Genomic DNA, 57671 nt, shown 5'->3' with positions numbered 1-57671 from the left:
ATCAAGATTTTCGGGTATGATCTGTATTTGATCACTTTCTGATTTTGCCCAGCCCAACAAGTTTTGGAGCAGGTTCAAGGCCTCATCCATGGTCTTTAAAAGCTCATATACCGTGCCATCAAGAAACTCGTCAGACTTGGGGTCAATAATGCCCCGCATGATAAAATCCATCTTTAATTTTGCAGCACTTAAAGGTGATCGTAGATCATGACCGATGATGGAGAACATCCGATCTTTTAAAATGTTCGATTGTCTGAGGTTTTCAGCTTGTAACTCAATTTGATTTTTAGCGCGAATAAGTTCTACGTGTGTCTGTATACGGGCGATGAGTTCTTGTTCATTAAAAGGTTTGGTGACATAATCAACACCGCCGACTTCGAACCCCTTTACCTTATCTTTTATATTTACTTTACCGGTTAAGAATATGACGGGAATATTTTTGTATTCAGGAATGCTTTTTAATTTTTGACAGAGTTCAAAACCTTCGATTCTTGGCATGATAACATCCAATAAAATTAGGTCGGGAACCTGTTGTTGCAGCAGTTCAAAAAAATAATCGTCATCGCTCGTACCCTTATATTCATAATTGTTCCGTTCTAGGATAAAGCGCAGTAGTTCCAGATTTAATTGCTCATCATCAACTGCGAGTATATAGGGTTTTTCGGTAATTTGCGCTGTCATTTATATAATTCTATACTTACTAAAGTAAGAAAAAGTTTTCAGGTATAATACGAATTGACTGGTAGTGGTTTTATGGATATGTTAATTCATTGGCTTTCTAAAGGCGAAAAGTATATCTTAATGGGTTGTACCACCAAAAATCCAACTTTCACAACATAAATTGATTCGAAATAAATTGTAAGATTATATTTACAAAATAAGAAGTGTAAAACTGAAAGAAATCATGACACATATATTAATAACCGGCGGGGCGGGTTTTATAGGTTCCAATTTTGTGCCTTATTTTCTGAATGGTCATCCTGATATCCATTTGGTAAATATTGATGCATTGACCTATGCCGGTAATCTAGATAATTTAAATGAGGTGGCATCGCATGAGCGGTATACATTCGTTCAAGGAGATATCTGTGACAGAAAACTGATAGAGGGAATATTCGAGCAGTATGACATCAAAGGCGTTATCCATTTTGCGGCCGAATCACACGTCGATAATTCGATTACCAATCCCGATGCGTTTATGCAGACCAATATCATTGGTACGTTCAATCTAATTGACGTTGCTAAAAAACATTGGTTGGTCGGTCCTGGCATTTACAAAGAAGCATATAAAACGTCACGTTTTCATCATGTATCCACCGATGAGGTTTATGGTACTTTAGGCAAGGAAGGATTGTTTATGGAAACAACGCCCTATGCCCCTAATAGCCCATATAGTGCCTCAAAAGCATCCTCTGATTTTATTGTTAGAAGTTACCACCATACTTTCGGTATGAATGTGGTCACTACAAATTGCTCAAACAATTACGGGCCAAAACAACATGATGAAAAATTGATTCCCACCATTATTCGAAAAGCCTTGGCAAAAGAACCCATACCTATCTATGGTGACGGTTCAAACATTCGTGATTGGTTGTATGTATTGGATCATTGCAAAGGCATTGCCTTGGCATATGAAAAAGGAATTTCTGGGGAAACCTATAATATAGGCGGTCGTAATGAACGCAATAACCTTTATATCGCAAAGACCGTTTGTGCTATTTTGGATAAAAAACATCCTCGAAGGGATGAAAAATCATACGAAGATTTAATTACCTATGTCAAAGACCGAGCTGGCCACGATTTCAGGTATGCCATAGATGCGACGAAAATTGAAAATGATCTGGGCTGGAAAGCTGATGAAAACTTCGAAACCGGCATTGAAAAGACCATAGATTGGTATCTAAACCGATATGTAGAAAAAAAGAATTCAAGCTTGGCGTAATAGCCAATTCAAAGTAAATAAAACAGATGAAAGGAATTATATTGGCCGGGGGCTCTGGAACCCGCTTACACCCTATAACATTGGCAGTAAGCAAGCAACTAATGCCGGTGTACGATAAACCCATGATCTATTATCCGCTTTCAACTTTATTGGAGTCTGGAATCTGGGAAATCTTGATCATATCTACCCCACATGACCTACCACTATTCAAAAAATTATTGGGTGACGGTAGAAAATATGGGTGCCGATTTGAATATGCCGTGCAAGCAGAACCAAATGGTTTGGCAGAAGCCTTTATCATTGGGGAAGAATTTATAGGAAACGATAAAGTTGCCCTGGTTCTAGGGGATAACATTTTTTATGGAACAGGCTTGGAAAACCTATTGCAGGCCAACAATGACCCAGATGGTGGAATTATCTATGCTTATCATGTAAACGACCCCGAACGTTACGGTGTCGTTGAGTTCGACGAAGGGGGACAGGTCATATCAATAGAGGAAAAACCGAAATATCCAAAATCCAATTATGCCGTTCCGGGTATTTATTTTTATGATAATGACGTGGTTGAGATTGCCAAAAACATCAAACCCAGTCCGCGGGGTGAATTGGAAATCACTGATATCAACCAAGAGTACCTCAAACGGGGGAAATTGAAAGTGAGTATTATGGATAGGGGTACAGCCTGGCTCGATACCGGTACTTTTGCCTCATTAATGCAGGCTTCACAGTTTGTTCAGGTGATTGAAGAACGACAGGGGTTAAAAATTGGGGCTATTGAATCATCTGCATATAAAATGGGTTATATTACAAAGAATCAATTCAAGAAGATAGCACAGCCTTTGACGAAAAGTGGCTATAGTAAAAGTTTATTGGAAGCATTATGAAATTAAAGCATACTGAAATCGATGGATGTTTCGTTCTCGAACCAACGGTTTTTGAGGATGAAAGGGGCTATTTTTTTGAAAGTTACAATCAAGAAAAGTTTGAAGACCTGACCGGCTCTAGAACGACTTTTGTGCAAGACAATCAATCCTTCTCTTCAAAGGGGGTTCTTCGTGGGCTTCATTTTCAATATGGGGAACATGCCCAGGCCAAACTGGTTCGGGTCGTTACAGGAGAGGTTTTGGATGTCGCCGTTGACATCAGACCAGATTCCCCGACTTTTGGTAAGGTCGTGCGAACGAGACTTTCCGCTGAAAATCATAAACAAATGTTTATTCCTAGGGGGTGCGCACATGGTTTTGTAACTTTAAGCGAAACTGCTACTTTTTTCTATAAATGTGACAATTTCTACAATAAAGCCTCTGAAGGAGGAGTTTTGTACAATGATTCGGAGTTTGATATTGATTGGATTTTAGAGGATTCGCAATTGATCATATCCAAGAAAGACAAACTGCTTCCCACTTTTGATAAATTGGTAGTAGGTCAACTATAAATAGGTAAACGCAATCAATGAATATTCTTGTAACTGGGGCTTCAGGTCAATTGGGCCATACGTTTAAAGCGCTAACGGCGAACAAAAACAATGGCCTTAATGTTGTTTTTAGATCATCATCTGAATTGGATATCACCAACTACGAATCGGTGTATCACGAGTTGATCGTGAATGACTATGCCTATTGCATCAATTGTGCGGCGTTTACCAATGTGGATAAAGCGGAATCAAATACAGATTTAGCACGTTTGGTAAATATTACCGGAGCAAGGAATTTGGCATTGGGTTGTCATGAAAGTAAAACGGTATTGATACATATCTCAACTGATTTCGTTTTTGACGGCTATTCTAACGAGCCCTATAAAGAAGAGGACATTGCCAGACCAATCGGTTTTTATGGCGATACCAAATACAAAGGGGAACGTGCTATTATCAATAACCTCAAAGAGCATTTTATCATTCGAACATCATGGTTGTATTCTGAGTTCAATACCAACTTTATGAAAACTATGGTTCGTTTAGGTTCAGAGCGTGATGAATTATCGGTGGTCTATGATCAGGTCGGTACCCCGACATATGCGAAAGATTTGGCGAAAATGATAATTCAGACGATCAAAGCGCATAGCATTGATTACGGTATCTATAATTATAGTAATGAAGGTGTGGCTAGTTGGTATGATTTCGCCAAGGCGATCTTTGATGAATATGGCATTACCATAAACCTGAAACCAATTCTATCTTCAGAATACCCTACGCCGGCAGCTAGGCCTAAGTTCAGTGTGCTTGATAAATCAAAGATCAAGCAAACCTTCGGAATTGAAATTCCGCACTGGCATGATAGCCTTAAAATCGCGATAAAAGCTTACGCTGAAATGAAGGCCTAAAGTCCCTTTATTTGCGTATTGTGAAAAGAGTCTGCCTGTAGACGCAATAGCTCTTCGGCCTTTTCTTTTTTGTAGCGATAAAGTTCTTCTTCAGATTTGATATCCTCATAAATTTCTTGGTTCATAACGGGATCGATCGACATCAGCAGTTTACGTTGTGTTACTTTTTGCGTGACCCATGTGGCAACAACACTTTCGGCTTCCTCCACCTTATAATCGTATTCCCCTTTCGGGGCCAATAGCTTGGCAATAATAGGTGCGGTCTCTATGGCAAGAAAAAGTAGGAAAATGAAAAATGAGGGTAGCCAAGGTGGTTTATTTTAATATTCGTATTGTTACTGAATTAGGATAAGGCTATTCAGTGGATATAGATTACTTTTTGTAATTTGTCAAAGAAATTGGCCTTCACTTATTATCGGTAATCATCCTCTTAAGGTGATAACTTTTACGTACTGAAATATAATCGAATATAGGTATGAATCATGCTATTTACAAGATTTCCTAAACACGCATCTCAGGTTTATTATATTTTTAAGTCATATATTATGCTATGGTTGGTTGATTTTGTGTCGTATGAAATGAATTAAAAGTTGAAAAGAAGGACCTTATGGGAAAAGCAAAAAGACCATATTTACGATTCGTAATAATTGTTGGGGTCATGATTTATCTTTTGTCTATCAATCATATTTTTGGCCAAAGCGAGTCCAAGAAAATAGACAGTTTGCGATTGAGCCTCCTTAAAAAGATTCCAGATTCCACGCGCGCAAATATTTTGTACAAACTTGCAAATCCCTACACCGTACAGAGCAGCGTAGATAGTGCCCTATTCTATGCAGATATATTATTGAAGTTCAGTGAAAATTTAAATGATAGTACTTTTTGGAAAGCTAGGGCCATAAAGCTTATTGGGGATAGTTATATTAAAAAAAAGGATTATGAGCAGTCCATCTATCAGCACAATCAAGCATTGGAAGCCATACAAAAATTAACTACCGATGAAAGTAAAAAATTAAGACAGGCGATAGAAATCAATATATTAATTGGATACTACCTCTGGAAAAAATATGATGAAGCTATCAAAAAAGGGCTTCCTCTATTAAAGTATATTGAACGGGGAGAATCAACAAAAAGAAATGAAGAATTCATTTTTAGGTATCTGGGGAATGCTTATTTGGGCTTGAACAATACAGAGAGAGCGACGGAGTATTATAAAAAAGCAATAGCAGTTCCAATAGAAGACCGAGAATTGAAGATTACTTTAAGTGTTGCGAATATTAACGCTTTGTATAATGCGAAAGATTACGTTAATGCTCTAGAACTTGTACTACCCGTAATAGACACCATACAAAAAGAAAAAATTGAGAACAGAGATGCACTGAAGGCTTATAAGGTCTTATGTGGAGTATATGAAATGAAGGGAGAGTACGGGAAAACAATACAGTATTATGACAAGATGATTAAAATTGCCGAGAAAAAAAACGAACATGGATATGCTATACTTGCATTGAAGTATAAAGCCACAGCTCTAAAGAAAATAAATAAACCTAAGGAGTCATTGGATACTGGACTACTTTGCTTAGAAGTGGCAAAAAAATATGATTTTAAGCAACTATTTTATAGTCTTAACAACGCTGTAGGCTATCAATATATCGATTTAAAGGATTATGCAAATGCTGCAGTCTACTTGAAAGAGGCACTCTTGGCTAGCGAGAAAGGAGAAAATAGTATAGACATAGCAAATTCCCATACTAGTCTTGGGGAAGCTTATTTAAAATTGGAAAAATTTCAAGAAGCCGGAAATTCATTTGAAAAAGGTAAAAAAATATTTCTAAGCAATAAGGACCTACCTATGAGTCTTCCGAAATTATGCTTATATCATGAATCCCTGTCCATTATTTACTCTTTTCAAGGGGAACATAAAAATAGTCTATTACATTATAAGAAGTACATCAAGTATAAAGATAGTCTTGCCATGAATGATCAGAAGGGAAGAATAGCTGAATTGGATATGGCCTACGAAACTGAAAAGAAAAACAAAGAGATAGAGGTGTTGTCTGCGCAGAACGAGGTGCAGAAACTAAAGGCAGATAAAGAGAAAGATATCAGAATAGGCCTTTTGTTAGTAGGAATAGTATCCTTTCTTTTTCTTGGGATTGTCTATAACAGGTATCGTATTGAAAAAAATGCCGTAGCCACAATTGAGAGACAGAAAATCGCCATAGAAAAAAAGAGTATTGAAAATGAGCTTTTGGTCAAGGAGATTCATCATCGAGTAAAGAACAATCTCCAGATTATTTTAAGCCTTTTAGGCTCCTATATCCCCAAAGGGGATGAAAAAATTAAAAGAGTTATTCTTGAGAGCAAGAACCGCATTAAATCTATGGCGCTTATCCATCAAAACCTACACAATACAGAGAGTTTTACCAAAGTGCCCACCGCATCATATTTTGACGATCTTATAAGACATATAAAAAATTCTTACAATGATATGAACAAGCTTATCCGTTTCACGACGGATATTGAGAATAGTGAGATTAAGATGACTTTAGCCGTTCCCCTAGGGCTAATTGTGAACGAGTTGATAACCAATACCTATAAATATGCTTTTACACCACACCAAGGCGAGCATATTGTAACAGTGTTCTTTAGAAATTTGGAAGGGGAAAAGGGCTATCACTTAAAGGTTTCTGATAATGGTAAGGGTCTTCCTGATGATTTCAACATAGAAGCTTCAGAATCTTTTGGTCTCCAAATGGTCAAAGGTATGGTGTCTCAATTACGAGGAAAAATGGAATACTACAATGAAGCTGGAGCGCATTTTAATATATATATCAAGGAAGCAGTATTATAATATTATTTTGAGATGAAAAAACAGAATACCTGTCATTATTCTTCCAGCATCGATTTCCCTTTTTTATCAAGAGAAGAAGAAAATTGATTTACAGGGTCAAAGCAAAGAGTACGAAATACTAGTATTTTTTATTTGAAAAGCCAAATGGCTTCCTTTTCTGCACCTTCAAATAGGTGGAATTGAAATTTTTTGAATATAGAAATCAATGGCAAATTACTGACGTGATCAAAATTGGGATGCAGGGTATAGAAGTTTTGCCCATGTTCATTTGAACCATTAGCTTAAGGCTATTGAAGTTATATATTTTAAAATAACGAAACAGTCGAATCGTATTGCCCTACCATATTGGTACGAAAGCCTTAAAATCGCGATAAAAGCTTACGCTGAAATGAAGGCCTAAAGTCCCTTTATTTGCGTGTTGTGAAAAGAGTCTGCCTGTAGACGCAATAGCTCTTCGGCCTTTTCTTTTTTGTAGCGATATAGTTCTTCTTCAGATTTGATATCCTCATAAATTTCTTGGTTCATAACGGCATCGGTCGACATCAGCAGTTTACGTTGTGTTACTTTTTGCGTGACCCATGTGGCAACAACACTTTCAGCTTCCTCCACCTTATAATCGTATTCCCCTTTCGGGGCCAATAGTTTGGCAATAATAGGTGCGGTCTCAATAGCAAGAAAAAGTAGGAAAATGAAAAATGAGGGTAGCCAAGGTAGTTTATTCAAGGCATTGATACGGGCCATGAGCCCATCAAAGCCATCTATAATGGGTTGTGAGCCTGATACGGCCTGATCGTAATCTTTATTTAGAGTAGTTATTTGGCTCTCTAATGCCGCAATTTTTTCAGCATTGGTCATTTTTAATTGTTGTAGTTCTGCAAGATAAGCGTCATGTTTTTCACGTTTTTCCTCATACACGGGGCCTTTGCCCAATAACCCTGTACCCGCTGTGCCTTCTGCTTCTGAAATGTAGGTATCATATAAAGCATTTGTTTCAGCTTCTTTTGCAACAATCTCATTTTTTAGAGTGCCTATTTCTTGATTGATGGCCTCAATTTTCGGAGTATACTGTAATGCCAATTGTTCCTTATTTTCCAATGTCATTGCATTTTTTTCTTCCAACAACACCCGATTGATCTCCTTTTCAAAAATTTTCATCTCTAAAGGTTTGGCGATAACGATGGCAATGATGATGGCCAAAATTATTCGTGGGGCAGCCTGTATGAATTCACTTTTGAAGTTGTCTTTTTTCTTAATCGTAGATACAATATATCGATCAAGATTGAAAATGAGTAGGCCCCAGATAAATCCGAAGAAAATAGAGGTGAAAATATTGTCAAAAACGGTGTATAATGCATAGCCACTGGCTATAAAAGCCATAACCGCGGTAAAAAATACGGTTGCGCCTATCCCCGCATATTTATTGCGTTCCCCATTTGAACAAGTTGAAAGAATATCGGTGTCGGCTCCTGAACAGAAGATAAAGAATCGTTGTAACATGATAGTGTTCGTTTTGGTTTGATGAATTTGTTCTCTTTGTCACCTTAAGCACAGTTGAAATCTCATTGGTTCTTGACTTCGCTCGAACTAACAATGTTTATAGAACGTAATTTCCAATGATTTGTTACAGAAAAAGCCCTCAATTTGAAGGCTTTAACAGTGATTTATGGCGAAGGCTACCTTTGGTGTTAAGTAATTCTCATGCTTTTTCCCATAAATAGACCTTAGTTTTTCCCTTTTTGGATCCTATGGTATTTACTCTTTCAATATAGGTGTTCTTGGTCAGCCACAATGCCTTTTCCGCTGAGATGGGTTCATCATTGTAGAAAAATAAGGCATCTTGAACTATCATATCGGTAAGGTCAATAACCGAGTTTGGATTGTCATTTTTATTATGATTTTGAGCAGAAGAAACTTCGCTTAAATCGGTCAATACTATGGCATATTCATCTTCCGTATAATTTTTGGTCGTTACCTGTATTGACCTATTTGTTTTTAATAGTTGATGTGCTATTGAAGAAGAAATTTTAGTTCCGTTAAAATAGAAAGTTGGGTTCTCTTTCTGATTCTCAGATAATAGTCTTCCTTGCCTATCAACCTGGTTCCCTGTTTCATTAAAGTAACTGGTACTTCCATTTCTCGTGCTATAAAAAAGTTTTTTACCATTTACGGTGATGTTTCCCGTTTCAATCGAACTTCTTGAAGCTGATGATTTTTTGATTTTAATTGGCTTTTTAGATATTCGAACTTGCGGATTTTTAGACCGACTTTTTGTGGTTGAAATATTCAGACTTTCATTCTTTTTAAGCAATTCTATTGCTTTGTCTGAAGAAATCTTTTTATCCTCATAGAAGAAGGTAGCCCCTTTTTTGACCATTTCGATAATATGGTCAAGAGGTGCTTTTGGCCCTGGAGGTAGGGGCGGAACCGGAATGTTATTGACCTCCCCCTTGATTGCTTTTGGAGCCTTTGCATTTGGTGGGGCAACAGCACTTACTTCACCCTTTAGTACTCTCGTACTTTGAACTGGCGCTGGAGCTTCAGCAGGTTTTAGGGCCTTTGGTGCAGGTGGAGGTTCGGGAAAATCTGGAAAAGGCTCGGCATCGGCTTTTTGTTTATCTGACATCAGACTATAGAGATATTCCAAACGTTCCACGTCATTTTTGAGAATCCGCATATGGTTACGGTCCATAGCATTGTATTTTTTGGCCAATGCGTCGTATTCTGACATGAGTTTTCGAGAAGCACCTTCTTGTGGGATTGTCGCTCCTTTTTTTGGCCCGACGATATTGAGGGTGGCAACCCCATAGTCGATGAGCATGGCTTCGACCTGTTCGACCATCTTTTTATCGGTGGTTGATTCGACATGGATACGGGCACTTATTTTTTTCTCACGTGCCTTTTTAGACAATCCGCTATTTATTTTTGACAAGGAGTCCGGTAGCCCTTTAAGGGTGACCTCTTTTCCGTTCACCAGCATATTACCCTGGCCATCAATATAAATGTCAATAGGTTCAGCCGTTTGACATTCAGGAAAAGGCTCGGCGTTTTCGCGCTGTTCGAGAGTCATTTGGGCATAGCTATATTCCAACGTCCGTAATTCGTTTAATGGAATTATTCTTTGCCCCATTGGAATGGCATTATATTTTTTTGCCAATGAATTGTATGTAGTAATTTGTTCAACACTCGCTTTTTTGGAATTAGGAATGCTTGAAATTTCCGTTTTGGTGGTTTGCACTTCGATAAATTTGGTTTCACTAAATCCATAAAGTAAAAGTGCCAATAGCGGCAATACTAAAATGCTCCGCAGTAAAACTGCTCTTTTCGATGTTCTTTTTTTCATGATGATAAATCGTTTTTTGATTGATGAATAATTTAGGGCACTTGCCATGCCCATTGACTGATATTTTTGTAGACTTTCATTTGATATGTATGAGAGCAATGTATTCTGATAATTGCTCTGGGGTGCGCCTTTTTCTATGACAGCTTGATCAGCTAAAAACTCGTGGTTTAATTTGATGCTTTTCTTAAACAAGAAAATTAGGGGGTTGAACCAGAGGATAACTTGTAAAAATTCTATGAATAATACATCCAAGGTATGCAGCTGCTTCGCGTGTGTTTCTTCATGTAGCAAAACCTCTTTCGGAATATTCTCGGCCTCAAAATTGGATTTGTTCAAAAAGATGTACTTAAAGAAAGTATGCGGGGGCATTTTTTCCGACAGCAAGACCTTTACACTAAAAAGCTGTCTTAACTTCGGATTGATACGAATACGCCTAATAATTTGGGTTAGGTTTTTGACAAATCGAAAACCAAAGCCCAATACGCCAAACCCATAAAGGGTCAAGAATAGTAACGACCAATTGATGGTGTCAATATCGGTTACGGCAATGGGTTCTTCAAGCGGTTGCCCATTTGGCGGTATATTTATGACTAACGGTTCTTGTAGGGTTGTAGCCGCAATGGGAATGTATTCAACAAAGACCAGCGATGGTATGACCAAGGCTATGATCACTGCCCCCAAAAGAAAAAACCGTTTAAAGACATGCATCTGTTCTTTTTCGAGAAATACCTTGTAAAAGGCCAACAAGATGGCCATACAAGCAGCGGATTTTAAAAGATAGATTTCCATGGTTATTTCCCTTCCTTGCCATCAGGCAGATTTTCGATTTCCTTATCGATTAATTTTTTAAGCGCTTCAAGTTCAGCCTTGTTCAAATTGGTTTCTTGGGTAAAGAAAGAAGCAAATTGACTTGCACTGTCATTAAAGAAGTTCTTGATGAGTCCGTTAACATGTTTCGAGAAGTAATCCTTTTTTTTGACCAAAGGATAATACTCACGTGAGCGACCGAAACTTTTATAAGCCACAAACCCTTTATCGGTCATTCGCTTTAGCAAAGTTGCTACGGTTGTTGTAGCTGGTTTGGGATCTTTATATCCATCCAACAAATCTTTCATGAAGGCTTTTTTCTGCTTCCACAAAATATTCATGAGTTCTTCTTCTGATTTCGAGAGTTGCATATGCTACAATATTAGTCCCCGAGGGTTCGGGGTTGTTCTACAAACATAGAATAAATATTTGTATTCTACAAATGTAGAGATTAAAAATTGCCGTAGTTTTTATTTGTAGGGTGAACTTTTTCGATTTTTTAGCTCAGGATTAAACCCTTACAGCGATACTGCAACTAGATTTAATTTTCTTAATCGTGCAAATACTTATGGAGTCTCAAGTTTGTACCCTACTCCGTGCACCGTAACAATGTTTATAGAATCGTCACCCTCAAACTTTTTTCTTATTCTTGAAATAAAGGTGTCCAGACTTCGGCCGACGACTATTCCATGATCTTCCCAGACCTTTTTGATAAGAAGATCACGCTTAATTATTTGATTGGGTCCTTCGGCAAATATGGAAAATAATTCGCATTCTTTTGCAGTAAATACAATGGTCGTATTGCCCTTTATGAGTTTGTTCTGATCTTTATAAAATCGATAATCCCCAATTTTTGAAAATTGCGTATCCTCCTGTATGGAAACACTTGATTTCCCTTTTTTCCAATAGGCCAGTCCTAATCCTAAGAATCCTAGGGCAACGAGTGAAAGCAGTGTATTCCGCTTTAATTCTAGGGTTGATTGCGAATGGGTGAAAATGATTTTTATTTTATACTCATTGGTGGGTAGGTGTCGATCAATACAGGGAACGATGTTCTCCCATTTATTTTTTTTGCTTTCAAAACTATAAGCGGTCTCTCCGCTTTTGGTTTCCATAACTTCAACGATATAGGTGCTCGGTATGCTCGAAGCTTTAAGAGCATCATCGATTATGCCAACCAAGCTATCTGGTAAGATGGCCAAACTATTTTCAAAAGATAGTTCAAAAGTACTTTTATCCAACGCGATTACTGGCAATATCAATGAAGTGGAATCATTGTCTGCAAGCAGTAAACGATTACCGGCATCCCTTAAGGCAATTTTCACCCGTTCAGGAAAATTTTGGTTCTTGGGCGAACCTTCGAAAACGAACAGTGCAAAAAAAGCTAAGACCGGTAAAAAACTTAGAACTACTATTTTGGGTTTCATCATACCATTGCAATCATATTCAATTAATCAAAGAGTAACAACTTTTGACATTTGTTTTGCATTTTTTTGACATGGGTGACAGGGTACTCGAATAGTTTTGAAAGAAATTAAATGTCATTATGAAAAACAACATACTCTTAGTTTTTATTGGTCTTTATGCCATAACGATGGTAAAAGCACAAAACCAAATTCAAATTGATACCAGTAAAAGTTTTATAAAGTGGGCAGGTTCCAACCTTTTTAGTTTTAACGAACACTATGGCACCGTTAAGTTTAAGAATGGGGTACTCATTAAAGATGCCGATTCTTTATCAGGGGGGCGGTTTGAAATTGATATGAATTCTATTTTAAATACGGATGGAGAGTACAATAAGGGGTTGGTATGGCACCTTAAGAATGAAGATTTTTTCCATGTTGAAAAATACCCTATTGCTAGGTTGGAAATGACCAACGTAACCTATTCTGATAGTCTGAATTTACGCATTGATGCGAATCTTACCATCAAGAACGTAACCAAACCAATAGTATACGAGGCCACATTACGGCATCAGAACAATAGCACAGTGATGACGGCAAAGTTTATCATTGACAGAACAAGATGGAACGTAAATTATCAATCTAAAAGTTTACTAAAAAGTTTAAAAGATGAAACCATTTCTGATGCGATTGAGTTTGAGGTTATTGTAATTACAAAAAGTAATTAAAGAAAGGTATGTAATGACTTTAAAAAGGTTTGCTTACCCTATATTTTTGAGATTATGAAAAGCAGGCAAAACACAGAAATTATGAGATGTACCCTAACCATAGTATTCTTTTTATCCATTTGTTCTTTTGTTAAGGCACAAGGGATATACAGCGAGACGACGAGCAATGGGGTTGTCATACAGAACAGCTTCCCAAAGGGTGGGCCATACTCGGGACCAATAAAAAAATATTTTAATGTCAGTAACTTAATATTCTTTACCCGAGTTATTAATGAAACCGGCAATCCATTGGAACTGAAAATCAATTTTTCTGGCGATTCCATTGCAATTCCCAATTCCCCCGATTCTTTCGTGAAATTATTTGTGCTTCCGGATACCATGAATCTTTACAAGCGAAATTCATTAAACTATGGCGTAACAGCACTGACGTCATTTGATCAAGCGACTTCTTTTGAAAGGACGTTAGCTGCTAATGAAGATTCGATTTTCAATGTTGTGGCCATATTTTATCAGACCAAGGCCGGCGAATGGAATGATAGGGGCGGTAACCGAGCTGAACTTGTCTTAAAGGGTCAAGACCTTTTTTATGGCATGCCACCGCAGATTGATTCCCTGCACTGCGGTCACATTCTTTTTAGCGAATAGGGCTTCGTAAAAATATGGTGAAGTTTGTTGCCGCTACTAAAAATTGAAGTATCATTAAAATGAACACAAAACAATGAACATACAACATGATAAAGCCATTTTTTAAAGCGTTTCCCTCATAGCCCCTAAGAGCTCATCTCAGTAAAATATTTATAGAAATACGGAATGGTCTCAATACCTTTTAAGTAATTCCAAACCCCAAAATGTTCGTTAGGGGAGTGTATGGCATCACTATCCAGTCCGAACCCCATTAGAATGGTTTTGCTGCCCAAGACCTGTTCGAATAAGGCAACGATCGGAATGCTCCCCCCAGTGCGTTCAGGTATGGGTGTTTTGCCAAACGTAGTCTCATATGCTTTGGCCGCTGCTTTATAACCGGTACTCTCTATGTTGGTCACATAAGGCAGTCCACCGTGATGCGGGGTCACCTTCACTTTTACACTTTTAGGTGCAATGGCCTCAAAATGCTTGGTGAACAACTCGGTTATTTCATCGGGATCCTGATGGGGTACCAAACGCATCGAGATTTTGGCATAGGCCTTGCTGGCGATTACGGTTTTCGCCCCTTCACCGGTATAACCACCCCAAATTCCGTTTACATCCAAGGTGGGGCGAATGGAGTACCGTTCTGATGTACTATATCCTTTTTCACCTTGGACATCGCCAATATCCAATGCCGCTTTATACTCTTCCAAATTAAAAGGAGCTTTGGCCATTTCGGCACGTTCGGCCTCAGAAACAACTTCGACCTTATCATAAAAATCAGGAATGGTAATATGGTTGTTCTCGTCATGCAACGATGCAATCATTTTGCTGAGTACATTAATCGGGTTGGGCACGGCACCACCATAAATACCGGAATGCAGGTCCCTATTAGGGCCGGTGACCTCTACTTCAACATAACTCAAACCGCGAAGGCCGGTAGTAATGGAAGGAACATCATTAGCAATCATGCCAGTATCAGAAATAAGGATGATGTCATTGGCCAACTTTTCTTTATTATCCTCTAGAAAATCTGCCAAGCTATCGCTGCCAACCTCTTCTTCCCCCTCTATCATAAACTTCACATTACAGGGCAGTTCGTTGTTTTTTATCATGAACTCCGCAGCTTTCACGTGCATATACATTTGCCCTTTGTCATCACACGCGCCACGGGCAAAAATAGCCCCCTCTGGATGCAGGTCCGTTTTTTTGATGACTGGTTCAAAAGGGGGTGAGGTCCACAAATCCATCGGGTCGGGGGGTTGCACATCATAATGCCCGTAAACCAAAATGGTGGGAAGTTTAGGGTCGATAATCTTTTCGCCGTACACCACGGGATATCCCTTTGTTTCGCAGATTTCGGTAGTGTCACAACCAGCCTCCTGCAATGCCTTTTCTACCAACTCCGCAGTTCGAATTACATCTTTGGCATAAGCGGGATCTGCACTTATCGAGGGCAATCTCAGCAATTCGATAAGTTCATTCAAAAAACGTTCTTTATTCTCTGGGATATAGTTTTTGATGGTATCCATGGTATATTTTAAAAGTGGCTTAAAATTACGAAACGTGTGGTAAGAAATGGAAATTATCAGTATGTAAATCGAAATATTCAATTTTGCTATTTCACAATACAGAAATTGAATTATATTTGCATCCCAATAATTATTTGGCCTATGCGGGCGTGGTGGAATTGGTAGACACGCTAGACTTAGGATCTAGTGCCGCAAGGTGTGAGAGTTCGAGTCTCTCCGCCCGCACGAAAGAAAAGCTTCCTGGAAACAGGAAGCTTTTTTTGTTTGGGTACAACATAGGTACAACATTTCGATATTTTCAAGAACTTAATTGATATTTGTGAGATTTTATATTAATAAGATGGATTGCTAATCTTTATTCTAGGGTACCATTTAATCCATAATCCACTCTGAGCATTCCCTTTCATTCCCCAAAAAAGCCTGTCCTGGGCGCAGTCTAAGGGCTACATTTCAGGAGAAAGCGCTTCACTACAAATTTCTTGTACACATACACATAAACACGACTACTTATGAAAGTAGATAAGGATGAAAAAATATTCTACCAAAAATGTAATTATTAACTGAATTTTTTAACATATTAAGGGCTTACTTAAACCAATCCCTATACTATGATCCAGTTATTCAAGAAGATACGGCGTCAACACTTGGGCAAGAATAGAATAGGTAAATACCTGCTTTACGCCATAGGCGAAATCTTATTGGTCGTTATCGGAATCCTAATTGCGGTTGCCATCAATAATAGTAACGAGCGGAAAAACGTGATGCTCTTTTAGATGCCTACCTAACAAGTCTTATGCAAGAATTGCAACAAGACATCATCAATCTGAACAAATCAAAGGAATCGCTTTCGCGAAAGCGAAAATCGATTAATTACTATTTAGATTACTATAATATTGAAAATCCGGAAACAACGATTCTGCTTGAACGATTGGATAGTGTCAACACATCCAAGAGTGCTTTCTACACGGGTACTTACACCATTGAAGACCTTATTACCACAGGCAATCTTTCCTTGTTTCCAAAAAATGAAAAGGAGGCCATCCTTAAATTGAAAAATCTTCAAGAACGTTATTTTACTTATGAAACCCAGACTATCGAGAACATAGTAAGCTACGATTTAGAACTTAAAAAGAACACCGATTTATTGCACTTGAACGGATATTCCGACAAACAACATCGGTCAGTTGCAAATTGGCGAAATAATTTAGACTCAGGGCAATTTTTGGTACTCAACAATACCCTTGCCGAGAGTTTAAAACTGTACGATTTTCAAGAAAGACTTTATGGAACCTTGAGTGAGGAGACGACCGCTTTGCAAAAACTACTGAGCAAACAAACAGAATAATCTATTGGGCAACGAACAACATGAAATAGAATTTTCCAAACGGATAGAAGAATCACAGGGTATCATCCATAAAGTATGTAGGATGTACTGTGACAACGAAGAGCATCGGAAAGATCTATTCCAGGAAATACTGATACAGCTCTGAAAATCTTACCCATCCTTTAAAGGGGATTCCAAATTTTCTACTTGGATGTACCGTGTGGCCATTAACATGGCAATTCAGGATTTACGAAAGACCAAGAAGAAACAACAACTCTTTTTTCAGACCAATCAATTTAAAGATGCTTCGGTAGAGCAAAAATCTGAAGCTATCGATGAAAAATTAAAATTGATGCATATGGCTATTTCAGGTTTGAACAAAGTTGAAAAGGCCATAGTAATGTTGCATTTGGAAGAAAAATCAAATGAAGAAATAGCGGATATAGTAGGGATTACACAAAACTATGTTCGCGTAAAAATGAACCGTATAAAAACGAAATTGTCAAAAACAATAAAGAAAAACTAAGATGGAACTACTGGAATTAAAATCAGTTTGGGATGTGGTGATGGATGACACCATCTCAAAAGAACGAATGGACGGATTTGTGGTTGAAAAATCCATCAAAAAAGATTCAAAATCGGTATTGGCCAAAATAAAACGAGTGATGTATTTCAAGTTTTCATTGGGTAGCCTGTCTTTGGTCATTTGCATAGTGATGCTCATAGGCTCGTTTGTAAACCCGACAAAATTTGCTTTCTATGAGGCCATTTTTGATGTGATGGACAATCGAATTTTCTTGGCAACAGTCATACTTTTTATGGCAGCGATGTTGTCTTGGAACTTTAAGGCATTTCGAGAAATAACCTATTTTGAAACCAGTACGGCTACCGTCAAAGAATCTTTAAAGCGCTTTATTGGCATTATGGGTCGCACTATTAAGCTCAATATCCATTCTGGCGTAGCATTCAATTCCATAGCGCTCGGTTGGGTAAGTTATTTGTTGAACAACCGCAAGGGATTTGTTGAAGGCACAATAGAAATCGCACTTCTGGTTCTTGCTGCAATTATCATTGGTGCCGTGGTTTTCTTTCATCTATCCCGATTTGAACAAAAAATCAAATTTGGCAACTATTTGAACCAGTTAAAATCCAATTTAAAAGACCTTCAGGAAAAATAAATCCTCAAAAGTGTAATTCTTAAGTCCATCTCGTAACATACTGTGCGAATACCAAAAAATTCCATACGTATGAAAAAGGAGTATCAACTTAAAATTCTGAAGATCTTGGGCGTGGCAATAATGCTGATTGCTTTTCCGATAATACCGGACCATTATCCATGGTATTATGAAATAGTACTTTTTAATACGGGACTGATTTTTTTACTGGCCACGAAATGGAACAAGCTTAAGAAAGAATTGGGTTTCACTAAATCTCAAACACCACAATAATGAAAACTTCCACAAAATTTAAAGACTACAATGCAATTCAAAAGATAGGAATCACACTTATTATCATTGCGGGCGCGCTGACGCTTGTCAAGATGTTAGACCTTCTCAACATCAATCATTTTGTTGCGGAAGATTTGCCCAACTTTATTTTTCTGTTCGGTGGATTTCTGATATTATTGCCGTACATTTCGAAAAGAATCAAAGGCCAAAATATTTCGAAGAAAACATCGATTTTACTCATAGCTTTAACAATAAGTCTTAATGCCATAGCCCAAGATTATTCAAAGCAAATTACAGCATTTGAACAGGGTTTCGCTGAAAAATCGGTTACCCCTTTAAAGGATTATGTAAGTGCAGAATTGAAATTTGACCCGATTCCTGTTGCGAATACACCAGCTATACTTGCCAATATCGTTTCCAATCTACCAAAATTGAATTCAATGGCTATTTTGGAAAGCTCAGAAGGAAAAGCAAAAATAAAGTATGATTTTGTTGGTTTGGGCGTGCGCGAATCGTACGTTCATTTTGACGATGAAGGTAAATTCACACGTATTGAGCTTATAGAAAACCTCATTAAAATGGAATTGGAAGCCCAGAAAAAAATGAAGGAAAGTGTACAGCTTCCAAATCCAGGGACTTTAGGTGATAAATACCAGCCAAAGAAGGTTGAGTTTAATGCGGCCGATGGGCTTTCGATAAATGGAAATCTATATGCGGTTGACAAAGGCAAACTAACAATTTTGCTCTGCCACCAAGCAGGATATAATCGTATCGAATATGCAGACATTGCGCCCAAACTTAACGAAATGGGTTACAACTGCCTTGTCATTGACCAACGTTCAGGAGGAAATTTTGCTGGAAAACCAAATATAACTGCCGAAAGAGCCAAAGAAAAAGCATTGCCTAGTGAAATGATAGATGCCCGTGCAGATATCAAAGCCGCAATTGATTTTCTGAACGAGAAATACGAGCAAAAAATAATTGTTTGGGGCAGTTCATATTCATCAAGTTTGGCCTTGCTTGAAGGCGTTTCAAATAAAAAGGTCAAAGCCATCATTGCTTTTAGTCCGGGTGATTATTTTGGTGATGCGGCACCCTCTTTAAGTACTGCTTTTGCAAAAGCGGATAAACCCTTTTTGGTAACCTCATCCAAGGCAGAAGCTTCAGTATTGACTACTTTGATGGGAACTATAGAATTAAAAGAAAACCAATCACAATTTATTCCTGAATCTGATGGGTTTCATGGCTCAAGAGCGTTATGGACAGGACAAAAAGGTGCAGAAGAATATTGGGAGGCCATTACGACATTTCTTGATTTAATTAAATAACAAATTCAACTGTGATAAACCACATAGTTAAATTCTCAGTACTGGTATTATCAATATTTTTTGGTGATTGTACTACTAAAAAACCGAACTCAAAAGAGGATAATTTAACTACAAAACAAGAATCTTATCTCGGACAAAAACCGCCTAGTTTGACACCTGAAATCTTTGCTCCTCAAATTGTTTCTATCAAAGGAAAAAATGCCTCGAGTATTTCATTTGCCCCTGATTTAGATGAAATGTATTTTTTCAGCCCACACAAAAAATGGAGAAACATCATCTATCTATTTCTCAAAACTTAAAAGTAACAAATGGACTCCTGTTAAAAGAGCAAATTTTACCAAGGGAAGGAAAAATGAGGAGTTATATCCATTCGTGAACCTTGATAAAAAAAGGGTTTACTTCACAGCTTTTGATTCTATTTTTTCTGATGAGAAGATTTGGCTCTATATGGGCTGAATAGCTTTTATCTCTATTCGAACTATATATGGTGATGACCAACTGGATTGTTTCGCTTTTAGAATAGCGTTATTACGATAGTGTATACGTGCATTAAAAAAAATACGTTGTTACCATTCAATGCCCTGGGATCTTCAAGAATGGCAACAACGTATGCTAATGGCAGTAATGGTAAAGCGCTATCCCAATTATAGAGACTAGGCTATACTTCTTGATAATGAGCCATAACTAACATCAAAAACTTCTCCCGTGACCTTGCTGGTAGCATCAGAAGTGAAAAAGGCTATTGCTTTTGCCACGTCTTCGGGCTCAAGGTGCCCTACAGGTATTGGGTTACCTGGCTTAAGTGTTTCAGAAACGCTTTCGAAGGTCGCATCGGGGTTGTTGGGCATCATTTTCCCTAATACATAAGGATTGTCAGCTAATTTGGTACGTACCAATCCGGGGGCTACCACGTTGCACATAATGTTGTCTTTACCATAGGTCAAAGCGGCACTTTTTGCAAAACCGATAATTGCCCATTTGGTGGAGGCATAGACTGGGAAGAGTTCGTTGCCCATACGACCTAAAGCTGAAGATAGAAAAACCATTCGACCTGATTGCTGTTTTTTCATAAAAGGAGCAGCTGCCTGGGTAGTCTTAATGACACCAGCGACATTGATATCGTAGACAACTTCTATTTCTTTAGGACCAAACGCTTCAATGGCACCTACTTGGGTCACTCCAGCGTTTGCCACAACAATGTCTAGACTACCGAATGTTGAAACCGTCTGTTGCATTGCGCCCTTGAGATCTTCAAGATTTCTCACATCTCCTTTGATGGCCAAACATTTTACGTTAAAGGACTCTATTTTTTCCTTCGCATTTGCCAAGTCATCTTCTGAGGATAATTTGTAGCCTATATGTGGAATATCTTCCGTGGCAATATCAAAAAGGACAATATTGATTCCGGCTTTGGCGAGCTCTTCGGCAGTGGCTAGGCCAATCCCCCTGGCACCTCCTGTAATAAATGCAGTCTTCGCTGCCAATTGAGAGGTGAATACTTTTCTATTTTCTTCTTGGGCCAATAAGGTATTTCCTCCCATAAATGTGGAAGCTGCAAGGGCTGATGCCCCTAACGTACCCTTCTTTAAAATTTCTCGACGACTCATTTTCTGTGTATTTTTCATTTTGTTATTATTTTATAAGGTTATATTCAATCCCATCTTGAAACTAGGTCTGATTGTAGATAACCAATGTTAATGGTTTCATTCATAAAAGGTGTATTCTTATAGCTATCACCCTTGCTATTTGAATTATTTCTTCTGCCTTCACCACTTAACAGGAAGCCTATACCCAAAGGATTGATGCTAATGTATTTTGCGACTATTGATTTCGCAGATTTATTTATTCCTGTTGTATTTGGGCGATACGTTGTTCCTGTTATTTCCATGGTGTAAGATTTTAGATAGTACTAATTCGATTTTTTCAGCGGTATTCGGTGACCAGTCTATTTCAAGTCAGGGGCTGATTCCATAGGGTTTAGACCATTGGCCGCCCAAGCAAAAGCTTGGTTTTGGTTCAACTGATTTAGTTGTTGCATCTGATTGTCAGGAATACTGAAATCAAATAGATCTATATTCGCTTTAATACGTTCGGGTTTTGAACTGCGTGTCAGTACGCTGTACCCATTTTGTAATCCCCATCGTAATAAAAGCTTCGCTTCTGAAACATTCAGTTGATTGGCAATTTCCTTCAAGGTGGCTTGTGCATCCTCTTTTTTGTCAGCCAATACTTCGCCTCCTTGCCCTTCCGCTGTTCTCCAAGTGGATAGCGGTGCCAAGGAACTATAGGCCGTTCGTGCAATACCGTTTTCTTTTAGGTATTGGGTCAAATCGGATTGTGCGCAAAGTGGATGGAATTCAATTTGATTAAGTTCAGGCTTTTCTAGACCCGCATCTAAAATTTCATTGATGGCTTCCTCATTGTAGTTGGATACCCCGATATGTTTGGTCAATCCCTGCTTTTTTAGTTCAATGAGCGCTTTCCATTGCTCCAATCGCAATGTTGCCAAGGGGGCGTGTATGAGATAAAGGTCAACATAATCGACTTGAAGTTCCTTTAACTGGTTTTTAAGGGTGGCAATAGTCGATTCATAGGTCTTTTCTTGAACACCCCATTGTGTGTTGCCAGGAAAAAGCTTGGTGGTTAAAAAAATCTCTTCCCTTGAGATACCGGAGTTTTTAATGGCATTACCGGTTCCTTTTTCGTTATTATAGCCCTCTGCGGAATCTATCTGTCTATATCCAGCTTTCAAAGCTTCTGCTACACTAAATTGAGCCTCTTCGGTTGATAGTTGGTACGTGCCAAAACCAACCAGTGGCATATTCAATTCATTTTTTGATGTCGTACTTAAATCAGTCATTTTTTTTCGTTTTTATTGTTTGTAATTATTTGATACAAAGATGCTAACGAACGAAGGCTGCTAGCGAACCCCGTTCAAACGAAAACTGACCAATTTCAAAGATTACATACTTTTGTTGGCTGCCCTAAAGCCCCTGGGGGATAATTGCGTGTTCTTTTTGAAGAATCTGCTAAAGTGTGTCGGTTCGCTATATCCTAATAGATAGGAAATCTCTTTGAGGGACAAAGAAGAATCGACCAAAAGGGATTTGGATGTGAGAAGGGTACGTTGTGATATCCAGTCACTTAACGTTCTGCCTGTCTTACTTTTTAAGACAGCATTGAGGTAATTGGGATGTAGGTTTAATTGTTCGGCAAAGTGTTGGGCCTGAAGTTTTATTTGTCCCCGTTTTTCACCTAAAAGTTTTTTGAACTCCGACTCCAGTATTCTCTTGAAGGATTTAACGATTCTAGAGTTGTGCTCACCCTCAATAAGGGGATTGTAATTGGCCCAAAACCGTTCTTTGATTTTCATGAGTAATACCAATATCATATTACCGATAATCTTGTTCTTGTACTTTGAATCGTTTTTGAACTCAAAACTGATCTGATTGAAAAGGAGTTCAAATTCTTTAAATTCTGCCGCGGTCTGATCGTTTGGGGGAACAATCTCGGCCAATAGAAAAGGAAATTCACTGTATATCTCATGATGTACGTTTTCTTGAAGAAACTTTTCAGTCAGCATAATGATCTGTGCTTCCTTTGAGGAAAATAACTCATACGATTTTACATGACCCGGATTTGTGAAATAGATGGATCGATCACCAAAAGGGAATTTATGGTCATCAAGGTTATATACCCCCGAACCTTCCTTAGTCAATATAAATGAGAAATACTCCGCTCTTAACACTGGCGATTTAAAAGGAATTTCTGTGTGGATATCAGGAACGCTTAAAATCGTGAAGTTAATTTCCTCTTCGACAGGCATACTTAGTGTATGGTACAAATCAGATATGGTATGCGGGGTTATCATAGTTAAAAAGATTTGGTTTACAGGTGATTGTTTTAATCAGTTCCCATGAAACTTTAGCACTTACAAAGCAAAAAAGAATACGAAGATCAAATCAGCCTTTAAAGTACCATTAAGATAATAAATTATCCGTTGTTTTGCCTACGGTATAGTTGTCACGACTACTAAAATCAAGGGCTATCGGTTGACTTTTACTACGACAAAGACATAAAGGTCTACGGAATCATTCTTTATTTTGAATTCTGGTCGATTTAAACCCTTAGCGAAATTAGGCCCTAAGGCAAAATGAAAAGACCATGGTCAGGATGATTGCTTCATGAATATACCGGTATAATGGGTTACTATTCATTTCTCCCCTCAGTCTTACTTTCCATTATTTCAACGTAACGATTTTATACTGACCTATCCGTATCAGTTTGCTAAAATCGTTTACCATTTTTTTGCATTATCAGACTGGAATTGTAATTAAATCTAACCAGGGGAATGGAATCAATTCCATATATAGAATACTTACATCTAAACTCGTACAATACCTTCATTAAATTGCCTTTCGGCTCTGGTCTTACCACTCGATCTCCCGCTTATCCCTAAAAAACTTTCCGCTCATTGTACTATCTTTCAATAGTGCCGCCCAAACTATGGTTTCAGCACCTTCATTGGGGCTTTTCGTGGCACCGCTGCCACCCATATCGGTTCGCACCCAACCTGGACATACTGCATTGACCGCAATGCCGTCATTTTTTAATTGGCCTGCAAATGCCCTAGTAAGTCCGTTAAGAGCTAGTTTTGATAAGCTATACCCGGGTGTGGAACCGTTTTGACTATTCAAGGCTCCAGCACCGCTAGATACATTTACTACTCGTGCAGCCCGGCTTTGGCGCAGTAGTGGAAGGAACTTCTGAATCATTTGCCAAGGTGCGAAGGTGTTGGTCTCAAAGGTATCTTTTACCTCTTCAAGGTTGGCATTTTCAATATTTTGATAGGTATCATAATTAGTTCCCGCATTATTTATCAGGATATCGAGTTTTCCAAATTTCGTTTCCGCGCCTGCCTGTTCGGTAGACAGGAAAGCGTACAGCAGATTGATGCTTTTTGTATCCGTAACATCCAACTGATGATAGACAACATTGCCATAAACACTTAGTCTATCAATGTCTTTCTTACTTGAATCTGGATTGCGACTTGTCGCAATAACGGTAATCCCTTTTTCTAAAAGACTTTGTGCCACAGCATAACCGATACCACGATTGGCACCGGTTACAAGGGCTATTTTTGATGTAGTTTCCATTAATAAATATTTGGTCTGTTGTGCACAATATTTTCTAATTGACCGCCATAGGTCACCGCTTGGGTAGACTTTAAAAAGTCATGCGGAAAGCCAAGTTCAATGGCACTTGCTTGTTTAAGCACGTTCATATCGTCGTCTGAAAGGGTAAAATCCGCACCCCTAAGGTTAGACTCGATATGACTCAGTTTCGTTCCGCCCAAAATAGGGACGATTCCCTGTTGTTTTACGAAACCAATCGCTACCGTGGCAGGGCTGACGTCATATTTAGCCGCCACCTCGATTACTTTGGCCGCAATACCTAAATTACGTTCTGAAAGCGCCGCGAATTCTGATACGTCGAGCCTTCGATTTCCCTTACCGTCATCAGTGTTGTACTTACCAGTTAAGATGCCTGAAGACAGCGGCGACCATCCTAGGGTCGTCATTCCTTCATCTTTGGCCATAGGTAACAATTCACGTTCGCCGGTACGTTGAATCAAACTGTATTCTATCTGTGAGGCTTCAAAAGGGGTCAATCCATTTTGACGGGCATACATATTGGCTTTGCTAATGACCCAAGCCGGCGCATCTGAAATTCCTAGATACAATACTTTTCCTTGGCTTACCATATCGTCCAGTGAGCGCATAATCTCTTCTACAGGTGACATAAAATCCCATGAGTGTACCCAAAAGATATCAATATAGTCCGTATTCAGCCTTTTTAAACTACGGTGCAACGATTGCATCATACTTTTTCTACTGTTTCCGGCCATATTGGGGTCGGCACCTGGCATTGCATCTGTGTACTTCGTTCCCAAAACAATGGCATCACGCTCACTTTTTATGAATTCACCTACGAATTTTTCGCTTGTTCCGCCTGTGTAGATCTCATTGGCAGTGTCAATAAAGTTTCCACCTGCTTTTCTATAAGCATCGTACATTTTCTTACTGGTTTCCTTGTCGGCTCCCCATCCGGCCTCGGTACCAAACGTCATTGTGCCCAAGGCCATTTCACTCACTCTTAATCCTGTATTTCCTAATAATCTATAGTTCATCGTTTCTATGTTTTAATTGTTATTGTTTTTTATCTTAAGTAATTTATTACTTCATCCATTGCTGCGTTTACCGCTTCTTTTTCGAAGTAAAGTTGTTGTTGGTTGAATTGATTTAACCAGACGATATCTTTTTCCCCTTTCAATAATTCGTAGAAATCTTTGGTGCCCTGGGGTACGGCGCCACTTTCACTATGCACTATGAATACGGGCTGCGAAATTTCTTGCCCTATAGTAATGCCATCAAAGGTTAACCAAGGTTCCCAACTACTTACCGCAAAGCGATTGTCATACAATTGACCAGCTGCTTTTGAAGGATCTAAGTAATAATCAAATACATTTTCAGGTACATACATTGCACTTAATGGGTCAAGCTCACTGGCGGCCAATACATAGCTCATTTCCCCGGTTTCGGCATATTTTTCCTTGGCTTCTTGAGCGGCCAGCAACAACCCTTCGGTACCACCGGGTCGCATGTCGTAAATGTTCTTTGCTATTTCCGGATTGTGCAACCAAGGGGCTACCAAGACTAACTTTTTGATTCGGTTGTCTTGGGCGGTGGCGTGGGCCATATATCCTGAGCTTGCGCATACGCCTAGGGCAGAAAGCTCGTCCATTGCCATATTAGGGTGTGTTTCCAAATAGTCCACGGCAGCTTTGATATCCGCAATCTTTAATCGATGATCCTCTACTTGTCTAGGCTGTCCTTCACTTTCTCCAAATCCTGTAAAATCAAAGGTCAATGTAATGAATCCATCTTTTGCCATTACGCTTGCGTATTCATCTGGCATTTGTTCTTTAATACTGGTCCAACTGCCGGTCACTATTGAGGCCGGATAGCGCTTTGACTTATCAAAATTCGGCGGTAAGAAGAGATGCCCCTTTAGATTCACACCATTACTGTTAAAGCTTACTTCTTGAAGTTGTACGCCGCTATCGGTACTGGCCCCCGCTTTGTGCATTGAATAATGTGCTGGTTGAAGTCCAGGCCAACTGTTCACTAGAATATTGGGATTAAAATACTCTACAAAATTTGAAATTTTATCGCCTTCTATGGTAAAGATGCCTACATAACTATTGTTATACGGCTTGCCTTGCTGCGTGGTTATAGTGCCTGCATATTTGGTGATATATACATTTGGGTTTTGAGTGGAAAAATGCTCAACTTCATAGTTTTGAACATAGTTCATTACACCTGAATATTGATTTTTAATTTCAGTAATTCCGTTGAGTGTTTTTGGAAAATTTTCTGGCGAAAGTGGCATTTCTTGTCTGGCATCATTGGTAAAAGAGGCCAGAACATTTTCAAGTTTTCGCTTTTCCAAGGCTTCAAAAAAACCATCGATTATTGCTGTTTTATTGGTGTCCGCTTTTGCGAAAGCCGTAACGGCACCATCGGTAACACGTTGTATAGCTGTAAGTGGTAACGAAGTGTCGCCTGACTGGCTATATAAAGATGCATCGATACGAGCGAGTTTCCATTGCCCGTTTTCTTTAATGTATTCGGTGTCGTACCCTACAAAGACCGTCCATTCTTTACGGTCTAAATAATGTGTGGCAATGCCATCAAAAGTTGCTGTGGCACGGTCGCCAACAGGCCAAATGGCAAAATTATGCACTTGGTGTACCGTTCTTTCAAAACCTGGTAAGACCTGTTGCCAACCTGTAACAATGGTTTCTGGGGTTTTGAAACCAGCATCACCGCCTAAGGATGTATAATCTACATAGACTGAATCTGTCATAATAGCTTGAACAGCGTTCCAGTTTCTTTTGTCCGTTTCCTTAAATAGCGTTTCGGCAACATTTTGTATCGTTTCCCTTTCTTGGGTAACGGCATTTAATTCTAAAGTATTCATAGCTGTTGTGGTTGTAGTGTTGTTTTCTTGATTTCCGTTTTTACAGGCCACCAGTGTTACTAGAAGGGCAGCTGCGATTCCTAATTTTTTCATAGCATTATTGATTTTAAATTTTAATATTTCATTTTGACGTGTAGGCAAACCTTGAGCATAAAGGTTGTTCAAGATGGTATCGGCACTTTGCGCATTTTTATATGAGAAAGAATAGAAGGCCATAACAGTCGTTTTTATAGTTCTTTAATTTTGATACAACAAAACTACGGGCATGAGAAGGCTACCTAGCTACGGAATTCATAGTAGGAAGTACGGAATTCAAATAAGGACGAAAAATAAGGCTGTTTTCAGGTTTTAAAGGGACTTTCGATACTGTGAAGGCGTCATTTTCATTCTACTTTTAAAGAAGTTTGCAAAGTGATTGGGATAGTTGTAATACAACTCAAAAGCAATTTCCTTAACGCTTTTATCGGAATTGGAAAGCTTGGATTTGGCAAGATTCAAAATATGGCCGTATATGATCTCAGAAGCGGCATTATCGGTGATGCGTTTCACGATGGCGTTAAAATGATTGGGATGTAGATTCAGCTTATTGGCATAATGCTGTACTTGGTTGGGGTAGGTTTCAGAATAGCTTTGACCGGGATGGAACGCCAATTCAAGTAGCGATTTGAACCTGCTTACGATATGTAGATCCAGGGATCTTTGCGAAGTGGTGACTTCGAGCTTATCTTTTGAATAGTCATATAGACGCGCTACCTTGTGTAAGGCAATATGCACGTAATGCCTTATGATTTCTTCGGCATTTGCCTTATACGATTGGTGTTCCTTATAAATATCCTCAAAAACTTTGGCAAATGCCAGCGCATCTTCCTCATCAATATCCATAGGAACGGTATTGTCTATCAAGAGATATGGGAATTGCTCTGTGATACGTTTTCTGGAAAGGGGCCCGCGATAAAAATCTTCGGAAAAAATGATGTAGAAGCCTTTCCAATCTGGCGCAATGTCCCATTGAAGTATTTGGTAGGGTGAATTAAAAAATAAGGTCGCTTTTTTGTCCGCCGTACTGTAATTGCCCGTTTTGGCATATCCACCCCCATCTAGCTTTATGGCAATGGCATAGAATTCGTGCTTAAAGGGAGCCATCTTGTGGTGTACGGTCTTCATATTTTCCTCGAAACTACGAATGTCAAACCCCTTTAATTTCGGCGGCGGAATATTGATGCCTTTGCAATAGTCTTTTAAAGTGGAAAAATGGTCCAAACTCAAAAAAGGTTCTTTAATTAAAATACGAAAGCATATCATGGAAAACTGCCCAACATATACCTACGGAATCCTACAAAAATAGCTATTTAACATCAGGTACCTTGTTGTCCGGACAGTAAAAACGAGGAAATAGGTTACGGATTCGGTAACCTAAAAAAAACAGCTGTCTTATAATGAAGGTGGTTTTGAATTTCGGTAGATACCGGATTGGAACGGCGATATAGGGTAGATGCATAATCAAAAGTAAAACTTTTTTTTTTGATTGTATTACTATTAAATATTTGTTAAGTATAGTGGGGCAATCAGAAATGGGCACTACTTTTGTTTCATAAAAATTTACATAAGTTAGACAAAATGCAAAAACGCTATCTGTTCATTTTACTTTTCGTGCTAGGTGTCATCAATGCGAATGCCCAAGGTCCTGATGAGAATCAATTGGGTGCATGGTACATGTATTTTTTCAGCACTACCTTCAAAGAATCAAATTGGGGGGTTCAAGGTGACATACAGTATCGTGACTGGCGTGGGCTAGGTGACCGAGAACAATTGTTATTGCGTTCGGGTCTTACCTATACCCCAAAGGGTTCTGATGTAAAGTTTACCTTGGGGTTTGCCAACGTCACTACGGGGCAGTTCGGCACGGAGGTAGACAATCCGGTATCGGAAAACAGAATTTATCAAGAAGCGTTGTTTTCAAATACCTTATTGAATAGACTGTTGTTGACCCATAGGTTTCGCTATGAACAAAGGTGGGTCGAAGCACAGGATTTCAGAACACGATACCGTTACAATCTTTTTGTGAATATCCCCTTCAAAGGCACTTCATTGGACAAAGGGACACCATATTTCGCTTTCTATAATGAGATTTTCATCAATGGGGAACGGCAAATAGGGAACGGGCGAACGGTTCAATTCTTTGACCGAAATAGAACCTATTTGGGGCTGGGGTACGCTATCAAGAAAAATCTGCGGTTGCAGCTGGGATGGATGGAACAGACCACCGTAGACTGGCAGAAAGGACAATTGCAGTTTAGCCTGCACCATACTTTTTAATTTTTAAACTTTAATATCTAAATAAATGAGAAAGCTTACATTACGATTAGTTGCGCTATCAACGGTAGTATTTTTAACCTCTTGTCAAGAAACCAAGACCACTGCACCAGTAACCCTCGATAATCAAAAGGAACTGGTTGAAGAAAGGGTGGTCAAAAGTATATTGACCGCCGAGGAGCAAGCTGAATTGACACCTCAGGAAATTGTTGGAAGGCTAAAAAAAGGAAACGAAAATTTCATCAATAATAACCTTACCCAACGAGACCACTCTGAACAGCGCAGAAAAGCTATGATCGGTCAATTTCCGAAGGCTATCGTTCTATCATGCGTAGACAGTAGGGTGCCTGTTGAAGATGTATTCGACCTGGGCATTGGTGATATTTTCGTAGCACGGGTAGCAGGAAACATAGAAAATGAGGATATTGTAGGTTCCATGGAATATGCCACAGCCGTTGCCGGTTCTAAATTGGTCATCGTTATGGGGCATACGGCCTGTGGAGCGGTAAAATCGACAATTGACGAGGTCGACGCGAAAGCATTGGGTATGAATTCACTTGCCGACCTTATTGACGAGATTCAGCCTGCGGTCAAAGAAACTGAATATGAGGGCGAGCGTACCACTAAAAATGCGGGCTTTACGAATCTTGTAATCAATAATAATGCGATGCGCACGGTACAGAATATAAGGGAGCAATCACCTACCATGGCAAAAATGGAGGATGAGGGAAAAATAATGATTGTTTCCGCCTTATACGATATGGAAAGTGGTAAAGTGGCCTTTAATAAAGACTGAGTAGTGGGTTACCTAAAGTACCAAATCCCTACGGCCCTGGTCGTAGGGATTTTTTAGGATATTGATGGATAACCATACCAAGCCCAAAGAAAATATAAGTAGCAACCTTTTTAACTTTAGAAACCGATTATATAATTCAACTCAAGACCAATGGAACCTTATTACACTAAAATTATAGAATCAATAGTCGTGATAACCATTTTCGTGGTTATTCGAATCATTACGAATAGGCTCATCAACAAGACCATTACGGACAAAGTAGTCCAAAAATCGAGGATCCAACTTATAAAAAGGGCCATCCACTTTATTTTGTTTTTGGTTGGCTTGACCATTTTAATGGTCATCTGGGGCGTAAAACAATCTGAATTGGCGGTTTTTGTTGGTTCATTGTTGACCATTGTAGGCGTTGCCTTTTTTGCGCAATGGTCATTATTATCAAATATCACCTCAAGTATCATTATCTTTTTCGGGCATTCGGTAAAAATTGGCGATGCCATATCCATAATGGAAACCAAAGATTATGAGATTAGTGGTGAAGTTTTGAACATAGGGCTATTTTTTACCAAAATAAAATTGTTTCCCTCTGATGAAGAGATAACCTTGCCCAATAACATTTTTATTCAAAAGACCATCCGAAAAGTCGGTCATCTGGGCCATATACAAAAAGATGAACCAACTAGTGGTCAAGAACTATCATAGCCATGTTGAATAACGAATTTTTATCCAAAACACCACGGGAGATTGCTGCTGACCTAGAAAATGTAGGTCATGAAGGGTTACTCTCGTTTCTTGAAACTGCCGCCAAGACTACCGCACAACAGGTATTTTTTGAACTTTCTACGCATGTCATCGTTGATGTTTTTACTGTGATGAACGATGAAATGTTTAAAAAAATCTTCACTAAAACCGATACCCATAGGGCCGCGCGAGTGCTATCAAGACTGAATCGCGATGCCGTTGACAAAAAACTGACATTGCTTCCTAAAGTCACCTCACGTGAAATCAAGGATTTTCTGGATTACAGTGAAAATACCGCCGGCTTCCTAATGGAAACCAATTTATTCAGCTGTTCTAAAGAAGATACGGTAGGGGCCGTACTGACCAAGCTGCGACAACTTGGGGATAGAAGGATTCTTACGGTTTATGTTGTTGATGACGAAGATAAGCTTATAGGTAGGGTTCCTGTAAATTATATTGCCATCGCTAAGCCTGAACAACAGCTTGATGAACTGATGTATCAAGCATACAGTGTACAAGCTATGGCTACTAGGGAGGAAGTGGTAAACGAAATCCAATTACATTCCCTTTTGCAGATTCCTGTTGTGGACATCCACAATCATTTGCTTGGTATCATAAGAAATGACACCGTACTTGCGGCCTCGCGCGAAGAGGCAAGTGGCGACTTACAAACGATGTTCGGTGCCGGTAAAGAAGAGCATGCGCTTTCTAAGACCTCATTTGCCGTACGCAAACGGCTACCTTGGCTCCAAATCAATTTAGCGACCGCATTTCTCGCTTCAATGGTCGTTGGTTTTTTTGAGGATACAATTGCAAAAATCACTATTCTGGCCATATTCCTGCCCGTTGTTGCAGGTCAATCGGGCAATACGGGTTCACAGGCCTTGGCCGTTACCATTAGGGGTTTGGCCTTGAAAGAGATTCGAATCGGGCAATGGCTGCGCGTCGCAAAAAAAGAACTGATGGTTGGTTTTATAAATGGCGTAGCGGTCGCTATAACTACCGGTGTCGTCGTTTTTTTCTGGTCAGGTTCCTTAGGTATTGCGGTGGTTATAGGCATATCTATGATTCTTTCCATGGTCATTGCCGGATTTGCGGGGGCGGTCATACCTATCGGATTGAAAGCAATAGGACAAGATCCTGCAACATCATCATCAATTATTCTTACAACGGTAACCGATATCTGTGGTTTTCTCAGTTTTTTGGGATTGGCATCGGCCCTATCCTCGATATTGGGCATCGTTTAAAATTCCAGGCAGGTTAGAATACGGCTTTGAATCATCTTGATTTAATCATTCAAAATCCAATTATGAATAATTATTCATATATTTGAGCATGCCTGATTTAAAGAATAAACGTCTTGAACAAATTTTTGAAGCGACCCTTCGCCTTACCGGACAGGTGGGAATCGCTGGTTTGAAGATGTCAAACATCGCTAAAGAGGCATCCATAGCGACCGGTACGCTCTATATCTATTTTGAGAACAAAGAAGAGTTGTTGAATGCCCTATACTTTAAATTACAGAAAGAAAGTGCCCCTGCAATCGTGCGTGATATCACCCATCTTGAAATCAATGTCCAGTTATATAAAATGTGGAGTATTGCCCTCAAAAGGTTGGTAGGGAATAACCTGAGAATCGTTTTCTTAGAACAGTTCATTATTTCGCCATACATATCAGAGGCCAATAAAAAAATAGATACGGAATTCAAGAACTACCTGAAACAGCTGCTGGAAGAAGGGAAGTCAAAAAATTTGATCAAAGATGTGGAAAGCAATATGCTTATTGCCTTGATGATTGGTTTTATACGAAGTTTTTCAACGCATCTTGTAAACGACCGCAAGGGCCATCTTAGTGAACGGGCCATAGATGAATCGTTCGCCCTATGTTGGAATGCCATTAAAAAATAAATTTTTTTCACCATTTAGTGAATATTTATTCATAAATGAACAATATCGAATATATGAACAAAACAAAAACAATCGATATCAATGGCGAAAGCTTGGCATATTACGATACGGGGAAAGGAAATACGACATTGTTATTTCTTCACGGTGCATTTATTAAAAAGGAATATTGGATTGGGCAGTTGTCGTATTTTTCAAGAAAATACCGGGTAATAGCGGTTGACCTACCTGGTCATGGGGCATCTACCCATAACATAGGGGAGTGGACCGGACAAAGATTTGGAAAGGACATTGGTACGTTCATTGAAGCATTGCATCTGCATGGCGTAATTATCATAGGGCACTCTTTCGGCGCTGATGTTATGTTAGAGACCGTTACGGTCAGTACTGCGCATATTAGCGGTTTAATTGAAATCGATCATATGAAAAATGTGGGAATGGAATTGCCAAGAGAAGCGGTCAGCCAAATAGTTCAGGGATTGCACGCTGATTTTGAGCATACTTGTGTGCAATTTGCCAAACATGCCTTATTGACCGATGCCACGGAACCGAAAATTGTGTCCAGATTACTTGCGGATTATAATCAAATGGATGCTGAGGTCGGTATTCCTTTATTGCAAAACGGGTTTGACTACCCCAAAAGAGCGGTAGCGCTATTGAAAAGGCTGAAATTGAAGTTATATTCCATTCACGTAAACTATACGCCCACCAATGAGGAACCTTTCAAAAAATACTTGGGTGAAAATTACGAATTGCACCATATGGACGGCACTTGCCATTACCCAATGCTTGAGAATCCAGACAGTTTGAATAAGCTATTGGAGCGTATCATTTTGAAAATTGAAAACTAGTGACTGTTCTCGATACAAGCGATTGGTCAATCAATACCTATCCCGCGGTAATATAGCTTTGGGCAGGGCAGGTATGGAATGCTGACTACGTTTTAGTATTCACGCAATCCAATCCCTTTCAATAAGTTCTTTGTTTAAACTTGAAGCCGCAACATTGCCTGCATAGACCGCTTGGGCAACCGAACGTATAAAAGTTGTGTTGTCCCCACAGGCAAATACACCAGGAACCGATGTTTTTTGAAACATATCCACTTCGATATATCCGTTCTCGTCTAGTTCACATCCCAATGTTTCAGGAATAGCTGAATGCTGTTTAAAAGGTACTCGTGCATAGAGTGCCTTTAGGGTTTCCATAGTACCATCCTTAAATTTTAGTTTTTCAATATGACCATCCGTATGCTCAATAGAAGCGATTGGCTTTTCAATTACAAGGATATTGTTTTTGCTGAGTTCCTTAAGCTGGTCCTTATTCAATTCTGATTTTCCGTTGGTGTAAATGGATAGCTCTTCAGTCCAGTTTGAAATCAATTTTGCGGTCTCGAAAGCAGCCTCCCCGTTGGCGAGAATCCCGGTTTTAACTTTTCGCACTTCATAACCGTGGCAATAGGGACAATGTACTGCGGTGATTCCCCAGCATTCGGCAAAGCCATCTATTTTGGGTAGAATATCCTTTATACCAGTAGCGAAGATGAGTTTTCTGCCCTGAAAAGATTGACAGGATTGCGTTGTAATTTCAAAACCATTTTCTATTTTTTTTCCTTGAACTGCAAAATCCTTTAAAAACTGTACCGTTGGATATTCCAAAACCTGTTCTTTTGCTTTAGCTGAGATAGATGCGGGGGTAGCACCATCTTGGGTAATAAAGTTATGTGAATGTGGGGTTTGCTCGTTGCAAGGATTTCCCGCATCGATGATAAGTACATTTCTAAGTGACCTTCCTAAAGCCATTGCTGCAGAGAGACCTGTATAACTACCGCCTATAATCAGTACATCAAATTTTGTTTCTTTTGTCATAATATCCAGTTTTTTAAGAGCCGATAACGGCAAGGGTAGCATAACTACCGATGACGCAAATAAACTTTGTTTTATAAATTTTCTTCGGTTTCCCATTGTGTTCTCAGAGTAAACTTTGGTGTAGATCATTAATGGCTTCTTCTGTAGAATTACCATATCCTTTTAGAATTCCATCACCATTTAAATCAGTACCACTGTATATTTGGAATTCAGGACTCCTATTTGTAGGTGTTTTAAATCCATTGGATTTATGGAACAACTTTTTATGTTTTATTCTAAGGTTTCAATCATTACGTTTCATAGTTTTTATTAAATATGTCACATTTTTGAGACATATAGGTTTAAATTTTTTTAAGGTGCGATTCCTTTTATAAAGGAATTCCAAGCAAAATTTTTGATATTGGATTTTGATGTTTTACCGGTATCACTCACATTTACTGTACTATTAATGATTCCAGCGTGTAAGTTTTGAATCCACTGAACAGTCATCTTTTCGTTGATAACACCACTTTTTTGTAACTCTGTAACGATGTTCGTAAAACTGTTATATATGAAATCATAATCTGCACAATCTTTATTTTTCTTCGTATGCGTATGTCCTTCACGTTGGTGCAATTTATGGAAGAAAGAATACTTGGCCCCACAATCGATACCCGCCAACAGCATATTCTTTAATTGCATCAAAGATTCATTGGAAGAGTTGATTGCGGTGATCATGGCCTTTTTACAGCTAACTTCCATTTCACGTTCGCAAACAGCGACCAATTCATTTCGGTCTTTAAAGTGCCGATGTAGCGTCCTTCTTGTAACATGGGCATTATCGGCTACTTTCTGTAGCGGAGCGGAATAATCTTCATTAAAAACTTCGATAGCCGATGCTATGATTCGGGATCTTGTTTCGGTAAGCATGGGTACGAAAATAACGTAATTTTTAAAATGTCACAAATTTGAGACATTTAGTTTTGGTGGTTGACTACCCTTTTTACAGATAAGAAGCAACAATTTGCACTCAGCACTTATTTTTTTCAAATAGAAAGTAACAATTAGTACCTTTCGCCGTCTTACGAAATACTATCGATTGTACCAATTATAGAATAAGTCTAGTGTGCTAATCAACAAAGTGAGTAAGACCACTTGCTTCAGACTGCCTAACCAATTTAGTGACCAATTACTTTATGAGACTTAAATTTATTGCTATAACCGTATGCTTTCTAACTGCATTTAGCTTGAAAGCCCAAGTAACGGAACAAACCGAATTATTTAAAAGTATTATGCGCAAAGACAGTCTGCTATTCCAAGTAGGCTTTAATTCTTGTGATATAGGTCAGTTTGAACATATTTTGATGGCCGATTTTGAATTTTTCCATGACAAGGGAGGCATACAGGACAAAGCGGAATTTTTAAATGCCCTTAGAAATGGATTGTGTAAATCACCCGAACAGTATCAATCAACAAGGGTACTATCGAAAAACACTACCAAGATTTACCCGCTTTATGCCAATGAAAATCTGTATGGTGCCATTCAAACGGGGGTACACCACTTTTTTGAAACGATAAATGATAAAGAGCAGCGGTTTGCAAGTTCGGCAGACTTCACGCATCTCTGGATATCGGAGAACGCTGATTGGAAACTAAAACGAAGCCTAAGTTACAATCACACAAATGAACGGGCCGAAACGCCTATTGATTTATACAGACCATCGGAACTCAAAAACTGGTTGCGGGAACATAAGATTCCCATTCTCGGACTTGGGATAATCAATAACGGTGAATTAGAAGAAATCAAAGTAATCGGTGACCTGAACAAAAAAAAGAAAGCACCCCTTAATACCATATTCAACGTTGCTTCCCTGACCAAGCCTATTACGGCCTATATCGCCCTGATGTTGGCAAGTGCGAATAAATTGGATTTAGATGAACCTGTCTACCACTATTGGGTCGATCCAGATTTAAAAGATGATAAAAGGCATAGGCTCTTGACGACCAGACATATACTCAGCCATCAGACCGGTTTTCCGAATTGGCGGGACAAAACATTGAAATTTCAATTTATGCCAGGCACTGCATATCAATATTCTGGCGAAGGTTTCGAATATTTGAGGATGGTATTGGAAAACAAGTTCAAAAAACCCCTTGATCAGTTGGCGACCGAATTAATTTTTGAGCCACTAGGTATGGTCGATACCCGGTTCATTTGGGACGATACCATGCACGAACAACGCTTGGCCCCTGGAATTGCTCAAAACGGGGAAGTTTATGAAACCCATAAGAGGACCAATGCCAATGCAGCCGATGACCTGCTTACGACCGTTGAGGAGTACGGCACATTTTTGACCGCTGTTCTAAATGGATACGGATTGTCTCAAGAGCTGGTTGAAGAAATGCAATCGAACCAAGTCCAATCCCAAAAAGGAAAGCATTTTGGACTGGGGTTTGAAAAGTATGATTTCAAGGATGGTAATTTTGCAATGTCCCATGGGGGAGCTGATAAGGGTGTACAGACCATTTTTTTTATTTTTCCTAAAACCAAACAAGGAATTTTGATTTTCACCAATGTGGACGATGGTTATAAAATTTATGAAGATCTACTGATACAATACCTGGGGAGCTACGGTAGGGAAATACTAGAAATAGAAACAGGGAAAAAATAGGCGCAACTAAATACCTGTATTGTTCCATGCTAATTTGTAGCGTGCCATGGCCTCAATAGTTTGAGGTTTGATTCTTGCCCCAACTATTATGTACAAACCTTCTTAAATAACGGAATCCTATTTTAGGGGTAGGTTCAGGTGACCTTTTTGTATGTCTAAACAGTTACGGCTTTTATCAAAAATTTTGTTCGAAACAATAAGATGGCCTTACCTATTTTCTTTGCGATACATGAATTTGAGCCCAGACCAGTCATTGTCGACCGCACAGACCTTGATATCGACCAATCCTGTTTTAAGCAAGTGTTCCCTAATCGGTTCGCGTTTTAAATCGGTAGGGATTTTTGACGCCCCTTTCGGCCAACTTACCCAAAGGATTCCAATTTTCTTCAACGTCGGCTTTACCATTTGCACCAGGCGTTCAAGTTCTGAATGGTGGCGGACAAAAATATGGATGAGGTCATAGGTCTCACTATTCAGCTTTTTACCTTGTTCCACATCGTTGGGGAAATCGCTGAAAAGGCTCATGTAGTGATCCGGTTCATTGACGAAGAGTACTACAAAACCTTCTTTAATACCCAATTTTTTAGCCAATGGTGTTTTTGAATATCCGGCAGTTTCCATAATGGGTTATTTTGATTTGACAAATACGGGTGCGTACTGTTCCACGTCATCATCGGTCAATTGAATGACCTTGCCATCAACGGTGCGCTTATAGAGTTCGTACCCCGATTGGTTGTTCATAGAGGCCTCAAAGATAAGTTCGCCCTTTTGGTTCCAATCGTGGTAGACCTGATTGTTGCTTAAGGGGGTTACTGATGTCATTTCGGTGCCATCGGGGTTCATACTATAAATATCATAATTATCAGCTCTTTTAGAAGCGAAAGAAATCTTGTTGTCTGCCCGCCATCGGGGAGCGGCGGCCAAATAACCTGTCCATTGTTTGCCTGCACCTTCATCTTGATGCGCAGTGATTTTTTCCATTTCACTCGATTTCAGATCCAGTACGTATAGGGCATCGGTGAAACCCGGTTGACGAGGTGACGACACGGTACTGCCACGAAAAACAATACGGTCACCATCAGGTGAAAAAGTAGGGTCGTTTGCGTACGCAAGGTCAATAGGTACCTTTTCAAGAATAGTACCCTTGAGGTCGATGATATAAAAAACCGTGCTATCCGACGCTGCAGGTTTAACGATGAATTGCGTGCCGTTCGCTCGGCTACCCAACCAACTATCCGCCAGTTTGAAGTCGGTTATTTTTCGAACGTCATTTCCTTCGTCATCCATTTCATAGAGGTATAGGCATCGAAAACATTCCCCTCTATCCGATAGAAAATAAAGCTTCTCGCCATAACTGTAATAGACCCAATCGACCGATTTTGAATTGGTGATATTCTTTGTGTTCTTGCCATCTGCGTCCATTACGTATATTTCATAATCTTGAGCAGCGGCATCTTCGAGCACATTATAGGCTATCTTTTGTTGCGCTTGGCAACCTAAGGCTACAAAGACTAAACTTAATGAGTATATTGTATTTTTCATTTTTTAGGTTTTACCTCCAGATTCCCAAAACGAATCCGATAAGGGTATAATAAATTATGATGTATCCGCTGTTGATAAAAATATACCGCCACGACTTTTTCTCAAATAGGGCAATCGCCGTAAAGATCATGGCGCAAAACCCAAAACCCGTGAAAAAGCCTGCGGACGTTCCCCAAATCCAATCGGTATTGGCGTCCCCCAGAAAGAAGGCCATATTATACGACATGATGAGCGCAAGCACAAAGCTAATACCGTAAAGTTTACCCATATTGGTATTTTCAAAATCGGCATCGGTCAGGTGGTTCTCTTTTTTCCAGGCCTTGTAAAAAAGCGCTGGGCTATACCATAGCGCACCCACGACTAAGTTCAATACCGCGCAGCAAAAGACGGCGAGATGGTTGATGTACATTGTTTCCATAATTTTTGGTTTAGTGAACAGATTAATACGCCACAAAGAAGTAGGAACTACTGTTCTTAAAATTGTAAAAAATTTACCCCTTGGTTTATTTGAATAGCGCTATCGTTCATTTTACCGGTAGAAAATTGGGATAGTCTTCGATATCACTCAGGTATTTTTTTGGGTTGATGCCCGAGAACGACTGAAAATCTTTTATAAAGTGCGCTTGGTCAAAATAACCACAGTCAGCGGCAACCATGGTCCAAGAAATGGTTTCCTTGTTTTCTACAGCCGCCAGTATTTCGTTGAAACGCACAATACGGTGGAATTGTTTCGGTGTCAGGCCCACATACTTTTTAAAAAGCTGGATAAATTGTTTTTGGGAATACCCCAATTTTTCTGAAAGTTTACTCAAATTGATTTGTGTCGGCGAATTTTCAATGGCTTCAATCGCATAGCGCATGACCTCAAGATAAAAATCATCTGCGTTCAGTTGCCGGTCCAACCATTTTTCAATGGCCCTAAACTTTTCTTCGGCTGGTGTGGGTTGCTTGAGTTCTTGAAGTAAGTTCAAAATAGTTGGCCCAAAAATTTCTTCTGCGGGTACTACGCGATTGGTATAGAACGCCACTGAACCGTGTATGAGGGGGAATCCCGCCCCCGGTTTAAAGACGAGTACCATCATCTCTTCATGGTGACTGCTTATGGTAATGTAATCTTTCAATACACCTGAAAACCAAACATCGCTGCACGTTTGGGAAATTTCGCCCGTGTTGTTGTGGTATATGAACTTTGGATTACCCGTGAGTTCGAAAATGATATTAATGGTGCCGTCCGGAAGGTATTTGTCCTTTTTATGTTCCGGAAAATAATCTTTGTGATAAAGCAGTGCGGCTACATAGCGTTCTAAATTTTTCGGAATTTGGTGTTGGTTGAAAATCATGATATCTAAAATAGTGAAATTCGTGGAACCGTATTCCGCCTAAGATTTTTCACCTTTTGCAAGAGCCACATCGTTTCTTGAAGAGGATTTCTCAAAAAAACAATAAACACGATTCTTGATTTTTGACTTTTAAAATAGAATTACTTTGTTGTTCTGAATCTTCGAAACCGTAACATAATACTTTGCTTTTAAGTAAAAAATCCGATTAGGGTTCACTCCAAGCATGTAAATAACCATGCATTGTCATATGGGTAGAGGTTTGGTTCACGAAATCTCATCTACGCTACTTTTCTAAATGGCGACTACATTTGATAATATGAATGTCGAACCATGACATATCGCACTATTCGAAGGAACATGATTTTTTGAAAATTGATAGCACTTTCCAATATACATATTCCATATCAGTTAGCTTTTAATTGGATTACGTTCTGACGTCAGGTCAAAAACCGGTATTTTGAACTTTTAAGGTCTATAAAGACCAATCAAAAACGAGTTGATATCCTGCTCGTTTTACAAGTAGTGATTAAAACGTTAACCTTTCCGTTTAAAAAATTGGATCTAAGAACGGATTAAATCAAAGTAGAAAAATGCCAAAAGAATCAAGAGTAGCACCAGTATTGGTTTCTAAAGAAGAGTGGATCAGAAAAGAGAATCCCCCGAAAGGGGCATTGGAAGGCCATGAATATGGGTACAATTGCGTATCGATTCGATATAGTGTTGATGGAATAGGTGAGGGGCCAAATATGCATGTTCATCCCTATGATGAGGTATTCCATATACTTGAAGGTCGCGCAGAATTTACCGTGGGGGAGAAAAAATTTATTGCAGAAGAAGGAGCGGTCGTTTTCGGGCCGGCGAACATACCCCATACCTATAAGAATGTAGGCCCAGGTCGTCTAGATTCCCTTGATATCCACCTCAACAGTGAATGGATCCAATACGATTTACCACGTGAGGGTGAAGACCTAAGTGCTCCCGAACTATCCTGAATTTAAACATACCAACGTAAGCCATATGGGTTCAAAGAAATCTTCCAGTCCCTACAAGAATACTTTTTTCCTGTTATTCGTAATAGCGACTTTTATCTCGAATACGGGCACATGGTTATTTGCCGTGGGTTCTAGCTGGTTAATGACCGAGCTTGACTCTTCGGCATTTATGGTTTCGCTGGTGCAAACAGCTACGCTGATACCACTATTCATCTTGGCATTACCGACGGGTGCCATTGGGGATATTTACAATCAAAAAAGGATTGTAATAATTTCCCAAAGCCTGTTGATCTTGAATACCTTAATCTTTGCCTATATCGTTTATTTAGATAAGGCCACGGTATTCTTGCTACTACTTTTCACCTTACTTAATGGGGTAGGGGCGGCGTTCTCAAGACCAGTGCTTGCCGCACTTACCCCACAGCTGGTCAAGCGCGAACAGTTAAGGACAGCTATCAACCTAACGGGTATCGCCTATAATTTAAGTCGGGCCTTGGGGCCTATCTTGGCGGGAAGCCTCATCACGCTTTATGCCTTGGATATGCCTTTTTGGTTAGACGCCATATCTTTTGGTGCCGTAGTACTTGTCATCCTTTTTTGGAAGAGGGAAGAACAAGAAGAAAAACTACCAAACCAACGATTAACATGGGCAGTAGGCGATTCCATCCGTTTTTTACGATATACACCGGCCCTTTATCATAGTATTACCAGGGCATTGCTGTTTTTCTTTCCGGCGGCTTCCCTTTGGGCCTTAATGCCCCTTGTGGCCAAAGAGCAATTCAACGGAGGTGCCGATTTATATGGCTACCTGCTGGGAGCAGCAGGATTTGGGGCGGTAAGTAGTGTGATCTTTTCCAGTTATGTCACCAATAAATTGGGGGCGAATAAATTGACCGTACTCGTGTCTTCGATACTTGGTATCTGTTTGTTCTTGTTGGGCTTTGTTGGCTCGCCTCATATTGCGATTGCAATATGCTTTATATCAGGAATCTGCTGGCAAATGGCGTTTACCAGTATAATGACATCGGCCCAATATGCATTGCCCAAATGGTATGGCGCACGTGGTATGGCTTACTTTCTAATGGCAATGTCAGGTAGTATGGGCATAGGTAGCGCACTTTGGGGGTTGCTTGCTGATCAGACCACCTTGCAATATGCCCTTTATGGCGCAGGTCTGGCAAGTGCGGTCATTGGTTTCATTGCCATAGTATTTCCATTGGATCTTGCCAAAGATGGTAATTTTACGATGGCCACTGATCTGCCTGAACTATCAATTTCAAGGGACAATGATAAGGGAGGTTGGGTAATGGTCAACATTATATATTCCATAAGTGATACGCTAAAAGAAAAAACCATAAAAAGAATAAAAGCCATACGGAATAAACGCTATCGAGGTGGTGCCATACAATGGAGGTTATTCGTTTCTTCTGAAAATCAGAACCAGATAGTCGAATCATACTATGAGATTTCTTTAGACCAGTTGATAAGGCATCAGCACCAAGTAACGAAGTACGATAGAACTACCGAAAAAGAGCTTTATAACTGGATTAGGGAAAATGGGGGCGAAATAGAACGACAACACTTTCAAGAAGTTTAGGTATTGCGCAAACCGAATCAACCGAAACAACATCTTTTTTAGATTTCGTGGAAGGGGGTTACGAAGTATTACAATTCATCCATGAGTTTGTATTTCCATAAATCATGTGCAAAAAGCGAAATTCGGTCGCAACTACACCACAACTTAGAAATAGAATATGAAAAGTGGCTTTTTTGAAGGTACTTGGTCAAAAATCTTAACGTTAAGGTCTTGCGTTGAGATTGCGAACCATGTTACAATGCACTAATTTTAGGCCGTAGATTGCCTTCGGTTAGGCTAAAATTTTAGTAAACGAATTTGATGATATGAGCTTTACCCCTACAGCGGCATTACTTCTTTTCGGGTTGTTCCAAAGTACCATAATGCTGTTTTTGATATTCAAGAATAGGGACTGGCGGCAACCCCAGAACAAATTACTAATGCTGATTTTAGTTGTGGCCGGTCTTTCATTGGTGCCTACTTTTTTGGGTAATACCGGGCTTATTGAGACGAATGATTATCTAAGATTCATCCCCTTAAATCTGGTCATTTTCATTTTTCCGTTGTTATATCTCTATTTCGAATCGATACGCAAAGTCAATTTTAAGATAGATAGTAAACGTATTGGGCACTTCATAATCCCTGTGATTTTTACTTTGTACTATGTCATCGTTTGGGTAGGTAGTTTATTTGTTGCTATTCAAGATAAAGGGAACTTACTATCGAAGCTAGCTTATTTTGAGGTGCAGTCCGCATATTATTTTGTGCTTTTATGCCAAGCAATCGCCTATACGACACTATCGCTTCTAGAATTAAAAAAGAATGGCAGGGTACAACTTTCGAAAGACAATCTTAAGTATCGCAACTGGTTGATTTATTTGTTTTTATTCTTTTTCGCCGGTGCCCTTTTTGAATTGACCTCTACCCTTATAGGCAGAATCTATGGCTATTGGAGGAGCTCGCCTTTAGACGATTGGTTGGGTTTTTCGCTCACTATGGCGGTTAAGATATATAATGCCGTACTGCTTTATGTTATTTCATTGGTGGGGTATGTGACCTACTCTACCTTTAGGTCAACTAAGATGGGCTTTGATAAAACGGTAATCGAAAGACAGCTTAAAAACATCCTTCATAAAATGGAAACCGAAAAGCCCTATTTGAATAAAGATTTTTCGTTGTCCACTTTTTCCAAACAACTTCAAGTAACCCCTGCCGTTTTGTCAAACTTACTGAACACCCATTTGAATGTAACCTTTAATGACTTCGCCAATAAATTTCGTGTGGATGAGGTGAAGGATAAAATACAAAACGGGGCATACACTAATTTTACCATCGAATCAATTGCCGCTGATTCAGGTTTTAAATCAAAAACCACCTTTTATAGGGCCTTTTATAAATTCACTTCCCAAACGCCAAAAACATATATTGGCCAAGTCTCCGATAAGAAAAAGGTTTCATAGTATACGATGAAACCTTTTTTAGGGCAATTTCTTTTTTAGAGCCGCTAGAGTTATTGAATTTTGAAACAATAATAACTATCTCTTATGGACATTTTAAAGATAATCGTATCGACCCTGACACTGGCTTTTTTTACCCTGGCCGCTGCCCAAGATAATGACAGTATTGTCGTAATTGAGGATTTTTACCTAGATCACGCAATACGAGAACATTTTGATAAACCAACAGGGGCGCTCACGAAGGCCGATTTAGAATCATTGACCCGTTTTTCAGCAGTAGGGAGGGGGGTCAAGTCTTTAAAAGGATTGGAATATGCTAAAAACCTTACTTCTTTAAGGCTTGATAACAATTCCATTAGTGATTTAAGTCCGCTGTCAGGCTTGATCAAGCTTAAGAACTTGGTCATTAACGGTAATAAAATCAAGTCATTAAAAGCCCTTGAAAACCTTGTTAACCTTGAGCACTTCCTTTTTGATAGAAATCAGCTTACCACTATTGGTCCGTTATCGAATTTAAAGAAGCTCAGTGGTATTTCAGGAAATTTCAATAATATCAAAAGTATAGAAGTTGTCAAAAACTGGACAGAACTGATACATTTTAATATGGCGTTCAATGAATTGGAAGATATCACACCCCTAAAAGAACTGACCAAGCTAGAAGGGATATGGATTCCGAATAACAAGGTCACCAATATCGAAGCGGTAAGGGGATTGGAATCATTGGAAGTGTTGATATTGGAAAAAAATCCCATCTCGGATATTCAAGCTATGAGTGGGCTCCATAAATTGGTTCAATTAAACTTAATGGATACAAAAATCGAAGACTTTAGCCCTTTGTCCAACTTAAAAAGTATTGGGGTATTAGTGCTTCGTAAAAATAATTTGACGGATTTGGGTTTTCTTGAAAATCTGACCAATATCGAATGGCTTGACTTACGGGAAAACGACATTGCCGATATTCAGGTCTTAAAAAACCTGAGAAAACTTAGAAAATTGTTCTTAGCGGGCAATAACATCAAATCTATTGAGCCTTTATCTAATATGGAGCACTTAAAATGGGCTTTGTTGGCGCACAATCAGATTGACAATTTATGGCCACTATATGGTCTAAAAAGTCTAACGGACATCTCATTTTATGGTAACCCTATTAGGGCGACGCAGGCCTTGATTAACATGAATACTAGCGTCATAAAAAGATTGGATGTAAATGGAAGCTATGTCATAGCTGCAGACGAGAAATTCAACTCCATTTATGGGCTTGAACCCAGCAGAAAACGCCAATAATTATAAGCGTGTGAAAAATCTTGTAACCTTCCCACCAAATTTATCGTCACATGGTAAACTGCCTCGGGTAAGGCTATCTGCCGAGAAAGGTAGGCCCGTGAGGTATACAAAGGAATCTAAACCTATATTTCGACACATGTATTGGAGCATCCAATCTCAATTGTCAGGCAAAAAATAATAACCATAAACCCAAAATACCCATATACTATGAGAAACTTAAAATTTCTTTTTCTAATACTTACCGTTTGTGCCTTTGGCCAAGGTGGAACTACTTCCGATTTTGAAGAAAAATTGCCAAAATGGCAAGAAGAGCATAAAGTTCCTGCCGTTGCCATTGGCATTATTGAAAATGGAAAGGTTACATACACCAAGGTTTTTGGAGAACAGCGCATCGGGTTGCCCGCAAATAACCAGAGTATTTTTACGGTAGCGTCCCTTACCAAACCTATATTTGCCACCGTAGTACTTAATTTGGTGTCGCAAGGAAAGTTATCGCTTGATGAACCTCTGTATAAATATCACTTAGACCCCGACCTGAAGGTAGATGACAATCTCAAAAAGTTGAGCGCTCGATTTGCCTTAAGTCATCAGTCAGGTTTTGTCAACTGGAGAAATATGAGCCCCTCAAAGAAATTGAAATTCAATTTTGAACCCGGTAGTCAATATCTGTATTCGGGTGAGGGCTATGAATACCTGCGAAAGGCTTTGCAGAACAAATTAGGTGAAGATTTGCCAAAATTGGCCGAAGAGGTGCTTTTTAAACCGCTTGAACTTACTAACATAGCCTTTACCTGGCAGTCGAATTGGGATATGAAAAAAGTAGTTTATCCTTTTGACAAAAATTTTGGGGAGTATGAATATGCCCCAAGAACCGAATTAAATGCTGCCGCGGGCTTGTTAACTACTATTAAAGACTATACGGAAGTATGTGCTTACGTAATCAATGGGGCGGCCTTTTCTAAACCGGTGTTTGAAGATATGGCCTCACCACAGGTCAAGGTCAAAGAGAACTTATTTTACGGATTGGGATGGGAGGTAATACCTGAACTTTCCAATAAAGAGTCGGTCATCATGCATTCGGGTGATGAAAATGGTATCAAGACCTTCGCGGTGCTACTGCCTAAATCTAAAAAAGGAATGGTCATTTTCACCAATGCCAACGAAGGTTATAAGGTATATCAAAAGGTCGTAGAGACCTATCTTGATGAGGGTAAGGAAATCTTTGAGATCAAGGCTAAAAAAATGGTTCCGACCGAAAAATATATCGTGCCCGTCGAGAACTTAGAAAATTATACAGGTACTTTTCAAATCAAGGAAAATGTTACTTTCAATATTGTTGCTGAAAATGGAAAGCTCAACTTGGTCATCCCTGGTCAGAAATCCGTGAGATTAGTGGCGCAAACGGAAATGGTCTTCCTGGTAGATGAAGAATTGAAAGTAGAATTCGTAAAAGGCGGAAACCAATCGTTTGACAATGTGGTTTTATACCAGTATGGTGTAAAATCATATGAAGGCAAAAGGATAGAATAAAGGCGTGATTTTCTGGGGTGCTCTATTTCTGGCTTAATGAAATATGCTCATTTTGGAAGTCCCCTCCTTTTGGAAAATAGTTTTATTCATACGCTGAATTTCTGAAAATCAAAATAGAAGCACTTATTAAAAACTATCAATAGCTTCATGAAAAAATCTGTAGTGTTTGCTTGCTTATGCCTTTGCTTCGTAGGATTCGTATTTGCACAATCTGCAGAAAAGGAGGATATAAAGTATATCAAAGCGGGAAGGTTGTTTGATTCTGAAAAAGGCAGGATATTAAGTGACCATATCATTAAAGTCGTAAATAATACGATATTCGAAGTTGGGACTACTATTCCCATTCCAGAAAACACATCGGTCATTGATTTGTCTTCTTACACCGTTTTACCGGGTTTAATAGACGGGCATACACATCTTTTACATTCAGAAGCCGTAACGGACAAACACCCTATTGCCAATGAAATTTTGTTTCAAGGAGATGCCCTAAGGGCATTACGTGGTGCGAAAAGGGCAAAATCATTTCTTGAAAGTGGTTTTACTACCGTAAGGGACTTAGGTAATTCAGGACAATTTTTAGATGTTGCCTTAAAACAGGCCATAACCGAGGGAACTGTTGTCGGACCGCGCATGTTCGTTTCTGGCCCCATTATTTCTTCGGAAGGTGGACAGGTTGTGGGAATACTCAAGCATCACCATCAAATTACATCCAACGAATACAGGATTATTAAAAATGTAGATGACGCGATTAATGCAGTAAGGGAAAACGTAAACTATGGGGCGGATATCATAAAAATCTGTGCCAATAATACGCCCAATAACACGAGCTTGACCATCGATGAAATGAGGGCCATTGTCAAAATGGCTAACCGCTACAACAAAAAGGTTACGGCGCATGCAACTAGCAACATCGCCGTTTGGGAAGCAACCACAGCTGGGGTGGATGCCATTGAACATGGTTATGCTATTGCTGACTCCACACTGACCCTTATGGCTAAAAAGGGAACTGCGTTAGTGCCTACTGATATATCGAAAAAACTACTCTATAAGTACTTTGAACTCCTAGACTTTAAAGGAGATCTTGAAAAGGCAGTAATCAGTTACCAAAGCCGTAAAAGGGACCGCTTGCAAAGGGCCATAAAAGCAGGTGTCACCATTTTGACAGGATCTGATAATTATATGGATTTTGAAATTCCGCAAGGTGAGGCAGCTAAGAACATCCTTGTTGCGTATCAAGAAGAAGGCATGGAACCCCTTGAGATTCTGAGATCATCCACATACCTATCCAGTAAATTTATGAACATGTCCAATCGTATTGGGGTTATCAAAAAAGGGGCTTTTGCCGATATTATTGCCGTAAGGGGAGACCTTGAGAAAGATTTTTCAGATACCATATTCAATGTAGTTTTTGTCATGAAGGATGGAAAAGTATATATTAAAGAGTAAACACCGCTGAAATCAATCACTATGAAATGAAATATAACGGGACCACAAGATTTTTAGTTTTCTTTTTGATAACCAGTATCCTAGTGGTATCATGTGGCGACTCCCATAAAAAGACGATACTTGTACCGAACGGAACCGAAATAAATATTTCCGATTTCGATGTATTTATTAAAAAAAAGTTGTCACAATATGAGGTGCCCGGGTTAGGAATTGCGATACTCAATGGAGATCAAATTGTGTATAGTAAGACATTTGGGGTAAGCTCACTTAAAAATCAAAAAAAAGTCACTAAAGAAACCATTTTTGAGGCTGCTTCACTTTCTAAACCCCTATTTGCGTATTTTGCTATGAAGCAAATGGATAAAGGTTTGATAGCCCTTGATACTCCCTTATATGAATATGTGGATTATCAAGATATTCAACATGATGAACGCCATAGGAAGATAACAGCTCGTACGGTGCTGTCACATACTACGGGATTGCCGAATTGGAGATCGGAAAACGATACCTTAAAATTCATTTTTCCTCCGGGCGACACGTATGCTTATTCAGGCGAAGGCTTTCAGTATCTCGCTCGTGCATTGGCACAGGTAAACCATGTGGATAGGGATGGACTTTTTGAGATTTTCAAGCAAGATATTGCCATACCCTTGAAGGCCGAAAGACTATATTATGACTGGAATGAAGATATAGCCAAACATAAAGCCTGGGGGCATAAAAATGGTAAAGAGGAATCAAATGGCCCATCTGACTTTCGTGTTGCTGAATTTGGTTCGGCCCATAACCTACATACTGATATTGATAGTTATGCACGCTTCATTGGTGCTATGATTTCAGGTGCACATATTTCTGACGAATCATATGCAGAGCTACTGAAGAAGCAGGTCGTAATTCCTGAAGGGGACTATGAAAAGGCGGTTCTGGGCAATACGCATTGGGGTCTCGCCTTTGGCATGAAAAACACCCCGAATGGTTGGATGTATTCCCACGGGGGAAATAATGGCGATTTTACGGCCTTCACTATCTTTTATCCTGATGCAAAATTCGGATTGGTATTATTTTCAAATTCCGAAAAAATCATGTTCTCTAACTTTACCAATGAAATTGCCTCGTTTTTACGGACAGATCTACATATGGATATGAAGGCGTTGGAAAAAATATTGGCCAAATACGAATAAGAATGAAAAGAACTATTAGTACCGTATTATTTTTGAGTATTGGTCTTTTGGTCTTTTCCCAGAAACCAAGGGCTAGGGATCTAAAGATTCCGTTTGAGGGAAAGACGGGAAAATTAAATGCCATTACCGATGTTAAAGGTGTTGAAGTAGGATATAGCACTATAATTTCGGGAAAGGGTGGAAATGTTTTGGGAAAAGGCCCGATTAGAACTGGGGTTACCGCCATTTTTCCAAGGGGAAAAGCAAAGAAATTCAGCCCTGTATATGCCAATTGGTACAGTTTGAATGGCAATGGTGAAATGACCGGCACGACCTGGGTAACCGAGTCCGGTTTTTTAGAGACCCCTATTATGATTACCAATACCAATAGCGTTGGTGTTGTTAGGGATGCCGTTCTGAAGTGGTATGTTGACCACGATTGGTATAGTGGGGAAGATTGGTGGTATACCTATCCCGTAGTCGCGGAAACCTATGATGGATTCTTGAATGATATTTATGGATTTCATGTCAAGGAAAAGCATGTGCTAGAGGCCATTGAGAACGTTTCTGGAGCTGCAATTAAAGAGGGAAATATTGGGGGTGGCACAGGAATGATGTGTTTAGGTTTTAAAGGAGGAACGGGAACTTCTTCGAGAATAGTAAAAATAAAGGATAGTACCTATACCCTTGCAGCCTTGGTACAGGCAAATTTTGGTGCCAAGAAAAATTTGACTGTGGCTGGGGTACCCGTTGGTCAAGAATTAAAGGATACCTTAAATTACGTTTTTAAAGGTTCCCCAAAGTCAAGGCGACAACCTGGAGATGGTTCCATAATCGTTGTCGTAGCGACGGATGCACCCTTGCTTCCCCACCAGTTAAAACGTATAGCACAACGCGTTCCATTGGGGATTAGGGCCGTTGGAGGCTATGGAAGCAATGGGTCCGGTGATATCTTTATCGCTCTTTCCACGGCCAATGAAAAGGCGTTTGACCGAGAGGTCATGACTACGGTTCGTACCCTTCCGAATGATCAAATGACACCCTTATTCGAGGCCACTTCCCAAGCTGTTGAAGAGGCGATCATCAATGCCATGTTAGCTGCTGATGATATGGAAGGAATCAACGGAAATAAGGCCTATGCCTTACCCCATGAACTATTGGTCAAGACTTTAAAAAAATACAGAAGGTTGAACTGATGTGGTATAAAGCACTAGGTGCTATTATGTTCGGATTTATTCAACCGTATTTAATAACTACTTGGTAATCATCTCGTTTGGGGTTTCCTTGCGGTCGAATAGGCAAGAGCGGCAATTTACCCCCTATGAAACAGTAGTTGCTATAGTTGGTGTCAAATATCTGGTTCGCCATGCCTTAATAGGTAATACCCAAATGAAATTTTAATAAGGATGGGTTTAGTGCTATACTTGGGTTTAGCAACCGAATGATAAGACATGGAGGCCCTAGATCCAACTAGGGCAAGAATGTTAATCTAAAGTTAATAAAGTTGCATATACAACATATGGAATTATCTTTGTCCCATGAAATATGCACTAAGCCATTGTGTCGCATTTAGATTGAGAAGACTATCGCGGATAGCGGACGGTCACATAAGAAAGGTATTGAGTGACCACAAGATTACGGAGAATCAAGTAACCTTACTCTTTACCTTACATGAAATGGGGAGGGTAGAGCAAGGGAAAATAGGGGAGGCCTTATGTTTAGAGCGGTCCACGATTAGTAGAAACTTCAAGCTTTTGGAGAAGCAGGGCCTGGTAGTGCGTACCAATGATTACAGACCCGAAGTAGAATTGACAGAAAAGGGTATTGATCTGGCAAAAACGATAATTCCCAAATGGGAGAAGGCTATGGATATCCTTATGGGAACATTGAATGATGAGGGAATGGGTAGTCTTAAAAACCTGGAAAAAAGGATGCTTTAAAAAATTTAAGATAAATGTTGTATATACAACATAAAATAATAAAAGTAATCCAATTGTCACGACAACATCAAATTTTAATACGATTATTATGAAGAACAAGCTAAAATATACGTTGTTTTCCCTGCTCTTGTGTAGCATGTCAGTACATACCCAAAGTAACTTGGAAGCCTATGTTGAAGAAGGATTGCGTAACAATCGTCAGTACTTAAAAGAACGCCTTAATACGAATATTTCCAAAGAGGAGGGTAAAATAGCCAGAAGTCGCTTTTTGCCAGATTTCTCATTCAATGCGAGTTATACACTCGCAGATGGTGGGCGTACTATAGACATTCCTGTTGGGGATTTATTCAATCCGGCCTACGCCACCTTAAACCAATTGACGAACTCAAATCAATTCCCGACCGATTTGGCCAATGTCAGCGAGCAACTGCTACCAAATGATTTTCATGAAACCAAATTACAGATCGTACAGCCTATTCTAAATACGGATATCTATTACGGTTACAAGGCGAGCAAGGCACAGATTACGGTTAACGAAGCCAAAGAAGAAGCCTATAAGAATGAACTTTCCTTTGAGATACGCAAAGCCTATTATAATCATCTGAAACTTATAGCGCAGAAAACCATATTGGACAGTACACGTCTCATTGTGAAAGAACTGGTAAGGGTCAATGGAAAATTTGTCAAATATGGAGTTGCTACCAAAGACGTTTTGTACAATGCCGAAGCTCAAAATTATGAAATTGAGGCACAATTGGCTACAGTACAAAGGAATATTGCGGTTTCCCAAAATTTTTTCAACTTCTTGTTGAACAAAGATTTAGAGTCCCCAATTCGTATTGATACATCCGTACGGCAAAATAATGCCAAGTATAATCTTTTGGCACTGCAAAAATCAGCACTTGCCAATAGGAGTGAGTTGGAAAGTATTAAAAACGGGATTGCGGCGAACAAGTTCGAAATAAAACGAAACAAAGGGTATCTCATTCCCGATGTCAGTGCCGCCGCAGAATTCGGATATCAAGGTTTTGGGTATGATTTTGATCAAAACCAGGACTATTACTTGATAGGCTTTAAGCTGTCTTGGTCCATTTTTCAGGGTAGGCGTAACAAAGCCAAGATACACCGGGCCAAATTGCAAAAAAAGCAACTGGAAACCGATTATTCCGAAGTTGAGAACAGTATTCTTCTCGAAGCTTCAAAAGGTTATTACGAGTACGAAGAATCCCTGGCAGTATACGGGTCTCGATTGTCACAACTTAAAAGTGCCACTGAAAACTTCAAGATCATCGAAGCAAAATACAAACAAGGACAGGTGCTTTTGGTGACCTTCAACGAAGCAAGAACAAATCTTACTACGGCGCAACTTAATGAATCCATCGCACGGTTCAATATCAAAATAGCCAAAGCCAACCTTTTAAGAATAACACAAAATAATATATAGTCATGAGAAATAAAATTTTAATTGTATTGGTGGTCATCGTTGCCCTGTTCTACAGTTGTAAAAAAGAATACACCAAAGACGGAACCACTAAAATAGTGAACTACAAGAATGTAGGGGTGCAACATGTAGAACGATTGTTGAATGTACAACCTATAACAGCGACGGGTACCCTATTATCCAAAGAAGAAATAGTCTTATCCTTTAAAATTAGTGGTATCGTTGCGAATCTGCGCGTAGAGGAAGGAGAAACGATTGAAAAAGGACAACGGTTGGGCAGTCTCGACCTTACCGAAATCAATGCCCAAGTAGTCGGTGCACAAAAAAACTATAACAAATCGGTACGCGATTTGGAACGCGCAACAAATTTATATCGTGATACGGTCGGAACTTTGGAACAGCAACAAAATGCCAAAACGACCAGTGAAATTGCTAGATCCAACCTTCAAATTGCCCGGTTTAATCAGCAACATGCCGTATTGGGTGCCCCAATAACCGCTAGGGTGCTCAAAAGATTAGTTGAAGAGGGGGAATTGGTTTCTGCTGGGCAACCGGTTTACATAATCGGTAGCTCCCATACAAACGGTTCACAGATCGTACGTCTAGGACTATCGGACAAAGACATTATAAGAGTTGGTTTGGGGGACAAGGCATTAATCGGTTTCGATGCGTTTGTAAACAAGGAATTTGAAGCTAAGGTCACCGAAATAGCCGGATCGGCAAACCCGAAAACAGGCCTTTTTGAAGTTGAGCTTACCATCGGTAATTTTATTCCCGAATTGAAGAATGGATTCATTGGCAAAGTTGCGATCTACCCGTCTTCGAAGTTCCCATCACTTAAAATACCAATGAACGCATTAGTGGAAGGGAACGAAAGAAAGGCCTCTATCTATTTTACCCAAGATGAAAAAACGTTGACGAACGTAGAAGTTGAGGTGCTTGAAATCAAGGGTGATTATTTTACAATAGCGGTTTCAGAGCTTCCTGAAGATGCAAAAGTAATTACAAGGGGCGCCCCTTATTTAAAGAATAACGATTCCATAAATATTATACAATGAAACTACCCTATCTAGCACTTAGAAACTATCTTTTTGTTCTTACAACGGTTTTTCTTTTGGTTTTTTTAGGCATCCGTTCCTTCACGACCATGCCGCGCTCCGAAGATCCATTCCTATCCCTTCCAAATTATACCGTGGTAGTCGTATATCCAGGTGCTAGCCCCGAAGATATGGAAGAGTTGATCGTTGATCCTATCGAAGACGTTGTAGACGAACTGGATGACATTACCGAAATAAAAACAGAAATTGCTAACGGACTTGCCGTTTTGCAGATTGAAGCAGAGTTTGGAATCGACTATGACGGGAAGTATGACGATATTGTTTCTGAAATCAATAAAATACGCAATGAACTTCCGGACGGTATCATTGAACTCGACATTGACCAGTTCAAACCTGCGGATAGAGTTGTGGTCAATCAATTCGCAATGGTCTCTGACAACGAATCCTACAAAACGCTCCATGACTATGCCGAAAAATTGGAAGATGCTCTTGAAACCTCCGATTTGGTAAATAAGGTCGAAGTTGAAGCAAACCCACAGGAGGAGATTCGAATCAGCCTCGATTTCCAAAAAATGGCCACCTTGGGCATTCCTCTTCGCCAAGTAATTGGAACATTGCAAGGTAACAACGTCAATGTACCGGGGGGTACTATAAAATCCGGTGATCTGGGTTTCAACCTCAAATCAACGGGCAGCTATGATACGTTAGGGCAACTCCGCAATACTGCCATTACTTCCAATGGTGGACAAATCATATATCTAAGTAACATAGCTACTGTAGCATATGACTATGAAGATTTACGATGGATAGGCCGTTTCAATGGTAAAAAAGCCATTTACGTTTCGGTGACCCAAAAGAAGGGAGGCAATATTCTTAAACTTTCTGAAGAACTTGAAGAAATAACCTCGAATTTTATAGCCGAACTTCCAACTACTATTGCTTTGGAAACGGCTTTTGAACAAGCACCAGCCGTGAAATTAAGAATCAACGATTTTATAACCAATCTCTTTCAAGGAATCATTTTAGTAGGTGTCATTATTCTATTGTTTTTAGGATGGCGACCCGCCATGGTGATTATGGTCGTTATTCCGCTTTCCATTTTAATAGCTGTAATGCTACTCGATTTTACCGATTATGCACTACAGCAAATAAGTATCGCGGCATTGGTCATTGCCCTTGGGCTTTTAGTGGATAACGGTATCGTGGTTATCGAAAACATTGTGCGTTTCAAACGTGAGGGACACACCTTATTGGAGGCCGCCGCCAAGGGAACGGGAGAAGTGGGGTATGCTATCATCAGTTCCACCGTTACCACGGTATTGGCTTTTGCACCCTTAACACTATTGTCGAGCGGGCCGGGCGAATTTTTACGTAGCCTACCGTTAACGGTAATATACGTATTGACCGCTTCACTTCTATTGGCATTGACCTTTACGCCTATACTTGCCAGTAGGGTATTAAAAAAAGGGAAAGCGGTTAAAAGAGCCGTAATATCCAAAAAGCTGGAGTCCTTTGTAGAAACGTGGTATAGACCTTTATTGTCCTTCTCCCTTAAAAAAGGATGGATGGTCGTCTTGGGCGGGTTTGCAGTGTTGTTGTTTTCGTTGTTATTGTTTCCCAGTATTGGTGTAAGCTTTTTTCCTACTGCCGATAAACCCATGTTGCTCATTGATGTAGATCATCCCTATTCCAGTAATATTGAACACACCGACAAAACGTTGCGCTTTATTGAATCGGTCTTGGATACTACTGAATTTGTTTCACACTATACCACCAATGCGGGGCATGGAAATCCGCAGGTATATTACAATCGTATTCCCGAAGAATACAAAACGTACCATGGAGGGGTTTTGGTGAATTTTGATGATTGGAATCCCGAGCTGTTCTATAGAACGTTAGATCAATTTAGAAAGGCATTTGAGGATTATCCGGATGCCATGATCTCATTTCGTGAACTAAAAAATGGCGCCCCTTTTGAAGCACCCATTGAAATTTTATTGATAGGAAACGAGCTCGATACCCTAAAGCGAATCTCATATGACATTGAAAAAATTGTAGCTGAAACTGAAGGAACCTTGGATGTTGATAACCCTTTGGCCGTGGCGAAAACCGATATTAAAATAGAGGTAAACCGGGATAAGGCGTCACTTCTCAATGTTTCCTTACTGGACCTTGATCAAACCATACGGGCAAGTCTAAACGGATTGAACATAGATAATATTCAAATTGATGGGGATGATGAGGATTATCCCTTGATTATACGGTTGCCATTTACCACCAAACCTTCGCTAGAAGATTTTGATAAAGTATATGTAACCAGTACCGTAGGTGAAAATATTCCCCTACGTCAACTGGCTACGATCCAGTTTGAACAAGATTATGCAAAAATAAACCATTTCAATACGGAACGTAATACGGCTATAACGGCAAACGTTATCGATCCTGACAACACCAAGGCCTATACAGAGGCCATTATTCCAAAACTAGAGAACTATGACTGGCCAAAGGGATATCGGTATTACATTGGGGGCGAATATGAGACCCAGACCGAAAGCTTTGGGGATTTGGGTATACTTTTGTTGACGGCGCTCATCTTAATATTTGCGGTGCTTGTACTGCAATTTAAATCAATTACCCAACCCTTGATTATTTTTTCTGCCATTCCCTTGGCCATAAGCGGCTCTTTTATAGCGTTATTTTTATCAGGTTGGTCATTTTCCTTTTTTGCCTTTGTAGGGTTTATCAGCCTTATAGGAATCGTCATTAATAATTCAATCATCCTAGTGGATTATACCAATCAGCTCATGGCCGAAGGCCAGGATAAAATAACCGCTATCGAAATGGCGGCCAAAAGAAGGTTTACACCAATAGTCCTCACATCGCTTACTACGATTCTTGGTTTGATGCCCTTGACTTTTTCAGGTACTTCGTTGTGGTCTCCTTTGGGT

General features: G+C 39.5%; 52 protein-coding genes, 1 tRNA gene and 2 pseudogenes (2 of these 55 only partly in view). 34 read left to right on the top strand and 21 right to left on the bottom strand.

The window, feature by feature from the left end:
* Positions 1-681: the 5' portion of a hybrid sensor histidine kinase/response regulator gene (locus AACM45_RS07935; RefSeq protein WP_339141886.1), read on the bottom strand. The gene continues 456 nt to the left of window position 1, outside the view; 681 of the gene's 1137 nt are visible here — the first part of the coding sequence; its start codon is at positions 679-681; the stop codon falls past the left edge of the window.
* Positions 682-904: 223 nt separating this feature from the next.
* On the opposite strand from AACM45_RS07935, the gene rfbB reads away from it, so the two are divergent.
* From rfbB to rfbD, 4 genes are read left to right on the top strand one after another with little or no spacing between them, the layout of a single operon-like run.
* On the top strand, positions 905-1942 hold the full coding sequence (gene rfbB, locus AACM45_RS07930) for a dTDP-glucose 4,6-dehydratase (RefSeq protein WP_339141884.1): 1038 nt from the start codon (positions 905-907) through the stop codon (positions 1940-1942).
* Positions 1943-1968: 26 nt separating this feature from the next.
* Positions 1969-2826 (top strand): glucose-1-phosphate thymidylyltransferase RfbA, encoded by an 858-nt coding sequence (gene rfbA, locus AACM45_RS07925; protein ID WP_339141883.1) that lies wholly within the window; start codon positions 1969-1971, stop codon positions 2824-2826.
* Positions 2823-3377: a dTDP-4-dehydrorhamnose 3,5-epimerase gene (rfbC, locus tag AACM45_RS07920; protein WP_339141881.1), complete on the top strand. Its 555-nt coding sequence runs from the start codon at positions 2823-2825 to the stop codon at positions 3375-3377. The genes rfbA and rfbC overlap by 4 nt, the downstream gene beginning before the upstream one ends.
* A gap of 17 nt (positions 3378-3394) precedes the next feature.
* The gene (gene rfbD, locus AACM45_RS07915; RefSeq protein WP_339141879.1) at positions 3395-4261 is read left to right on the top strand and encodes a dTDP-4-dehydrorhamnose reductase; all 867 of its coding nucleotides are present in this window, start codon (positions 3395-3397) and stop codon (positions 4259-4261) included.
* On the opposite strand, the pseudogene AACM45_RS07910 reads toward rfbD, so the two are convergent.
* Positions 4258-4578: pseudogene (locus AACM45_RS07910) on the bottom strand (DUF4407 domain-containing protein); the annotation flags it as partial. The gene rfbD and the pseudogene AACM45_RS07910 sit on opposite strands and share 4 nt — an antisense overlap.
* Before the next feature lie 290 nt (positions 4579-4868).
* Between AACM45_RS07910 and AACM45_RS07905 the strand changes: the two are divergent.
* The gene (locus tag AACM45_RS07905) at positions 4869-7112 is read left to right on the top strand and encodes a histidine kinase dimerization/phosphoacceptor domain -containing protein (RefSeq protein ID WP_339141877.1); all 2244 of its coding nucleotides are present in this window, start codon (positions 4869-4871) and stop codon (positions 7110-7112) included.
* Between the two features lie 396 nt (positions 7113-7508).
* Here the strand turns inward: AACM45_RS07905 and AACM45_RS07900 are convergent, their stop codons facing one another.
* The 4 genes from AACM45_RS07900 to AACM45_RS07885 form a co-directional block, all read right to left on the bottom strand.
* Complete coding sequence (locus AACM45_RS07900; protein WP_339141876.1) at positions 7509-8609, bottom strand: DUF4407 domain-containing protein; 1101 nt, start codon at positions 8607-8609, stop codon at positions 7509-7511.
* A gap of 199 nt (positions 8610-8808) precedes the next feature.
* Entirely contained in the window at positions 8809-11241 is a 2433-nt protein-coding gene (locus AACM45_RS07895; RefSeq protein WP_339141875.1) for a M56 family metallopeptidase, read from the bottom strand.
* A 2-nt stretch (positions 11242-11243) separates the two neighbouring features.
* Entirely contained in the window at positions 11244-11630 is a 387-nt protein-coding gene (locus tag AACM45_RS07890) for a BlaI/MecI/CopY family transcriptional regulator (RefSeq protein ID WP_339141874.1), read from the bottom strand.
* Positions 11631-11825: 195 nt separating this feature from the next.
* Positions 11826-12689 carry a winged helix-turn-helix domain-containing protein gene (locus AACM45_RS07885; protein WP_339141872.1) on the bottom strand — a complete coding sequence of 288 codons (864 nt, stop codon included), beginning with the start codon at positions 12687-12689 and terminating at the stop codon, positions 11826-11828.
* Between the two features lie 116 nt (positions 12690-12805).
* On the opposite strand from AACM45_RS07885, the gene AACM45_RS07880 reads away from it, so the two are divergent.
* Both AACM45_RS07880 and AACM45_RS07875 read left to right on the top strand, forming a co-directional pair.
* Complete coding sequence (locus tag AACM45_RS07880) at positions 12806-13390, top strand: YceI family protein (RefSeq protein WP_339141870.1); 585 nt, start codon at positions 12806-12808, stop codon at positions 13388-13390.
* An 81-nt stretch (positions 13391-13471) separates the two neighbouring features.
* Complete coding sequence (locus tag AACM45_RS07875) at positions 13472-14035, top strand: hypothetical protein (protein WP_339141868.1); 564 nt, start codon at positions 13472-13474, stop codon at positions 14033-14035.
* A gap of 125 nt (positions 14036-14160) precedes the next feature.
* Here AACM45_RS07875 and AACM45_RS07870 read toward each other — a convergent pair whose 3' ends face one another.
* Positions 14161-15549, bottom strand: a complete 1389-nt coding sequence (locus tag AACM45_RS07870; RefSeq protein ID WP_339141867.1) for a dipeptidase — start codon at positions 15547-15549, stop codon at positions 14161-14163.
* Positions 15550-15692: 143 nt separating this feature from the next.
* Between AACM45_RS07870 and AACM45_RS07865 the strand changes: the two genes are divergently transcribed.
* From AACM45_RS07865 to AACM45_RS07830, 8 genes and pseudogenes are all read left to right on the top strand, one after another.
* Positions 15693-15774: transfer RNA gene (locus AACM45_RS07865), tRNA-Leu, on the top strand.
* A 383-nt stretch (positions 15775-16157) separates the two neighbouring features.
* Complete coding sequence (locus tag AACM45_RS07860; protein ID WP_339141866.1) at positions 16158-16322, top strand: hypothetical protein; 165 nt, start codon at positions 16158-16160, stop codon at positions 16320-16322.
* Between the two features lie 20 nt (positions 16323-16342).
* A complete protein-coding gene (locus tag AACM45_RS07855) occupies positions 16343-16894 on the top strand; it encodes a hypothetical protein (protein ID WP_339141865.1) in 552 nt (183 codons plus the stop codon).
* A gap of 160 nt (positions 16895-17054) precedes the next feature.
* Positions 17055-17399 (top strand): annotated as a pseudogene (locus AACM45_RS07850) (RNA polymerase sigma factor); the annotation flags it as partial.
* Between the two features lies 1 nt (position 17400).
* The gene (locus tag AACM45_RS07845; protein WP_339141864.1) at positions 17401-18051 is read left to right on the top strand and encodes a hypothetical protein; all 651 of its coding nucleotides are present in this window, start codon (positions 17401-17403) and stop codon (positions 18049-18051) included.
* A gap of 69 nt (positions 18052-18120) precedes the next feature.
* The gene (locus AACM45_RS07840) at positions 18121-18321 is read left to right on the top strand and encodes a hypothetical protein (RefSeq protein ID WP_339141863.1); all 201 of its coding nucleotides are present in this window, start codon (positions 18121-18123) and stop codon (positions 18319-18321) included.
* Entirely contained in the window at positions 18321-19649 is a 1329-nt protein-coding gene (locus AACM45_RS07835; protein ID WP_339141862.1) for an alpha/beta hydrolase, read from the top strand. The genes AACM45_RS07840 and AACM45_RS07835 overlap by 1 nt, the downstream gene beginning before the upstream one ends.
* 11 nt (positions 19650-19660) lie before the next feature.
* Positions 19661-19948, top strand: a complete 288-nt coding sequence (locus tag AACM45_RS07830) for a hypothetical protein (protein ID WP_339141861.1) — start codon at positions 19661-19663, stop codon at positions 19946-19948.
* A 354-nt stretch (positions 19949-20302) separates the two neighbouring features.
* On the opposite strand, the gene AACM45_RS07825 is transcribed toward AACM45_RS07830, so the two are convergent.
* The 8 genes from AACM45_RS07825 to AACM45_RS07790 form a co-directional block, all read right to left on the bottom strand.
* On the bottom strand, positions 20303-21274 hold the full coding sequence (locus tag AACM45_RS07825) for an SDR family NAD(P)-dependent oxidoreductase (RefSeq protein WP_339141860.1): 972 nt from the start codon (positions 21272-21274) through the stop codon (positions 20303-20305).
* Positions 21275-21300: 26 nt separating this feature from the next.
* A complete protein-coding gene (locus AACM45_RS07820; RefSeq protein ID WP_339141858.1) occupies positions 21301-21537 on the bottom strand; it encodes a hypothetical protein in 237 nt (78 codons plus the stop codon).
* Between the two features lie 57 nt (positions 21538-21594).
* Positions 21595-22509 carry an aldo/keto reductase family protein gene (locus AACM45_RS07815; RefSeq protein WP_339141856.1) on the bottom strand — a complete coding sequence of 305 codons (915 nt, stop codon included), beginning with the start codon at positions 22507-22509 and terminating at the stop codon, positions 21595-21597.
* A gap of 102 nt (positions 22510-22611) precedes the next feature.
* Positions 22612-23520 (bottom strand): helix-turn-helix domain-containing protein, encoded by a 909-nt coding sequence (locus tag AACM45_RS07810; protein ID WP_339141855.1) that lies wholly within the window; start codon positions 23518-23520, stop codon positions 22612-22614.
* Between the two features lie 559 nt (positions 23521-24079).
* Positions 24080-24805 (bottom strand): SDR family oxidoreductase, encoded by a 726-nt coding sequence (locus AACM45_RS07805; protein ID WP_339141854.1) that lies wholly within the window; start codon positions 24803-24805, stop codon positions 24080-24082.
* On the bottom strand, positions 24805-25839 hold the full coding sequence (locus AACM45_RS07800; protein WP_339141853.1) for an aldo/keto reductase: 1035 nt from the start codon (positions 25837-25839) through the stop codon (positions 24805-24807). Before AACM45_RS07800 ends, AACM45_RS07805 begins: the two co-directional genes overlap by 1 nt.
* A 29-nt stretch (positions 25840-25868) precedes the next feature.
* On the bottom strand, positions 25869-27908 hold the full coding sequence (locus AACM45_RS07795) for a nuclear transport factor 2 family protein (protein ID WP_339141851.1): 2040 nt from the start codon (positions 27906-27908) through the stop codon (positions 25869-25871).
* Positions 27909-28040: 132 nt separating this feature from the next.
* Entirely contained in the window at positions 28041-28958 is a 918-nt protein-coding gene (locus AACM45_RS07790; RefSeq protein WP_339141849.1) for an AraC family transcriptional regulator, read from the bottom strand.
* 351 nt (positions 28959-29309) lie between these two features.
* Here AACM45_RS07790 and AACM45_RS07785 point away from each other — a divergent pair, with 351 nt between their 5' ends.
* The 6 genes from AACM45_RS07785 (at position 29310) to AACM45_RS07760 (ending at position 34295) form a co-directional block, all read left to right on the top strand.
* Positions 29310-30008, top strand: a complete 699-nt coding sequence (locus AACM45_RS07785; protein WP_339141848.1) for a DUF2490 domain-containing protein — start codon at positions 29310-29312, stop codon at positions 30006-30008.
* Positions 30009-30033: 25 nt separating this feature from the next.
* On the top strand, positions 30034-30801 hold the full coding sequence (locus AACM45_RS07780) for a carbonic anhydrase family protein (protein WP_339141847.1): 768 nt from the start codon (positions 30034-30036) through the stop codon (positions 30799-30801).
* A gap of 150 nt (positions 30802-30951) precedes the next feature.
* The gene (locus AACM45_RS07775) at positions 30952-31500 is read left to right on the top strand and encodes a mechanosensitive ion channel domain-containing protein (RefSeq protein ID WP_339141846.1); all 549 of its coding nucleotides are present in this window, start codon (positions 30952-30954) and stop codon (positions 31498-31500) included.
* Positions 31501-31502: 2 nt separating this feature from the next.
* Positions 31503-32786, top strand: a complete 1284-nt coding sequence (mgtE, locus tag AACM45_RS07770; RefSeq protein WP_339141845.1) for a magnesium transporter — start codon at positions 31503-31505, stop codon at positions 32784-32786.
* Between the two features lie 88 nt (positions 32787-32874).
* Positions 32875-33447 carry a TetR/AcrR family transcriptional regulator gene (locus AACM45_RS07765; RefSeq protein WP_339141844.1) on the top strand — a complete coding sequence of 191 codons (573 nt, stop codon included), beginning with the start codon at positions 32875-32877 and terminating at the stop codon, positions 33445-33447.
* Between the two features lie 53 nt (positions 33448-33500).
* Positions 33501-34295: an alpha/beta fold hydrolase gene (locus AACM45_RS07760; protein ID WP_339141843.1), complete on the top strand. Its 795-nt coding sequence runs from the start codon at positions 33501-33503 to the stop codon at positions 34293-34295.
* Positions 34296-34394: 99 nt separating this feature from the next.
* Here the strand turns inward: AACM45_RS07760 and AACM45_RS07755 are convergent, their stop codons facing one another.
* The gene (locus AACM45_RS07755) at positions 34395-35309 is read right to left on the bottom strand and encodes an NAD(P)/FAD-dependent oxidoreductase (RefSeq protein WP_339141841.1); all 915 of its coding nucleotides are present in this window, start codon (positions 35307-35309) and stop codon (positions 34395-34397) included.
* A gap of 351 nt (positions 35310-35660) precedes the next feature.
* Positions 35661-36218 (bottom strand): TetR/AcrR family transcriptional regulator, encoded by a 558-nt coding sequence (locus AACM45_RS07750; RefSeq protein ID WP_339141839.1) that lies wholly within the window; start codon positions 36216-36218, stop codon positions 35661-35663.
* Positions 36219-36535: 317 nt separating this feature from the next.
* Between AACM45_RS07750 and AACM45_RS07745 the strand changes: the two genes are divergently transcribed.
* Positions 36536-37960 (top strand): serine hydrolase, encoded by a 1425-nt coding sequence (locus AACM45_RS07745; protein ID WP_339141838.1) that lies wholly within the window; start codon positions 36536-36538, stop codon positions 37958-37960.
* A 207-nt stretch (positions 37961-38167) separates the two neighbouring features.
* Here the strand turns inward: AACM45_RS07745 and AACM45_RS07740 are convergent, their stop codons facing one another.
* The 4 genes from AACM45_RS07740 to AACM45_RS07725 form a co-directional block, all read right to left on the bottom strand.
* Complete coding sequence (locus AACM45_RS07740; RefSeq protein ID WP_339141837.1) at positions 38168-38581, bottom strand: DUF3052 domain-containing protein; 414 nt, start codon at positions 38579-38581, stop codon at positions 38168-38170.
* Between the two features lie 6 nt (positions 38582-38587).
* Positions 38588-39502, bottom strand: coding sequence for a TolB family protein (locus tag AACM45_RS07735; protein ID WP_339141836.1), 915 nt, complete (start codon positions 39500-39502; stop codon positions 38588-38590).
* A 10-nt stretch (positions 39503-39512) separates the two neighbouring features.
* Positions 39513-39920, bottom strand: a complete 408-nt coding sequence (locus tag AACM45_RS07730; RefSeq protein WP_339141834.1) for a DUF1761 domain-containing protein — start codon at positions 39918-39920, stop codon at positions 39513-39515.
* 106 nt (positions 39921-40026) lie between these two features.
* A complete protein-coding gene (locus AACM45_RS07725) occupies positions 40027-40842 on the bottom strand; it encodes a helix-turn-helix transcriptional regulator (RefSeq protein WP_339141833.1) in 816 nt (271 codons plus the stop codon).
* A gap of 590 nt (positions 40843-41432) precedes the next feature.
* Between AACM45_RS07725 and AACM45_RS07720 the strand changes: the two genes are divergently transcribed.
* The 12 genes from AACM45_RS07720 to AACM45_RS07665 all read left to right on the top strand — a co-directional run.
* Complete coding sequence (locus AACM45_RS07720; protein WP_339141832.1) at positions 41433-41834, top strand: cupin domain-containing protein; 402 nt, start codon at positions 41433-41435, stop codon at positions 41832-41834.
* Positions 41835-41859: 25 nt separating this feature from the next.
* The gene (locus AACM45_RS07715; protein WP_339141831.1) at positions 41860-43431 is read left to right on the top strand and encodes an MFS transporter; all 1572 of its coding nucleotides are present in this window, start codon (positions 41860-41862) and stop codon (positions 43429-43431) included.
* 305 nt (positions 43432-43736) lie between these two features.
* Positions 43737-44870, top strand: a complete 1134-nt coding sequence (locus AACM45_RS07710; RefSeq protein ID WP_339141830.1) for a helix-turn-helix domain-containing protein — start codon at positions 43737-43739, stop codon at positions 44868-44870.
* 84 nt (positions 44871-44954) lie between these two features.
* The gene (locus AACM45_RS07705; protein ID WP_339141828.1) at positions 44955-46151 is read left to right on the top strand and encodes a leucine-rich repeat domain-containing protein; all 1197 of its coding nucleotides are present in this window, start codon (positions 44955-44957) and stop codon (positions 46149-46151) included.
* A gap of 207 nt (positions 46152-46358) precedes the next feature.
* Complete coding sequence (locus tag AACM45_RS07700) at positions 46359-47681, top strand: serine hydrolase domain-containing protein (RefSeq protein WP_339141827.1); 1323 nt, start codon at positions 46359-46361, stop codon at positions 47679-47681.
* A 147-nt stretch (positions 47682-47828) separates the two neighbouring features.
* A complete protein-coding gene (locus AACM45_RS07695; RefSeq protein ID WP_339141826.1) occupies positions 47829-49127 on the top strand; it encodes a metal-dependent hydrolase family protein in 1299 nt (432 codons plus the stop codon).
* Between the two features lie 26 nt (positions 49128-49153).
* Complete coding sequence (locus tag AACM45_RS07690; protein ID WP_339141825.1) at positions 49154-50305, top strand: serine hydrolase domain-containing protein; 1152 nt, start codon at positions 49154-49156, stop codon at positions 50303-50305.
* A 2-nt stretch (positions 50306-50307) separates the two neighbouring features.
* Positions 50308-51480 carry a DmpA family aminopeptidase gene (locus AACM45_RS07685; protein WP_339141823.1) on the top strand — a complete coding sequence of 391 codons (1173 nt, stop codon included), beginning with the start codon at positions 50308-50310 and terminating at the stop codon, positions 51478-51480.
* Between the two features lie 342 nt (positions 51481-51822).
* Positions 51823-52224, top strand: coding sequence for a MarR family winged helix-turn-helix transcriptional regulator (locus AACM45_RS07680; protein ID WP_339141821.1), 402 nt, complete (start codon positions 51823-51825; stop codon positions 52222-52224).
* Positions 52225-52312: 88 nt separating this feature from the next.
* On the top strand, positions 52313-53668 hold the full coding sequence (locus AACM45_RS07675; protein WP_339141820.1) for a TolC family protein: 1356 nt from the start codon (positions 52313-52315) through the stop codon (positions 53666-53668).
* A 2-nt stretch (positions 53669-53670) separates the two neighbouring features.
* Positions 53671-54723 (top strand): efflux RND transporter periplasmic adaptor subunit, encoded by a 1053-nt coding sequence (locus AACM45_RS07670; RefSeq protein ID WP_339141818.1) that lies wholly within the window; start codon positions 53671-53673, stop codon positions 54721-54723.
* Positions 54720-57671 carry the 5' portion of an efflux RND transporter permease subunit gene (locus AACM45_RS07665; RefSeq protein ID WP_339141816.1) on the top strand. The gene runs 114 nt beyond the window's last position, so the window shows 2952 of its 3066 coding nt (coding positions 1-2952); the start codon lies at positions 54720-54722; the stop codon falls past the right edge of the window. Before AACM45_RS07670 ends, AACM45_RS07665 begins: the two co-directional genes overlap by 4 nt.

Source organism: Croceitalea sp. MTPC5 (assembly GCF_036985505.1).
GTDB lineage: Bacteria > Bacteroidota > Bacteroidia > Flavobacteriales > Flavobacteriaceae > Croceitalea.
This window is presented reverse-complemented; position numbering and strand designations above follow the sequence as displayed.

What these genes read in the sequence shown, in the direction of transcription:
- rfbB (WP_339141884.1), top strand. Translation starts at nt 905, where the DNA reads ATGACACATATATTAATAACCGGCGGGGCGGGTTTTATAGGTTCCAAT.
- rfbA (WP_339141883.1), top strand. Translation starts at nt 1,969, where the DNA reads ATGAAAGGAATTATATTGGCCGGGGGCTCTGGAACCCGCTTACACCCT.
- rfbC (WP_339141881.1), top strand. Translation starts at nt 2,823, where the DNA reads ATGAAATTAAAGCATACTGAAATCGATGGATGTTTCGTTCTCGAACCA.
- rfbD (WP_339141879.1), top strand. Translation starts at nt 3,395, where the DNA reads ATGAATATTCTTGTAACTGGGGCTTCAGGTCAATTGGGCCATACGTTT.
- AACM45_RS07905 (WP_339141877.1), top strand. Translation starts at nt 4,869, where the DNA reads ATGGGAAAAGCAAAAAGACCATATTTACGATTCGTAATAATTGTTGGG.
- AACM45_RS07900 (WP_339141876.1), bottom strand. Translation starts at nt 8,609, where the DNA reads ATGTTACAACGATTCTTTATCTTCTGTTCAGGAGCCGACACCGATATT.
- AACM45_RS07895 (WP_339141875.1), bottom strand. Translation starts at nt 11,241, where the DNA reads ATGGAAATCTATCTTTTAAAATCCGCTGCTTGTATGGCCATCTTGTTG.
- AACM45_RS07890 (WP_339141874.1), bottom strand. Translation starts at nt 11,630, where the DNA reads ATGCAACTCTCGAAATCAGAAGAAGAACTCATGAATATTTTGTGGAAG.
- AACM45_RS07885 (WP_339141872.1), bottom strand. Translation starts at nt 12,689, where the DNA reads ATGATGAAACCCAAAATAGTAGTTCTAAGTTTTTTACCGGTCTTAGCT.
- AACM45_RS07880 (WP_339141870.1), top strand. Translation starts at nt 12,806, where the DNA reads ATGAAAAACAACATACTCTTAGTTTTTATTGGTCTTTATGCCATAACG.
- AACM45_RS07875 (WP_339141868.1), top strand. Translation starts at nt 13,472, where the DNA reads ATGAGATGTACCCTAACCATAGTATTCTTTTTATCCATTTGTTCTTTT.
- AACM45_RS07870 (WP_339141867.1), bottom strand. Translation starts at nt 15,549, where the DNA reads ATGGATACCATCAAAAACTATATCCCAGAGAATAAAGAACGTTTTTTG.
- AACM45_RS07860 (WP_339141866.1), top strand. Translation starts at nt 16,158, where the DNA reads ATGATCCAGTTATTCAAGAAGATACGGCGTCAACACTTGGGCAAGAAT.
- AACM45_RS07855 (WP_339141865.1), top strand. Translation starts at nt 16,343, where the DNA reads ATGCAAGAATTGCAACAAGACATCATCAATCTGAACAAATCAAAGGAA.
- AACM45_RS07845 (WP_339141864.1), top strand. Translation starts at nt 17,401, where the DNA reads ATGGAACTACTGGAATTAAAATCAGTTTGGGATGTGGTGATGGATGAC.
- AACM45_RS07840 (WP_339141863.1), top strand. Translation starts at nt 18,121, where the DNA reads ATGAAAAAGGAGTATCAACTTAAAATTCTGAAGATCTTGGGCGTGGCA.
- AACM45_RS07835 (WP_339141862.1), top strand. Translation starts at nt 18,321, where the DNA reads ATGAAAACTTCCACAAAATTTAAAGACTACAATGCAATTCAAAAGATA.
- AACM45_RS07825 (WP_339141860.1), bottom strand. Translation starts at nt 21,274, where the DNA reads ATGAAAAATACACAGAAAATGAGTCGTCGAGAAATTTTAAAGAAGGGT.
- AACM45_RS07820 (WP_339141858.1), bottom strand. Translation starts at nt 21,537, where the DNA reads ATGGAAATAACAGGAACAACGTATCGCCCAAATACAACAGGAATAAAT.
- AACM45_RS07815 (WP_339141856.1), bottom strand. Translation starts at nt 22,509, where the DNA reads ATGACTGATTTAAGTACGACATCAAAAAATGAATTGAATATGCCACTG.
- AACM45_RS07810 (WP_339141855.1), bottom strand. Translation starts at nt 23,520, where the DNA reads ATGATAACCCCGCATACCATATCTGATTTGTACCATACACTAAGTATG.
- AACM45_RS07805 (WP_339141854.1), bottom strand. Translation starts at nt 24,805, where the DNA reads ATGGAAACTACATCAAAAATAGCCCTTGTAACCGGTGCCAATCGTGGT.
- AACM45_RS07800 (WP_339141853.1), bottom strand. Translation starts at nt 25,839, where the DNA reads ATGAACTATAGATTATTAGGAAATACAGGATTAAGAGTGAGTGAAATG.
- AACM45_RS07795 (WP_339141851.1), bottom strand. Translation starts at nt 27,908, where the DNA reads ATGGCCTTCTATTCTTTCTCATATAAAAATGCGCAAAGTGCCGATACC.
- AACM45_RS07785 (WP_339141848.1), top strand. Translation starts at nt 29,310, where the DNA reads ATGCAAAAACGCTATCTGTTCATTTTACTTTTCGTGCTAGGTGTCATC.
- AACM45_RS07780 (WP_339141847.1), top strand. Translation starts at nt 30,034, where the DNA reads ATGAGAAAGCTTACATTACGATTAGTTGCGCTATCAACGGTAGTATTT.
- AACM45_RS07775 (WP_339141846.1), top strand. Translation starts at nt 30,952, where the DNA reads ATGGAACCTTATTACACTAAAATTATAGAATCAATAGTCGTGATAACC.
- mgtE (WP_339141845.1), top strand. Translation starts at nt 31,503, where the DNA reads ATGTTGAATAACGAATTTTTATCCAAAACACCACGGGAGATTGCTGCT.
- AACM45_RS07765 (WP_339141844.1), top strand. Translation starts at nt 32,875, where the DNA reads ATGCCTGATTTAAAGAATAAACGTCTTGAACAAATTTTTGAAGCGACC.
- AACM45_RS07760 (WP_339141843.1), top strand. Translation starts at nt 33,501, where the DNA reads ATGAACAAAACAAAAACAATCGATATCAATGGCGAAAGCTTGGCATAT.
- AACM45_RS07755 (WP_339141841.1), bottom strand. Translation starts at nt 35,309, where the DNA reads ATGACAAAAGAAACAAAATTTGATGTACTGATTATAGGCGGTAGTTAT.
- AACM45_RS07750 (WP_339141839.1), bottom strand. Translation starts at nt 36,218, where the DNA reads ATGCTTACCGAAACAAGATCCCGAATCATAGCATCGGCTATCGAAGTT.
- AACM45_RS07740 (WP_339141837.1), bottom strand. Translation starts at nt 38,581, where the DNA reads ATGGAAACTGCCGGATATTCAAAAACACCATTGGCTAAAAAATTGGGT.
- AACM45_RS07735 (WP_339141836.1), bottom strand. Translation starts at nt 39,502, where the DNA reads ATGAAAAATACAATATACTCATTAAGTTTAGTCTTTGTAGCCTTAGGT.
- AACM45_RS07730 (WP_339141834.1), bottom strand. Translation starts at nt 39,920, where the DNA reads ATGGAAACAATGTACATCAACCATCTCGCCGTCTTTTGCTGCGCGGTA.
- AACM45_RS07725 (WP_339141833.1), bottom strand. Translation starts at nt 40,842, where the DNA reads ATGATTTTCAACCAACACCAAATTCCGAAAAATTTAGAACGCTATGTA.
- AACM45_RS07720 (WP_339141832.1), top strand. Translation starts at nt 41,433, where the DNA reads ATGCCAAAAGAATCAAGAGTAGCACCAGTATTGGTTTCTAAAGAAGAG.
- AACM45_RS07715 (WP_339141831.1), top strand. Translation starts at nt 41,860, where the DNA reads ATGGGTTCAAAGAAATCTTCCAGTCCCTACAAGAATACTTTTTTCCTG.
- AACM45_RS07710 (WP_339141830.1), top strand. Translation starts at nt 43,737, where the DNA reads ATGAGCTTTACCCCTACAGCGGCATTACTTCTTTTCGGGTTGTTCCAA.
- AACM45_RS07705 (WP_339141828.1), top strand. Translation starts at nt 44,955, where the DNA reads ATGGACATTTTAAAGATAATCGTATCGACCCTGACACTGGCTTTTTTT.
- AACM45_RS07700 (WP_339141827.1), top strand. Translation starts at nt 46,359, where the DNA reads ATGAGAAACTTAAAATTTCTTTTTCTAATACTTACCGTTTGTGCCTTT.
- AACM45_RS07695 (WP_339141826.1), top strand. Translation starts at nt 47,829, where the DNA reads ATGAAAAAATCTGTAGTGTTTGCTTGCTTATGCCTTTGCTTCGTAGGA.
- AACM45_RS07690 (WP_339141825.1), top strand. Translation starts at nt 49,154, where the DNA reads ATGAAATATAACGGGACCACAAGATTTTTAGTTTTCTTTTTGATAACC.
- AACM45_RS07685 (WP_339141823.1), top strand. Translation starts at nt 50,308, where the DNA reads ATGAAAAGAACTATTAGTACCGTATTATTTTTGAGTATTGGTCTTTTG.
- AACM45_RS07680 (WP_339141821.1), top strand. Translation starts at nt 51,823, where the DNA reads ATGAAATATGCACTAAGCCATTGTGTCGCATTTAGATTGAGAAGACTA.
- AACM45_RS07675 (WP_339141820.1), top strand. Translation starts at nt 52,313, where the DNA reads ATGAAGAACAAGCTAAAATATACGTTGTTTTCCCTGCTCTTGTGTAGC.
- AACM45_RS07670 (WP_339141818.1), top strand. Translation starts at nt 53,671, where the DNA reads ATGAGAAATAAAATTTTAATTGTATTGGTGGTCATCGTTGCCCTGTTC.